Origin of the sequence: Burkholderia orbicola, assembly GCF_900100915.1 — a bacterium.
Lineage (GTDB): Bacteria > Pseudomonadota > Gammaproteobacteria > Burkholderiales > Burkholderiaceae > Burkholderia > Burkholderia orbicola.
This window is the reverse complement of record NZ_FNKW01000001.1, coordinates 568149-623143: the sequence shown is the minus strand read 5'-3', so window position 1 is coordinate 623143 and position 54995 is coordinate 568149. Positions and strand designations below refer to the sequence as shown.

Below are 54995 nucleotides of genomic sequence, written 5' to 3'. Positions count from 1 at the left end.
AGGTCGAGATCGACGTGAAGGGGGCGCTCGAAGCGCTCGCGGGCCTGCCGCCTGCATCAATGCAGGCGGCATGGCGGCGGACGCTGCGCAAGACGGGCGCGTGGATACGCAGCCAGACGGCGAAAGAGGTCAGTGGCGCGACCGGCATTCAACAGAAGCTGCTGCGGCAGCGGATGTACTTCTTCATGCGTTCGCTCGATACGGGCAAGGTGTGGCTCGGGCTGAACCCGATCGAGGCGCATCGGCTCGGTACGGTACGCCGAACGAAGAAGGGGATGCGCGCCGGTAAATCGCTGTTCGAGGGCGCGTGGCGCAAGACCAAGTCGCAGCCGGACGGCGCAATCTACCGACGCACCGGGAAGGCGCGAACGCCGTTCGAGGTGGTGACGGTCGAGTGGGCGCAGACGGGCGATCCGGCGTTTCGACGGGCTGCACGTGCGTGCGAGGCGCGGCTGATGACGGTCCTGCGGCAAGAGGTCAACTATGAACTGCAAAAGGCGATGAACCGTGCTCGCTAACCTGAAACAACTGCACGACGGCATCGAGGCGGGACTGCGCGACCGGCTGCCGGATCTCGAACGCATCCATGCGTACCCGAAGATAGGCAAGTCGATCGACACGCCGTTTATCGCGATCGAGCTTGCGGAGCTGGAGCCGGGGCACGACGACGGAACGGGCCGGGTGCCGCTGATCGCCCGCATGCAGGCCCGCGTGATCGTCGACCCGCTGGTGGAGGATGCCGAAGTCCAGGTGCGCGAGCTGTCCGCGCGCGTGCTGCAAACGGTGCATGGGGCAACGTGGGGATTGCCCATGACGCCCGGCAAACAGATTGGGTCGGCCGGTGAAGATCCGTTTCGACCCGAACTGGATACGTATCTCGTTTGGCTCGTCGAGTGGGTGCACGAATTCGACCTGGGCGATGCGTACGAGCCGCCAACGAAGGGGCGCGCGGTGGTGTGGGGTGTCGATCCTGAGACGGGGCCGGGGCACGAAGGCCGTTACTGGAATCCGGCGGAACAGGGAGCGGGGTGACGTGTGAGCGATTTCGAGCTTGGCGAGATGGATCGCCGTATGGCGTGCCTGACGCAATCCGCGGTCGTCGAGGAGATTACATACGACCCGCCACGCGTGAAAGTCCGTGTCGGCGATTGGGTGAGCGACTGGCTCAAATGGCAGGCCGGTGCTGCCGGCAAGGTTCGGCATTGGCGTCCGCCGTCTGTCGACGAAGAGGTCGCGCTGTGGGCACCGTCCGGCGATCTCGCGGGTGCATTCGTCGCGCCCGGCTACTACACGGAGCAGCACGGCGGGGCCGGTCGATCTAGTCCTGACGAGACCGCGACCGACTTCCCGGACGGCGCATTCGAGCAGTACAACCATGCCAGCCATGAATACGTGCTGTCGGTGCCGGCCGGTGGTCGGATCGTGTTCCGCATCGGTGACACGGAGTTCGAGCTGAAGGCGGACGGAGCAACGCTGCGCAGCGCGAAGCTGTTGGCCGATGTTCCTGACTCGACGTTCACAGGCAACACAACGACCGAGCAACTGCTGACGTTCAACGGCGGCATGCAGGGTAAGCCGGACAACGACGGCGGTGTAGCGATGAAGATCGCGGGCGGTGCTGAATACACCGACGACGTCGTCGCGGCTGGCAAGTCGGTGAGCAAGCACACCCACCGCGAACAGGGAGATGGTGAACTTGTGAGTTCGCCGATATAGCAATTGGTCGCCGCAGACTATTTCGTGAGTGCCTGGAATGCCAGTGATGCGCCCATTGAGAGGGCCATGGAAACACCTTTCTTGACTGCGTCGGCTGCGCCACTCTTTACATTGGAGGCGAGATACTCGCCCAGAGATTTGTCCTGTGTCAGTGATGTTGGCGTTGCCTTAAGCACTTCAAGCCCCTTTGACGATAAAGCGGCGTATCGCCCTGGGCGTCCACGACCGTTGTCGAGCATGTGAATGTAGCCTGCTGAGTAAAGCCATTCGACCGTGTCGTAAAAGAACTGTACCTCTGCTTCGTTCTTATGGACGATTTGGCCAAGGCCGCCCGCTCCGGGAACAACTTCACTATCTTCGATTCCGAATTCTCGCGGGACGAGGCTGGTCTTTACCGGGAACTGTTGATACAGGTACGCAAAGATACGTGCAACGAGATTGTCAAACTTCTCAATGTTTTCCATTTCTTCCAGGTGACGCGTGTCGCTGAAATTGAAGCGCAATGTTACCTGTCATTTTGAAAGTACAGCCCCGCCATCGAGCGGGGCTTTCTTTTTGGGAGATTCGCCGATGTCGAAAGGTGCACAGCAAAGCGGGGCGGCGGCTCCCGTGACATTCATCGATACCGAATTCCGCAGCCGCGTGATCGTGTTTCCGGACGGCTCGCACGTTGCCGTGCTGGCTGGCAGAACGGAAGTGACGGAGCCGGAGCACATCGCATATCTCGATTCGCGCGAGTGCTTCAAGCGCATTCCGACGAAGGCGCAGTGATGGTCGTGCTGGTCGGTATGTGTCGCCGCACGGGCCGACTGATCGGCGGAGTCGATCATCTGGTGCAAAGCGTTGCGGACATTCTGAGCACGCGCAAGGGCACTCGTCGCCAGCGGCCTGATTACGGCTCGGATCTTCCTGCGATGGTCGACCTGCCGATCACGCGCGGTTGGATATCGGCGGCACAGGCCGAAGCCGCGCGTGCAATCGGACGGTGGGAGCCGCGTATCGCGCTGGACAGCGTGAAGGCACTGTCTGTCGTGGACGGCAAAGTAACTTTTCGGATCGCCGGGCAGTACAACGGCGACGATGTTGTATTCGAGGTGACGATATGACAGTGATCGATCTATCGGCGCTTGATCCGCCGGATCTCGTCGAAACGCTCGACTTCGAAGAGCTGTACCAACGCAAGCTGGAGCACTTCAAACGCATTTACCCGGATTGGACGGCAGCACTCGAATCCGACCCGGTCGTCAAGGTACTGGAGCTGGCTGCGTACGACGAAGTCCAGTATCGGGCGCGAGTCAATGATGCAGGCCGTGCCGTCCTTCTGGCTTATGCAACTGGGGCGGATCTCGAACACCTCGCGGCGCTCTGGAACCTGAAGAAAGAGATTGTCGATCCCGGCGATCCGGAAGCGCACCCGCCGATTCCGGTCACGTACGAGCGCGACGAGCGGTTGCGACTTCGCACCCAGATGGGGATCGAGCGCGCGTCGACGGCCGGGCCGTCAGGCTCGTATCGATCGCTCGCGATGGACGCGTCAGCGGATGTCGCGGACGTACGTGTCGACCGTCCCGAGCCGGGTGTCGTGCGCGTGGTCGTGAAGTCGTATTCGAACGACGGCATCGCAAGTGCTGCGCTGCTCGACACAGTGCGCCGCGCGCTCACGCCTGAGGATCGCCGGCCGCTTAACGACACACTGCTCGTCGTGCCGGCGCGGCCGGTCAATTACGCGATCGTCGCCGATGTCTATATTGGGCGCGGTCCTGATCCCGGCGTCGTACTCGCGGCGCGACGGGCGGATCTCGACATCGCGGTTGCTGCGGGAGAGGGCTTGCGTGTTGGCATGCCGAGATCTGCGGTTACCGGGGCACTGCATCCGAAGGAGTCGGGCGTCGTGCGAGTGGACCTGAAATCTCCTGCGGCCGATGTCGTGTGCGCGATCGACGAGTTCGCGCGATGCACATCGATCGTGCTCAATCCGAAGGTGAGCGATGGCGACTGAAGCACTCCTGCCGACGAATCAGACGAGTCTGGAGGCGGCGCTCGCGCAAGTAATGCGGCCGACTGTCGATCCGAACGTGATTCGCACCCTTTGGGACGCCGACCGCTGTCCCGCTGCATTTCTGCCGTGGCTTGCTTGGTCGCTGGCGGTGGACGGGTGGGAACTGGCGGAATCGGAGGATGCAAGACGCGCACTCATCAAGTCGTCGCTCGCGATCTACCAGAAGAAGGGTACGCCGTGGGCGATTCGCGAGATCGTACGACGGCTCGGCTTCGGCGAGATCGACATTCAGGAGGGGCGGCAGGTCAAGCGCCGCGACGGCTCGGTTAAACGCGACGGCCGGTATCTGCATGGTGGTTCGACGGCATGGGCCGAATACATCGTGAAGCTGCGGCGACCTGTGACGCGAGATCAGGGCGAAAACCTGAAGCGAGCGATCGAGCGCTACGCACCGGCTCGAAGCTGGCTCGCGTGGCTCGACTTTTCTGAGGTCGCGATCCGACACAACGGTGTCGCGACGCGCAATGGTCAATTTACGCGAGGAGTGATCGGTACATGGCCAATCTGAAAGAAGAAAGTAAGTGGGAAGAAGGTGTCTATCAGTTCGAGACATCGGACCCCGTGCAAGGCGGTCCTGATGGGATCGACAACGTGCCGACAAAGCAACTTGCGAATCGCACGCGGCACCTTAAAGATCGGGCGGATGGCAACGACAAGCGGGTCGGCGATGTCAGTGCTCAGGTCGACGCGCTTGGCAAGCGAGTCGATTCGCTCGGGACCGACAAGCTGCCGATTGCTGGCGGCACGATGAAGGGCATGTTGCGGGGGAAGGCCGGCGCGATCACGCCCAACAACGTTAATAACGCCGGGTTTGGCTTCGATGGCGATCCGGATACCGGAATGTTCTCGCCGGCAGACGGTCATCTACAGCTCGGCGCGAACGGCGTGCCGTACGTGGTTATGCTCGGCAACAATCTGACGCTGAATCCCGGTGGCTTCCTGTTGTTCAACGCGGGTGGAGCCGAGCGCGGTCGATTTACACCGGCCGGTCGATTGCTGCTCGGGACGACCGATGACAACGGTCGGGACGGGATGCAGGTCGCCTATCGTGCGTCGTTCGCAAGCGGTGTTCGTTCGACCGGGATGGACCTGGACGGAACCATTGGGGGCCAGTATCGAGCCGTGGGGGCGACCTATGGCGTCATGCTGCGCAACGATGACCGGGATTCCTATCTGCTGCAAACGAAGAAGGGTGACCCCCTTGGACCGTGGAACGATTATCGACCAATCTCGTGGAATCTGGAGACCGGAGTGTTGCGGCTCGACGGTACCGGTTTGGGGACGGTTATCGGCGGGACGGTCGATATAGCTGGGGACTTGAAGGTAAAGCCAGCGGGGGGCGAAGGGAAAGCTTTCCTTGGTTCGGGCGACGGCTACTTTTACGGGAATGCAGAGGCGGCCGGGTGGTATTCGCCGACAAAGGGCGCGTTTCAGTATTTCTTCAGTAACCGAACTTTACGTATCGACGGCCAGCCAGTGTGGCACTCGGGCAATCTGACACCACTGGACTTGAACAACGGCGGGACGCTCAAAGGTGCGCTATTCCTTGCTACCGGTGCCCGGATCTATCTGTCGGAGGGCACGCCTCAGAATCCTTCGCTGACATTCGACAAGGACGGTGCGCCAGATACCGGTCTGTACCACATCGCCGACGGTGAGTTTGGCGTGACGTGCAACGGACTGGTCAACGTACGATTCACGGCCAACAAGGGCACGATCTTCGATCGCGCGGTTCAGGTTCCGACGCCAGCTGCTGGCGACCGATCGAACAACGCGGCGTCGACGGCGTACGTCGTCGATGCGATTGCGTCGGCGTCGATCGGTCAGATCATCTTCGAAGTGCGATCGAGTGTCCGAGCTGGATGCCTGAAGCTGGACGGCACCCTGCTGAATCGAGCCGATTACCCGCAGCTTTGGGCGTACGCGCAGGCGAGCGGAGCGCTCGCGACGGAGAAGGATTGGGCCGCTGGTTGGTGGGGGTGCTTCTCTACCGGTGACGGAGCAACGACGTTCCGCATTCCCGAGTTTCGCGGCGAAGGCATCCGGTGTGCCGACGGTGGGCGCGGTGTGGACGCCGGTCGCGGTGTTGGCTCTTGGCAGGATAGCCAAAACCGATCGCACGCACACGGCGCATCGGCCGCCGCCGTGGGTGACCACTCACACAGCGCGTGGACCGATGTGAGGGGCTATCACGGACACGGCGTGAACGATCCGGGGCACGACCACGGAATCCCGATTGCGTCGGGAGGTGGATACATCGGCGAAATCAACCTGAACGGCGGTAGCCGTGCCGAAAAACGGACTGTCGGCAGCGGCACCGGCATCTCGATCAACGGCGACGGCGCGCATGAGCACGGTGTCGGCATCGGCGGTGCCGGTGGACATTCGCACGCGGTCAGCATCGCGGCCGACGGTGGTGCGGAAGCGCGCATGCGCAACGTCGCGGTGCTTGCCATGATCCGCGCATATTAATTCGTGAGGTAAAGCATGCTTTGCAATCAGTACGACAGTTTGACCGGGCAGTACATCGTGAGCTTTCTGGCCGATGTCGACCCGATGAATTCCACTCGCTATCTGGTTCCCGCGTTCTGCACGCTCGAACCGCTGCCCGAGCGTGCGCCGCGCACCTGGCCGTTCTGGCGTGACGGCAAATGGGAGATGCTGCCCGACTATCGCGGTGTACGTCTCTATCGCACGGAATCCGGCCTGCCGGCGGAAATTACCGTGGCGGGGGTCAAGCCTGACGATGCGGGCCTGACCGAGGAGCCCCGCCCGTCGGACACGCATGTATGGCGGGATGGGACGTGGGTCGTCGACGAAAAGATCGTCGCAGACCGGGCGCGCGAGTCGGCGATGAATGACTTTTTTACGCGGCTGGAAAAGGCTCGTCAGCAGAATCGCGGCAAGTCGGATGCACGGATGACGGGGCGGCTGTCGGATCTCGAACAAGCAACGTTCGACGCATGGGCCGACTATCAGGTCGCACTGGTGAATGTCGTGGAATCGCCGACATTCCCGACGCAGATCGCGTGGCCGGCTGAACCCGATCCGGATGCCATTCTCGCGAAGGTGCAGGCCGAGCGGGCGGAGAAAGCGGCTCGCGAAGCCGACGAAGCTGCGAAGAGCGAAGCGGAAGCGAAGCAGGCCGAGGCAGATCGCGCGGCAGCAGAGGCTGCGACGCCGACTCATGTCGATGACGCTGAACCGCTGCCCGAGTCGGGCGAGACCGCCAAAAAGTAACTTTGCCGACGCCACTCGTCCGGGTGGCGTCGTTTCGTTTCAAGCCGCTCCGATGAGCGGCTTTTTTATTTCCGGAGATCCGCATGGCAGCGACTTCCTTTTTCCACGGCATCACGACGACCATCGTCGACAGCGGCCCGCGCACAATCGCGGTGCCGTCGTCGTCGGTCGTTGGTATGGCCGACACCTACACGCCCGGTCCCGATCTGGCGCAGCCGAACGTCCCCGTCCAACTGACCAGCTACGGCGAGGCGGTTCGTGCGTTTGGCGAAAACAGCGCGATCGCGCGGGCCGCCCGCGCGATCTACGCGCAGAGCAGCGCGGTTGTGATTGCGGTTGGCGTGCCGGCAGCGGCGGACGTGGCGCAGCTCACGTCGGCGATCATCGGTGGTGTCTCGGCCGGTGGCGCACGCACGGGCATGCAGGCGCTGCTCGACGCGAAGTCGCGTTTCAACGCACAACCGCGTCTGCTGATCGCACCTGGGCACACGTCCAAGCAGCCGGTCGCGACGGCCGCCGACTCGCTCGCTGGCAAGCTGCGCGCCGTGGCCGTGATCGACGGCCCGGCCGTCGACGACGAGGCGGCGATCACATACGCGAAGAATTTCGGCAGCAAGCGCCTGTACATGGTCGATCCCGGCGCGAAGGCATGGGACAACGCGACGAATGGCGAGATCGCGCTCCCGGCGTCGACGTACGCGGCGGGGCTCTTTTGTCAGACCGACGCGAAGATCGGCTTCTGGGCGTCGCCGTCGAACAAGGAGATCGTCGAAATCACGGGCACGAGCCGGCCGATCGAATACCTCGACGGCGACGAGACGTGTCGCGCGAACCTGCTCAACAACGCGAACATCACGACGATCATTCGCGACGGCGGTTATCGCCTCTGGGGGAACCGCACGCTGTCGGCCGATCCGAAGTGGAAGTTCGTCACGCGCGTACGCACGCTCGACATCGTCATGGATGCCGTGCAGGCCGGACACAAGTGGGCGGTCGATCGCGGCATCACGGCGACGTACGTCAGCGACGTGACCGAAGGGCTGCACGCGTTCATGCGCGATCTGAAGCGTCAGGGTGCAGTGATCAACTTCGAGGTCTATCCGGACCCGCTGCTGAACACGGCGAGCCAGCTCGAAGACGGCAAGGTGTACTGGAACATCCGATTCACGGACGTCCCGCCGGCCGAAAACCCGATTTTCCGCTTCGAGGTCACGAACCAGTGGCTGACCGAAGTGCTGGATAACCAGATCTAAGGGAGGAACGATGATTCCGGAAACTCTGTACAACTGCACCGCGCATGTCGATGGCCGCGGATACGCAGGTCGCGCAACGAGCGTGACGCCGCCGAAGCTGAAGATCAAGACGGACGACTTTCGCGCTGGCGGGATGGACGCGACGGTCAAGGTCGATCAGGGCATGGAAGCGCTCGACGCATCGTTCGCGATGTCGACGATGGAATACGAAGTGCTGCGCTTCTTCGGGCTGGTCGATCAGGGCGCATTCAACGCCGTCTTTCGTGCAGTCTTCATGGACCGTAACGGCAAGACGAAGAACGTCGCAGCGTATATGCGCGGGATGTTGCATGAAATCGATCCGGGCGACTGGAAGCCGGGCGACAAGTACGAGGCGAAATTCTCGGTGTCGTGCGACTACTACAAGCTGGAGATCGCTGGCCAGATCGTGCACGAGATCGACATCTTCGCGTGCAAGCGCGTGATCAACGGCGTCGACCAGCTCGCCGAGGTCCGTAAGGGTCTCGGCATGTAATTGCCACGTCGATGTCACTCGACGTCATTCGTACGTCATGCAGCAAAGCTACTTTATTCAATCAATGGCGAGCCGACGGCTCGCCATTTTTCATTTCAGGAATCGCAATGGAAAAGGTCACGGTCTCGCTCACTTATCCGATCAAACTCAATGGCGTCGAGTGCGACAAATTCACGATGCGCCGGCCGAAGGTGCGCGACATGCGCGGTGCGCAGAAGCTCGCGCCGAACGATGCCGAGCAACAGGAACTGATCCTGTTCGCCAATCTCGCCGACGTTTCGCCCGATGACATCGAAGAGATGGACATGGCCGATTACGAGCGCGTGCAGGACGCGTACTACTCCTTTCGATCCGTACGCGAAGCTGGACCGAAAGACGCTCAAGGCGCTGGCGAATCGGCTGGTGCGTGAATACGGCATGTCGCCGACATCGATCGACGAGATGACGGTTGACGACATGCTCTGGTGGCTGACGGATTGAGGGGGCCGGGATGGCGAAAGACTTAGCGCTTGGCATCGTGATCGGCGGGGCGGTCTCGGCGACGTTCGGGAAGGCGATCACCGACACGTCGTCGAAGATCGACGCGATGAAGAAGCGGGCGAACGACTCGCGGCTCTGGCAGCGCCAGATCGGCGAGACGATGCGCCTGCAGGACGAGTTCCGCCGGTTGCATTTGGCGGGCGACAGCGCGGCGGACGGCATCCGTCGCAAGCTCGACAGCAATCTAAAATCGCTGCGAGACGCCGGCATCGAGGTCGGCCGGCTCGATCGCGCGTATGCGCAGCTCGGGCGAACCGCTCGGGGGCTGGATCTGAAGGTGGCCGGCCGCGAGCGGCTGGCGGCCGGGCAAGAGGCCGGTCGCGGCGTGATCGGCGATGCGATGAAGCTGACGGCGGCCGTCGCGGTGCCGGCGACGATCTCGGCGAACTATCAGGCGATCATTCGCGACATCGCGATCAAGGCCGGCATCGCGCGCACGCAGCACGAAGCCGCGATGGGGACGCGGATCAGGCGTGACGCCGGGGCGAACGGTATCGGCCGCAACGAGCTGGCCGACGCCGTCAACCAGATGGTCGCGGGCGGCATGGATCTGGATCGCGCGCTCAATTTCGCGCCGCTGGTTGCGAAGTTTTCGATCGGCCAAGGGGCGACGACGGTCGAGACCGCGAAGATGATCCAGGCGCTGCAGCAGAACGCGGAGATCGTCGACCCGAAGCAGATGTCGAAGGCGCTCGAAGCGATCGCGTATCTCGGCAAGGAAGGGTCGTTCGAGTCCGTCGACATGGCGCGGTGGTTCCCGGTGCTGCTCGCCGAAATGAAGAAGATCGGCATCACGGGGCAGGACTCGGTGACGCAGCTCGGGGCGATGCTCCAGGTGCAGATGAAGACCGCCGGCAGCTCGGACGAAGCCGCGAACAACCTGAAGAACTGGTTTTCGAAGATCGGATCGGGTGAGACCGAACGCAACTATGCGAAGGCCGGCGTCGACTATCAGGCAAAGATGCGCGAGGCGATCGGCAAGGGCTGGTCGACGTTGGAAGCGTCGTTCGTGCTCGCCCGCGCGTACATCGAGCGGGTCGATCCCGCCAAGGCGAAGCAACTCGCGGCTGCGGCGAAGCAGTTTAATTCCGAGATGGACCCCGCCAAGCGTCAGACGCAGATGGCCGCGTTCGCCGAGACGATGAAGACCGGCGACCTGTTCAACGACATGCAGGTCAAGGCGGCACTGACGGCGTACATGCAGAACGCCGAGCTGTATTCGAACCTGAAGCGCAACGCGCAGCAGGCGAGCGGCGAGATCCAGAAGGATCTGGAAGCGCGTCGGGAGACGTCGAAACAGATCTGGAGCGAGGTCGGGCAGCGATGGGACGACGCGATGCGCAGCATTGGCGACGCGTTGCGGCCGATCACGGATCGCGTCGGCGAAGCGGCGAAAGGGGCCGGCAGCGGTATCCAGTCGGCAGCAGACAGCGCCCCGAAGGCGACGGCCGCTGTCGTCGGCATCGCCGGCACGGTGCTCGCGGTGCGCGGAGCAAAGGCACTTTGGAGTATCGGTCGCGGCATGTTCGACATCGCGCGCGGCACGCTGTTGGCGCGTGGTGGTCGAGGGACTGCGGGGCGTGCACGTGGTGCAGGTGCTGCGGGTGGTGCTGTCGGGCGCGCACTGGATGCGATCGGCGGGGTTGCCGGTGCCGCTAGTGGCGTGCAGCGCGTGTTTGTCGTGAACATGCCCGGTGGGGGCGGCGATGCGGTCGGGCTTGGCGATGTGATGGGCGGTGGGCGTGCCGGTCGAGCCGCGCGTCGTGCGGCAGCTCGGGCGGGACGGCTCGGGAGGATCGGGCGGGTCGTCAACGCGGGACGTGCACTCTTCGGTCGGGTTGCGCCGTGGGCAGGGAAGCTGGCCGTCGCGGGGACCGTGCTGAAGTTTGGCTTGGCGGCTCGCGAAGCGTACGCCGTCGCGTCGAGCACCGATACGAACGAGCGGGAGGCGAGCCGTTTCGCCGGCATCGCCGGCAGTCTCGCGGGTGGCGTGATCGGCGCGAAGGTCGGGGCGGCGATCGGATCGCTCGGCGGACCGATCGGAACGGCCGTCGTCGGCGTGCTTGGCGGGGCTGTCGGGACGTTCGTCGGCGACAAGGCATTGAGCGCCATCGCGAGCAAGTTTCTGAGCCGGAAACCGGACGAGACGCCCGCGAACGCCGAAGCGGTTGCCAAGGCAGCGAAGGCTGCTGAGAGTCCGGCGGCAGACGCCCGCTTCGGGCCGCGCATCGACCAGAAGAACACGTTCGCGCCGGTCTTCCACGTGAAGATCGATGCGAGCGATGCCGACATGGCGAACAAGTTCCTCGCGCAGGTCAGTCCGCTGTTGACGCGGGCGCTGGACGAGCATCAACGCAAGGCGAACAGTCGAACGGCAATGTTCGACGCGCCGCATATGTAAGGGAGGCGTTATGGATGTGATTCGACAAATCACGGGGGCCGCGACGCAGGCAGGCATCGCGACCGAGCGCGTGCGTCAGATGGTTCGCATATTCGATCGGAACCGTGCGGCAAGCATGGCGACGGTCGACGTGCTGCAGCGTCTCGCGACCGGCAATCTCAGCAGCGCGGCTGAACTGCTGACGGGTGCGACGAGCGCGCTGTCGGTGGCGTCGGATCTCTTTCCGCAGGTCGGCGCGGTCATGCGCAGCTTCAATGCGACGCAGGCGTCGATCGGCTCGATTCTGAAGGCCGTCGACGGATCGAATTTCCCCCTTGTGCGGGCTGCCGCTGACAGCGTCAAGTCGGCATTGGGCGGGGCATGGAATCAGTTCAACGCGGCGGTCGGCCTGAAAGACACGGCGGTGATGGATCTGATCAAGTCGACGGGCGTCGGCTCGATGCTGTCCGGTCTGGTCGACGGGGCGTCGTCGAGCACGCCGCACCTGATGACGATGACGACGGATGCCGGCGACGCGTTCCACTTCAACCTGTCGACGGCCGCTCACGACAAGCTGCGACGCGCGACGCGGTATCGCGTCGCGTCTCAGGAGCGCCTGAATCGTCAGGAGGCGCTTCAGCCGGTCAGTGAAGGGGGCGAGACGATCACGCTGTCGGGCGTCGTCTTCCCGTCGCTCGGAGCCGGCACGAAGCAGATCAGCCGGCTGCGTGCGATCGGCGGCCGGATGAAGCCCGTGCAGCTCACGACGGGCGACGGCGAAGTACTCGGCCGCTGGCTGTTGCAGGCGATCGAGGAGGAACAGGACGCGCTGCTCGCGGACGGCATGCCGCGCAAACAAACTTTCTCGGTGGAGTTCGGCCGCTATGGCGAAGACTTTAAGAACGTCTGACGGCGACGTGCTCGATACGCTCTGCTACCGGTACTACGGAACGCTGCAGGGCACCGTTGAGGCCGTCTACGACGCGAATCCGGGGCTGGCGAATCGACCGCAGCCGTTTCCGTCTGGTGTCGAGATAGTGATGCCGGATCTCGATGCGCCGCGCGTCGAGTCGGTCCAGCTCTGGACATAGCGAGGGGCGATGGAAGCGATTTTTCAGATTGTCGCGAACGGCTCGGACGTGACGAAGGTGATTCAGGATCGCGTGCTCGAGATCCGGGCGATCGACAAACCCGGTCTAGACGCCGACGAGTGCACGATCACGCTCGACGATCGTGATGGCCGCATCGAATTCCCGCCGAAGGGCGCGACGTTGAAGGTGTCGATCGGATGGGAAGGTATGGGGCTGTCGATGCTCGGCGAGTACGCCGTCGACGAGGTCGGGCTACGCGGCCCGCCGGCCAGTGTCGTGATCCGGGGGAAGCCCGCGAACATGCGCGCGACGTCGAAGACGCAGCGGTACGGGAGCTGGTCGAACGCGAAGCTGGCCGACATCGTCGGCGACGTCGCGCGTCGTAACAAGTGGTCGGCCGCGTGCGACGTCGACGTCGTCGTGCCGCGCATCGACCAGTTCGGCGAGAGCGATCTGCACTTCATCACGCGAGTGGCTCGGCAGTACGGTGCGACGGCGACGGTCAAGGCCGGCAAGCTGATCGTCCTGCCGCGCGGCGGCGGCAAGAGCGCGAGCGGCAAGCCGCTGCCGATCGTCACGCTCACGCCGGGCGACCTGCTCGATTACGACATCAATTTCCCGGATCGCGCGAGCTTCGCGGCCGTGCGCACGAAGGTGCATGACCGCAAGACGGGGAAGAAGATCGACCTGACGATCCCGAATCCGGACGCCCCGCCAGGTGCGTCCGCGGTGCATACCGAACGCCATGCGTTTGCCAGCCCGGAAGCGGCGAAGGCCGGCGCGACGTCGCGCATGGCGACGCTCAACCGGCACACGTCGACGAGCCGGCTGACGATGCGCGGCCGCGCTGATCTGTCGGCCGAAAAGACGATCACGCTGCAGGGATTCAAGAAGGGCGTGGACGGCGAGTTTCTGATCGAGTCGGTCGAGCACACATTCGCGTCACGCGGGTGGATCACGGTCGTTACATTGAATGGAGGGAACAAGGGGAAAGCGAAGGTCGGGCACGGGAAGAAGAAGGGCAAGAAGATCGATCTGGTGGTGCCGGCGCCGAAGTAACGCCGCGCACTGTTATTTGAAGGCCGCTCACGGGACAACCGGAGCGGCCTTTCTTTTTATCGGGCAAGGGGAACCGATGCAAGACCATGAAAAGACGATTCTGGAGCTGATCATCATGGGCGGTTTGATTGGCATCGCCAAGGTGTTGGTGGGTAACGAACATTTGACGCTCCGGCTCGTTGCTGGCCGTGCCGTATTGGGATCAGCGACGTCGATGGTGGCGGGGCTCGCGCTGCTGCAGATCCCGGATCTGCCGCCGATCGCGCTACTCGGGCTCGGTAGTGCGCTCGGCATTGTCGGGTCGCAGTACCTCGAAGTGCTGCTGCGGCGGCACGCGAAGCGTGTGTTTGGGGAGAAGTAACGATGGCGCGAATCAGTGTTGCCGCCGCAGGCGGAAAGAACCGTGTGGCGTTTCTCGACACAGTTGCGGTCAGCGAGATCGGCGCGGCGTTGCTGGCGAAGTCGGACGACGGCTACAACGTGCTGGTCGGATCGACGGCATCGCGTCCGCTGCTGTTCTCCAGCTACGCGTCGCATCCGAATGTGCTCAACCGGCAGATCCGTGTGCCGTCGACGGCGGCCGGCCGCTATCAGATCCTCACGCGCTGGTGGCGGATTTATCAGGCACAGATGAAGCTGCCCGACTTCGGGCCGGTGTCGCAGGACCGGTACGCGTTGCAGCAACTGCGCGAGCACGGTGCATTGCCGTTGATCGACGCCGGACGGTTTCGTGAAGCGATCGCCAAGGTGTCGAACGTATGGGCCAGTTTGCCGGGGGCCGGCTACGGTCAGCATGAGAACGACATCGAGCATTTGCTGGCCGCGTATCGCGCGGCCGGCGGGGAGGTGGTCGCATGACATGGATCGATCCGCGTATCTGGCTGCTCGTCGTTGCCGGCGTCATTGCCGGCTCGGCCTGCGGTTACTTCAAGGGACACCGTGATGCTGATCAATCCGCGAAGGTCGCGGATCAGGCGAGGCAGATCGATGACCTTCGGAACGAACGAAACGAGATTCGCCGCCGGCTGGCGGCACAAGAGGGGATCGCAACCGATGCTGCAAAGAAACGTGATCAGGCGGTCGCTGATGCCGCTACTGCCGATGCTGCTGCTGACGGCCTGCGCAAGCAGGTCGCAGTGCTCGTTGCCGACGTCCGGCGTGCCAGCGCTTCGGCCGGAAGCCCGGCAGCCGGCGACGCCCTCGATCTGCTTGCCGACGTGTTCGGCCGGTCTGACGAGCGCGCGGGAGAGCTGGCGAAGATCGCTGACGAGCGGGGCATCGCCGGCCAGCAGTGCGAGCGCAGTTATGACGCGTTGATCGGCGACGCGCAATCCAATCTGCCGCAGTAGCGCGGCGATCGAGGCCGGGCGGCCTCGAAAGAAACAGGGCGACCGAGGAGCGTGCAGGAACACGCTTCCCGGTCGCTTTTCCACTGTCTACGCCAGTGAATCGGCCAAGGCCCTGCTACCTACCGGTAGGCGGGCCGGATTCTACACCAAGTTTTAAAACGGCTTTCACAATGGCAAATCCCATCATTCCTTGGATCGGCGGCAAGCGCCGTCTTGCAGACCATCTCATCCCGCGCTTCCCGGCGCACGACTGCTATGTCGAAGTGTTCGCGGGCGGGGCCGCACTGTACTTTCTTCGACCGCCGGCCAAGGTCGAGGTCGTCAACGACGTGAACGGCGAACTGATCAATCTGTATCGCGTAGTGCAGCATCACCTGGAAGAGTTCGTGCGTCAGTTCAAGTGGGCGTTGACGAGCCGGCAGGTGTTCGAGTGGCTGAAGCAGACGATCCCGGAAACCCTCACCGATATCCAGCGTGCGGCCCGGTTCTATTACCTGCAGAAAAGTTGCTTTGGGGCGAAGCTGGAAGGGCAGACGTTCGGGACTGCGACAACGACGCCGCCGGGTCTGAACCTGTTGCGTATTGAGGAGGAGCTGTCTGCAGCGCACCTGCGGCTTGCGAACACGTTCATCGAGCGGCTGGATTGGGCTGCCTGTATTGATCGATACGATCGCCCGCATACGCTGTTCTACCTGGACCCACCGTATTACGAGACGGAGGGGTATGGCGTGGCGTTTCCATTCGGCGAGTACGAGAAGATGGCGCAACGCCTGCGGTCGATCAAAGGGCGCGCGATCGTGAGCCTCAATGACCATCCCGACATTCGGCGCGTGTTCGACGGCTTCCACATCGAGACCGTGCCGATTCAATACACGGTTGGCGGTGGGAGAGGCGTCGAGCGGAACGAGCTGATCATTTTCAGTTGGGACGACGCGGCGCAGCCGGTCGGTCTGTTCTAGCGGACGGCTCGGCCGCAGGTCCGTTCCTATGGCGTACCCCGCAATTCTGAGGGGTTGTTTGGCGGGAGGCGCATTGGCTAAATGTCACATTTGGTCAAGTCGCCTTCCGACTCTCGACAACCGGCTGTTGCTCGGGTAATAGTCGGATCATTAGAAACCGAGAGGGCCTGCGTGTGAAGCGGAACTATCTCCGTGTCGGAGATCATTCGACCAGCGGCGGGGTGGTCGTCGACAGCATTCCGACTATGAGTTGCCAAGGGGTTGGACTTACCTACGTTGGAGCCAAAGTAACTTGTCCGGCGTGCAAGCGTGTCGGCGTCATCGTTGCAGACGGGCCGCGTTGGCCGGGCAATTTGATGGGGCACCAAGCTGCGCTGGAGGGCGATAAGGTCGCATGCGGGTGCAGTCCGCTCCCGACCATGATCGCATCGCAGTCTGAGATGTTTCAGTCCTTCGAGTCGGATGCACTCGTCAAAATGGGCTTCTCTGCGACAGGAGGTCCGGTCGCGCTGGAACTCGCTGCCCCGAAGCCATCCGAGGGATTCTGTCTTTCGTGCATGGTTGCTGCTGCCAAGAACGCGGCGGCGATGATCGTTCGCGGGTGAGCAGTGATGGGCATTCACGATATCTATTCGGCAGTGCAGGAGCGGGCGAGCCTTCCGGTTCGTCTGTTTGCGCTTGTGGATGGTCTGTTGTATTCCGAGCTGGTCGGTTCCGAGCCGCGCAGGGCGCGCGATTCGGCAATGGCGTTGCTTGATGCAACTCCGGACGCCTCGCTCGCGGATGCCGGCCCTTGGCTATTCGACTTCGCGGCTGTCGATGGTGATTGCCGGCGCGGGCTCGGGAAGTTGGCGCAGAGCGAATATGGGGTGAACTGGATCATCAGCGCGTACGGGCCGAACCAGCTCGCGGCCGAGCTTCGGGAGAGATTGGACGGTACGCTTCCGGACGGTCGATCGGTGATGCTTCGCTACTACGATGCGCGCGTGATGCGCCATTTCGCGCCGGCACTCAGCTCGACCGAGCTGACGATATTCTTTTTCCCGACGTTCGATTGGCTGATAGAGATCGACGGACAGCTCTTCAGGGCGCACCCTTATGCCGCTTAATCTCACCCCGGCGCACCTGTCGGCACTCGCTGAAGGTGAAGCGCGCAATTTCGTCGACGGCGTGCGGCGCGATCTGATCAAGGCCGACCCCACCCTCGGGCAGGACATCGACCTTCACCATCGTCTCTGGGATGCGTATCGAGCAGCGCGGACGCTCGGCATCCAACAAAGCGATCACCTCGTCCAGTTCCTCAAAATCGAGGCGTATTCGCCGAGCTTCTACGACAAGCCTGCAACGTGGGCTTGGCTGACGAAGCCCGGTCGCGACGCTGACGAGCGCTTCCAAGTCTACGTCCAAGAGATCACTTGGCGATCCCAACATCCCGACAGCTTGAAAGGAGTCCCGCATGGCGGCACCGTTAATCCCCCTAGTGACAGCCGCAGCGGCGGAAGCGGGGCCGGCATTGTCGGCTATTGGAAGCGTATTACTGGGGGGCGCGGCAGTAGCGGGGATAGGTAGCCTTCGTGGTGACGTTAGCAAGATGGACGAGCAGGCGAAGGCAAAAACGGAATCGCGGACAATGTCCGACTCCACTGCGCCCTGCAAGAAATGCCCGCCCGAACAGACCGGCAAACTTGTGCGTAGCCGACACGGCGCCAACTGGCCTGCTTATCGATATCAGGCGCGAGTAACCGGCTTCGCGTTCGATGCGGAGAGCTGCCTGTGGAGCGACGAGTGGGAGTGGCTTGGGATCGATTTTGACGGATTCAAGCCACAAGAGTGTTTGCTGCAGGAAGCGAAGGGGAACTACGACCAGTTTCTTGATGGATCTATTCCGAAGTCCGAACAGTTCTTCAAGGGCTTTCGCCACATGCGCGATCAGGCGATCAAGCGTGCGTTGAGGGTCAAGGCGAACCCACCAACGCGGCTACGGTACTATTTCCAAGGACCGCTGACCTATAAGCGAATGGCGGTATGGTTCAAGACCATGTCGATTGAGTCGGAGTATTTTCCGTAACTTCCTACCATCATGAAAATTGATTCTTTCATCAAGGCCGGCGGGATCGAGGTGTTCGCATTCGCGCAAACACTTGCGAAGGTCGGCGCAATTGTTGATGTAATGGCGGCCGCGGCTCCGGATCTGACGCGTCCGAAGTGGCGTATGCAGGGCGATACGCTCGAAGAGGCGCAGGCTGGCGAGGTGTATGCGGCCGATGGCCAGCCTAGTAGCGCGGCGGTAACGGCGCTGGAGAATGAATACCGAGGCGAGGAAACGTCGTCGCTCGGGATATGGGACGGTAGCACGGACGATTCCATTGGCGCATCGATCGAGGTCTTCGCGTGCGGTGGGCACTTCCCTGACACGGTCTCGCTCGGCGCTCGCGGGGCGTTCATCGAGCACAAAGATACTGTGGCGAGTATTGTGGTCAAGACCGCACAGGAGTTTTTGCCGGCCGTGATCTCGGCCGCGCCGGACGGTTATTCGGAGAAGCAGGCGTTTCAGGATCGTCCCGGTGTCGGATGGATGATCTATCTGCCGGTGGATCTGACCGTGCAACAGATCCCTGAAGCGCAGGAGATCATTTCCGTGTTGTCTGCAGATGGGAAGAGGCGGCTCGGGACGATCCTTGTCAGCATCAAGGATGAGGTGTTCTCGGCCGACAATGAGGAGCACCTGGCCGTGGCACACAATATCGAGGCGCGACTGATTTCGATGGATCTCCTCCCGCTTCTTGCCGAGATTTGAACGCTGCCGATGCCGGACGTAATGCCGGCTTCAGTCGAAGCGAGCGCTGTCGATCATCCGGCGGAGCTGGTCGAGCGCGAACGAATCCGGATAGCCGTTCTTCTTCAACTCCAGCTCGGCCGCGCAGACCATTTTTTCCATGAGCCGCAGTGTTCGGCGGACATGCACAACTTCCAGCACGAAACGCTGTTCGAGAGTCGGCAGCTTGTTTTTCTTGAACGGGGTTGCGCTCCACGCGTCGCGTAGCTCGGCCCATGTCAGCCGCTGAAACTCCGGCAACTTGGTGGCCTTATCGGAACCGGGGTCTGGCTCGCCGGGCGTGTCGTACAGTCTGCGCTTCATCTCTTCGCGTGCCCGCCACTCGTCAGAGAACGGCGCGACCGGCGCACGTGGGTTGCCTATTCGGCCAGCCCGCGTAATCTCTTTGTCGATCTTGTTCGACAAGCGTCGCAGCGGGGCCGCGTATTTCAACGTGTCCGCTTGCTCCAGGTACGCGATCATGCGTTTGGCATCGTCCGTGAGCGAATCCATTTCCCTCAGCGTAATCCGCAGGTGCAGCACCTCCAGAATAAGGCGATGAACCTCGGCGTAGGTGCACGTGTTCCACCATTTCGACAGCTCGTCGAAGCGCGGCGGACTAAATGGGGGCAATATCATGATGCGGGGATAACACTGTATGGATATACAGTTTATCTTGTGCCAAGATGGTGCCGTCAAGTCCCAAAAATAGGGATCGAGGAGCGGCGCAGTAAGATCTGAAGAGGGAAGCCACCGGACGGAGGGTGATATGTTGCGACCCATGACAGCCGTGCAATCGGCATTCGTCGACATGTGTATTGCAGATGCCAAATACCATATCCTAAGCCTCATGGAAGTCACGGTCATAGGGTACGAAGCGCGGAGCTGCAACGATCTCGGAGGGAATATCGTCGTGGGGAAATATGGCTTCTGCGAGCATCAGGTGACGCTCGGCCGAGAATTGTTCCCCGACGCGCCGGGCCAGCCCGAAGGCTCCGGGTTCGATGACGTCTATTACGACATCATTTGCACCGCGCTGGACGATTGGCTCAGCGGCCCCGTTATACCGCTGGACCAGATTCAATCGCCTCCACCGCTGGGCTATGACTAGCCGGACACTGACATCTCGAATGAAGAGGGGACGTGACGCGTGTGCACTAACTACAAAGCGCCAGACGAAGATCCGGGCATCAACGAGCTGAAGATCGGCATCGGCGACTTGTTTCGCCGCGAACCGTGGGATGTCGATGTCTGGCCCGACTATCGGGCGCCGGTCATCCTTCCGGACGGTGACGGTTCACTCGTCGAGATTGGGGTGTTTGGCTTCTGGCCAAAGTTCATACAGCCAGACAGAGTCGACGACAAGGGCAAGAAGTTGAAGAAGTTCGATACCGTCAACGCGCGAGGTGAAGACGTCGCAGAGAAGCGCCTGTATAAGCGCGCGTGGCACGACGGCCAGCGCTGCCTCATCCCTGCCCGATATGTCGTGGAGCCGTCATACCCGCATGCGACGTCGACAGCCGGTGGCGGATGGGATCGCGGGTCGTGCGTTTGGCAGCGGATCGGCGTTGCCGACTGGCAGGCATACTGCGTGGCGGGAATTTGGCGACGCTATCAGGGCGACGATGGCCGCGTGCTAATCGGTATGACCATGCTTACGCTCAATGCGGATGAACACCCGCTATTCCGCCGTATGCACCGGCCTGACGATGAGAAGCGGGGTGTTGTGATCCTGCGCCCGGCCGACTATGACGAGTGGCTACATACGAAGAATGTCGAAGCCGCGCGCACGCTGCTGCAGCTCTATCCGGCTGACGAAATGGTTGCCGGACCAAAGTAGCTTTGCTGCGCTCAGGCACACATAAGCCTGCTATGAGCGGACTTATGTGTGTGCGGCAGATTCTGGATAGAGGCCCTGCTAGAGTCGCCTTGCGGTGATGTGGCGACGCCTCTGTGCGACTGGATCGAGTTCAGTCTTCTTTTCGGGCCTGTCGCGTTAAGGGGGCAGCAATAGCAGCGAGATAAAGCATATGAGTATCGTCGCCATCTAGCGGGTCGCCGTAGTAGACCTTTTCAGCGATGTCTAGGATGTCTGATACAGCGCCGTACTGTTGACCCGCTTCAGACAAATATTGGACTTGTTTTGCCTCATCGTCGGCGATTCGCTGTGCCGCTCGTGGCACCGGCGTATCCGCCAGCGATTCCCTTATGCCAAGTTGCAGGTGGGGGAGCATCTTTGCCGACTCTTGCGAATGCCCGGTATTCGGGACCGCAATTTCCATTAGAACATTGAGCGCTTGACGGAACCACTCGGTTTCGGTTCCCGTCGGCAACGCGTGGACGTGTTCCAAGTACGTCACGGCGTCTGCAATGACGTCGTCGGACTCACGCTGTCGTCGAACAAAATCTTCGTGCTCGCGTGCTAATTCCTCGAAGCGCTCGGCAAGGGTTTCGACAACGTCGTTCGACTCAGCGCCATTTCTCCAAAGAACTGTACGGGCGAGCGAAAGGCATGCGTGTTTTAGCTTGGTTGTCATGGTGTTGGCGTGGCTCCGGGCGCAGCTTTTGAATTTTGGTCTTGTCAGCTAATGTGCAGGTACTGCTACATCATTGGAGTGACGGGTGCAGGTGCTGCGGTGGGTTGCATGCTCATGTGACCGGGAAAAGTTGCTTTGGCCGCCTGAGTTTACCAGCGGGCCGGACGCGTCTGCGCGAAGTTCGCCGTTTGGCCAGGTGCAGGGGGAATCGGCAGCGACCAGGGGCCTGTCCTGCCTCGCGGGTGTAGCGCTGCGGGCACAACCCGCCACATAGTGCTAACCCCGACACGCCAGTTGCCGTCGACAGTCTAGATTGTGACTGTACGGGTTCGTTGATCGAACATCGGACGTTCTGTCCATTTCCTCGATATGTCGACCGGAGACCGCTACGTGAACGAATCGACCTACCGTCTCATTTTCGGCGTCGTCGTGAGCGCTTACGGCACGGCGATATTCGCAATCATGGCATTTCGTCCAGAGCGAATATTGGCCTTCTATTGCAGATCAAGGGCCTGGCGATGGTGGTACAAATTCTGGCTCAACATGTCTGCAGAAGACATTATGTCAGCCAAAATGGTTCGACGAACCAGACTCCAGGGGGGGATTGGGCTGGCGTTCTTTGCAGTCGTTATCTTGGGCGCCTTGTTCCAGTTGTAGAGCAGGCGCTCGCCTACTAGCGAATTCATGAGCGCTCTTTTGGGATTGGGCGAACATCTCTAAGGGGTAACCGCCGATCCGGAAAGGCGTGAGCGTAGGTCAGGGCGTAGGTTTGCGCGTGGAGCCTTGTCAAATAAGACGCAGGTACTGCTGCATCATCGGGCACTGCAAGTAGCTTTGCAACCCAGTGGCTCGATCTGAATCCAGAAGCACAAAAGCCCGCTGCAAGCGGGCTTTTTTGTGTGCTACAAATTTGCTACAGCACGAGGCTGCAGCCTTGCTGGATAAGCCTTGCGCTTATCATTCCATCCCCTGAACTACGGGGCGGCATACCAGGGCGGAGATCTCCATGCTGTCCCTTTTCGGCCAGGAGCGGCCGCTCGACCTCAGCGCCTGAATCGTCGACGTCGGCGTCAGGCTGATAAAGGCGTGACTGGGGTTGCATTGCCACTTCACTGGGGGCGCATCTCGTAAGCTTGTGGGTCGCATTATGTCTCGTGCATACGGCGGCTCGCGGTTCGCGACAATCGTTGCGTCAGAAGTGGCAAGAGGTAGGCAAGACACAACGATTTCTGCTTTCAATGCGGAGGCGGCCCCTGGTGGGAGCGCGGCTACGTTCCGCTCAAATGCTTGGCACCGGCGACTGGTGAAACTAATGGAGCAACCGACGTGATAGTGCAAGGTAAACGGGTGGCCGTCGTGGCGCCGGCGGGCATTCCTGACGGGGATAATCTGGCGCAGGCCGTGTCGCTGGTGGAAAGTTGGGGTTTTTCCGTCTGTGTGGGCGCGCACGTAACTGACCGGTTCCGGTATCTCGCGGGATCTCATCAGGATCGTATTGGCGATCTGCTTGCCGCGTTGTCAGACCCGGCAGTCGATATCGTCTGGATCGCACGCGGCGGCTATGGCTCTGCGCATGTGCTGTCCGCGCTGCCCACTACCGTGCCACGAAAGAAAACCGTGATCGGCTTCTCCGATGCGACCGCGCTTTTCTGTGCGCTGAAGCAGATTCCCGGCGTCACCGTAATTCACGGGCCGACGCTCAACGGCCTCGCGACGAAAGTTGACGAGGAGTCGCGCCTCAGCGTTCTGGGTGCGCTCACCGGGGTCTCGCCGACGCCACTGCCACTCGAACGTCTGCATGGGGCGGCTGATTCGATCGGAGGGCCGCTTGTCGGCGGCAATCTCACGGTACTCGCGAGCATGGCCGGCAGCCGTTGGCAGCCTAGATTTCGCGACTCGATTGTCGTTCTGGAGGACGTTACTGAACTTGCATACCGCATTGACCGCAGCATCATGACGATGCGTCACGCCGGTATCCTCGATGGCGCACGCGCGATTGTGCTCGGCGACTTCATCCGCTGCCCGTTGCCGGCCGGGGCCAACTACTTACTCACGGACGTTCTGCTGGACGTGTTGGCGCCGCTCGGCGCCCCAATCTATGGGGGCCTTCCCGTGGGGCATGGTCAGCGCAATCTGTCGTGGGTGATTGGACGGCCTGCCGAGATCCGCGGAGGCATGTTGCTGCGATAGCTTTGCCCTTCGCACACCCTGTTCGATCGTCGATTGTCGGGCAGCGGACGGGATTCGGCCAGATGCGGTCGATCGACATCAACGTCTAGATTGTCGACATCCATTAGCGGGCATGTTCGTCGACGGACAGTAGAATGAAAAGAGACTATGGGGTGAAAATGACCGATACGGAGCTGAAGCTACGCAAGCGCTCAGCGACGCCGATAACCCCCGTCGCTTCCCGCCCCTTCTGCACGGAACCGCACAGAAATCCAGATCGTAAGTCTCAATTGCTGTCGAATGGAGGCAACCAGATGAAACTTCGGGCCGGATATGATCAGACGTTTCGGTATGTGCGACAAAATGCACACGGCTTGATGTATGACGTTGGGTTTCACGTATATCAGCGCAACGATGGAACATTCATACTCGGCTACGAAGTAGTGCAGGAGGAAACTAATTGTCAATTCGGAAGTGGCGCTATTAGCTTGAACTTCGAGGGCACACGCGAAGAAGTGGAAACACATGTTCGGTCATTGCTGGAAAATATGATCGACAATCTGGCGGACGAGAGCGGGGAGAGAGTAACAATAACGCGAACAGGCGAACGTGCCGACTATCGGGTTGTCGAATGGAACGACGGGACTGACGGGGCTATCGATGACTTGGTTCTACGCTGTCCGGAATTAGTGCTAGGGCGATATGTTGCAATTGCAAGTTGTGACAGCGGCCCATATACGCCGACCAATGAGGAATTCACGGCTGGATGGTCAAAGATCGGTGCACTCGCGATTAGTCCGTTAGTCAAGGTGGTATCTCAGCTTCCGATGCCAGGCTTTGACGAGTGGTATGTGTACGATAGGTTTATAAAATTTGAGCCCCATGCAAATTTCGTGAATCGCTTAGGGTTTAGTCCGCTCAACGTCGATGACATGTACACAGAAGAATTCTGGAGACAAGTCGCCAAGTTGGAGCCTCTGCACGTGCTCGGTTCAGGCAGCCCGGGCGTGTTTTTAGTCACCCGCGACAAAACGCTTTTCGAGGCAGTAAATCGTGATGCAACACCGTGAGAGGTTTTTCGTATGCGCGTATGACACTTTCTCACCGAGGTGATCACCAAACCCGCGTCCGAATGGTTGCTTCATAGAGTGTCGACCGGCCGCTTCGGGTCGAAATCGGCCGTTGCAATCAGTGCGGCTTGGCCGACCGCATGACGTCGTCACTGGGCTTAAGAGTTGAGGCGCTCGGCAGAGCGGTCAATGTGGTTGGTCAATTGCCACAACATATTGATTTTATGAATAAGGTGACGGCCTGCAAAGCCGTTTAGGCCGGTTCGACTCCGGCTCGCGCCTCCAGAAAAAGCCCCGCTTCGGCGGGGCTTTTCTTTTTCTGCATCGCCTGGAAACCGTCGCGCACGGTGCATGCGACGGACGGCCGCCAGCCGATCACCCATCCACCGGCTGCGCCGGCGTCTCGAGCTTCAACTGATAGAACGCCGCATCGAGCCAGCGGCCGAACTTGAATCCCGCCTCCGCGATCGTGCCCGAGTGCACGAATCCCAGCTTCGTATGCAGTGCGATGCTCCCGGCATTGGTCGCGTCGATGCAGCCGACCAGCACGTGCACCTGCGCTTCGCGCGCACGGCGGACTACTTCGCGCAGCAGCAGTTCGCCGAGCCCGCGACCGCGTTGGTCGTTGCGCACGTAGACGCTGTGTTCGACGGTGTACTTGAACGCCGGGAACGCGCGGAACGTACCCCAGCTCGCGAAGCCGAGCAGCGTGCCCGCTGCGTCGACGGCGCCGAAAACCGGAAAACCGCCCGCGCGCTTCGTCGCGAACCACGTGACCATCGCCTCCGGTGGACGCGGCCGATAGTCGTACAGCGCGGTCGAGTTCGCGATCGCGTCGTTCAGGATCTCGAGAATGGCCGCGGCGTGCTCGGCCTCGCTGCAATCGATCAGGCGCACGTCGTCGCGCTGGGTCGGGGAATTCATGTGGGTTCCTTCCTGTTGGTTCTAAACCGGTTGCGCCCGCGACGCGCGCATCACGCGCTGCGCCCACCGGCGGCGGACGCATCGCAGATCGCGACGACATAGCGCGCGGCATGCGATGACGGATTGCTGAAGATCAGCGGCTGGTCGAGCCGCATGGCCAGGCAGTCGCCTTCGCGAAGTTCGTGAAGCGTATCGCCCAACGTAACGTCGACGCGGCCGCTGATGATCCACACCTGCTGGTGCGGCGCGCTTTCGCGCCCGCCGCTGTCGTACGCGACGCGCGCGCCGGGCGGGAAATCGACTTCGACGAGCTGGATCGGCGACGGCCAGCCGACCGGCGACAGGTTGCGCCGCACATAGCCGGACGCCGGATCGCGCCATTCGGCCTGCTGCGTGCGCCGTGCGAGCGGCTGTGCGGGCGCGTCGTCCTGGTCGCCGCCAAACAGCCCGGCCAGCGACACGCCGAGGCCGGCCGCGAGCTTGTCGAGCACGACGGCTGTGGGGCTGGCCGACGCGCGTTCGATGAGCGAGATCATCGAACGGCTGACGCCGGAACGCGCGGCCAGCGCGTCGAGCGTGTAGCCTCGAACGGTGCGCAGGTCACGCACGCGCCGGGCAATGCGCTCGTTGATGCCGGTGTCGTCGGTCGCGGTGATCGCTGATTCTTTCATGATGGATTAATTTTCCAGCAAACTGGAATTCGGTGTCAACGACATTTCCCGTGGCGATTCGACGGGACGGGGGACGCGAACGGCTTGCCCGGTCGTCGTACGCGGCGTAATATACGAAACAGCTACGTTTCGTTTAATTGGGGATATATGGGCATCATCAAGATTTCCGAGCACATGCATGAACGGCTGCGCTCGACGAGTACGGCGCTGAGCCGTTCGATCAACGCGCAGGCCGAACACTGGCTGCGCGTCGGGATGCTGGCGGAACTCAACCCGGCGCTGTCCTACGGCGACATCTGCAAGATGCTGATCGAGGCCGAGGCGCGGGGCGGCGACGTGGGGCCGGCCGAGACGGCCGCGCATAGCATCGAGCAGGTGGCGTGATGGCGAAACGCGAAATCCCGATCCGCGGTGCCGCGGAAATCGCCAAGTCACGCGAAGCCGCGAAGCTCGCGTCGCAGGTGCTGACGATGATCACCGAGCACGTCAAGCCGGGCGTCACTACCGACGAGCTGGACGCGCGCTGCCGCGAATACATCGTCGACGAGTTGGGCGCGATCCCCGCAAACATCGGCTACCACGGCTATCCGAAGACGCTGTGCACGTCGGTCAATCACGTGGTCTGTCACGGCATTCCGACGTCGCGGCCGCTGCGCGAGGGCGACATCGTGAACCTCGACATCGCGGTGATCAAGGACGGCTGGTTCGGCGATACGAGCCGCATGTATTTCGTCGGCGAACCGAGCGAACTCGCGCGGCGGCTCGTCGCGGCGACCTACGAGGCGATGCGCGCCGGCATCCGCGCGGTGCGTCCCGGCGCGACGCTCGGCGACGTCGGCTATGCGATCCAGCAGGTCGCGCATCGCGAAGGGTTCAGCGTGGTGCGCGAGTATTGCGGGCACGGCATCGGCGACGTGTATCACGACGAACCGCAGGTGCTGCATTACGGTCGCCCGGGCACCGGCCTGCCGCTGCGGCCGGGGATGATCTTCACGATCGAGCCGATGTTGAACGCGGGCAAGCGCGACACGCGCGTGCTGGCCGACGGCTGGACGGTCGTGACGGCGGACCATTCGCTGTCCGCGCAATGGGAGCACATGGTCGTGGTGACGGAAACCGGCTTCGAGGTGCTGACCGAGGACGCGAAGCCGCAGGCGTTCGCGGCGCTGTCGGGCACGCACGCGGCCTGACGCGGGCCGTGCGCCGCACACGGCGGCGCGGCGTTGCAATGAAACGGGCCCCTTCGCGGGGCCCGTGTCGTTTGCGGCGGCCGGCGCCGCGAACGACACGGCGCAGCGGTGCTTAACCGCGCGCCTTCTGCCACGCGTGTTCGACGAACACGCGGCACAGCGCCTCCATCCCTTTGCGATCTTCGTCGTCGAAGCGCGCGGCGACCGGGCTGTCGACGTCCCACACGCCGATCAGCGTGCCGTCGCCGGCCACCAGCGGCACGACGATTTCCGATTCCGACGCCGCATCGCACGCGATATGGCCGGGGAAGTCGTGCACGTCTCGCACGACCTGCGTCTCGCGGGTCTGCGCGGCCGTGCCGCACACGCCCTTGCCGAGCGCGATCCGCACGCACGCGGGCTTGCCCTGGAACGGCCCGACCACGAGCTCGGTGCCGTCGAAGAAGTAAAAGCCGGCCCAGTTCAGGCGATCGAGCGAGTGATAGACGAGCGCGGAGAAATTCGCGGCGTTCGCGGTCAGGTCGCGTTCGGATTCGACGAGCGCGCGTGCCTGCTCGACGAGCGTCGCGTATTGATCGGCCTTGGCGGCGGTAGGGTCGTTGGACAGCGTGAACATGGCGGGAAAGCGATAGGGGTTGTCAAAAAGGCGCACTGAAGGCGCACTGCGCGTACCGCAGTCTACGGCACCCGTGCGTGGTCTGCAGCGCGTGGTCGTGCGTGATGCGGCCCCGCTCAGTCGGGTTCGAGTTCGGCGAACCGCTCGGCCAGAAAGTCGAGTAGCGCCCGCACCGCCGGCAGCAGCCCGCGGCGCGACGCGAACACCGCGTGCACGATTTCGCGGCGCGGCGCCCAGTCGGGCAGCACCGTGACCAGTTCGCCGCGCGAAACCTCGTCGCGCACCATCATCGTCGGCAACTGCACGATGCCGACGCCTGCAACGGCCGCCGCGCGCAGTGCGAGCATGCCGCCCGTCACGTAGCGCGGCTGGTGATGGATTTCCGCATGCGCGCCGTCGGGCCCGCGCAGCCGCCATACGTGCGTGGACTGCGGCACGCCGTGATCGAGGCTCGGCAGGCGTGTCAGGTCCGCGGGAACGGCCGGTACACCTTGCTCGCGCAGCAGCGCGGGGCTCGCGACGAGGCACTGGCCGCGTTCGGCGAGCACCCGCAGCGCGAGATCGCTGTCCTCGAGCGGCGGCGGGCGCACGCGGATCGCGACGTCGATCCCTTCGCCCACCACGTCGACGCGCCGGTTGGTCGCTTCCAGGTGGATCTCGACGCGCGGGCACGCGGCCATGAACGCGGCGATCATCGTGCCGACCAGCGAATCGAGCAGCACGATCGGGCAACTGACGCGCACGATGCCGCGCGGCTCCTCATGCAGCAGCGCGATCGCCTCGTCGGCGGCATCGGCCTCGACGAGCATCGCGCGGCAATGCGCGTAATAGGTCTGGCCGACGTCGGTGACCGTGAAGCGGCGCGTCGAACGCTGGATCAGCCGCATCCCGAGCCGCGCCTCGAGCAGCGCGATGCGGCGGCTCAGCTTCGATTTCGGCATGTCCAGCGCGCGCCCGGCCGGCGCGAAGCCGCCGTGTTCGACGACCTGCACGAAGTAGTAGAGATCGTTCAGATCTCGCGCTTTATCGTTCATGAAATGGAACGCTGAGTGCGATTTCGGCAGTCTACCGGATCGATCGTTCCATCACTATATTGTCGGTCATGGATGCGAAACACGTGTTTCGCCGCAATTCGGAGAAGGCAAATGAAGAAGATCCAGGGTGTGTACAGTGCGCCGCGCGGCCATTGGGTCGGCGACGGTTTTCCGGTGCGTTCGATGTTCAGCTACCAGTCTCATGGCACGCACCTGAGCCCGTTCCTGCTGCTCGATTACGCCGGCCCCGCGACGTTCGAACCGGCGACCGCGCCGCGCGGAGTCGGCCAGCATCCGCACCGCGGGTTCGAAACGGTGACGATCGTCTATGACGGCGAAGTCGCGCACCGCGACTCGACCGGCGCGGGCGGCACCATCGGCCCGGGCGACGTGCAGTGGATGACGGCCGCGAGCGGAATCCTGCACGAGGAATTCCACTCGGAGGCGTTCACGAAGCAGGGCGGCCCGCTCGAGATGGTGCAGCTGTGGGTGAACCTGCCCGCCGCGGACAAGATGGGCGCACCCGGCTACCAGACGCTGCTGAACGCCGATATCCCGGTGGTCGAGCTGCCGGACGGTGCAGGGCGGGCGCGGATCATCGCCGGTGAGCTCGACGGGCGGCGCGGCCCGGCCCGCACGCACACGCCGATCGACGTGTGGGACGTGCGGCTCGCGGCGGGCGGCCATGCGCGGTTCCCGGTCGCCGAAGGGCGCACGCTCGCGGTGGTCGTGCTGAGCGGCACCGTGCTGGTGAACGGCGAGACGGTGGCGCGCGAAGCGCAGTTCGTGCAACTCGGCCGTGATGGCAGCGACGTCGAGATCGAAGCGAACGGCGACGCGAAGCTGCTGATCCTGAGCGGCGAGCCGATCGACGAGCCGGTGGTCGGCTACGGCCCGTTCGTGATGAACTCGCAAGAGGAAATCCGGACCGCGATCGAGGACTTCAACAGCGGCCGCTTCGGCCAGATGCCGGCATGACGGTGTGACGAGCAGGCCCCGCGCGATGCGGGGCTTTTTTTTCGGGCGTGGCGGGCGGTCGCGCGGGTCGGGCGCTTCGAGGCATAATCGGCGGTTGCCGCGCGCCGGCCGGCGCGCCCGAATCAGGACCGCACATGAACGCTTCCGCACCCACCGCATTCCCCAGCACCGTCGATCTCGACTGGCGCTGGAAACCCTTCGACGCGCTGACGGCGCGCGAAATCTATTCGATCCTCGAAGCGCGCAGCGCCGTGTTCGTCGTCGAGCAGAACTGCGTGTATCGCGACATCGACGATGCGGACCAGGCCGCGTGGCACCTGGCGGCCTTCGATCCGGCCGGCCGCCTGGCCGGTTATCTGCGTGTGCTGCTGCCCGACGCGCAGCATACCGACGTGCGCATCGGCCGCGTGCTGACGACCGCCGCGTTTCGCGGCGCGGGCCTCGGCAACGGGCTGCTGTCGCGCGCGCTCGAGCATATCCGCGCGCAATGGCCGGATACGCCGGTGAGCCTGCATGCGCAGGCTCACTTGCAGCGTTTTTATGGGGCATTCGGCTTCACGCCGAGTTCGGACGTGCACGACGAGGATGGCATCCCGCACGTATGGATGAGCAGCGCGCGCGCGTGATGCGTGCCGCGCCGCGTGGCAATCAGTGCGCGGTGCGCGCGACGGGCGGCTCGTCCGCGTGCTGCGCGACCCGCTCGCCGATCAGGCGCCCGCGGGCGGACAACCGCAGCCAGTGCCGCAGCGCGATCAGCGCGCCGATCACGCTCATCATCGAGCCGGGAATCCACAGCAGCAGGCCGCCGATCTGCTGGTCGCGCAGCGGGCTCAGCCACGTGAACGCGCGGCCGCAGATCGAGTAGATCGGATACAGTTCGTGCGGCGTGAAGAAGATCAGCGCGCCGAGCGCGATCTGCGGCGGGATCGCCGCGACGACGATCAGAATCCGGCGGCCCGGCGACAGCCGCGCGGGCGGTGCGGGACGCGGATCGACGACGAGCCACCAGAACAGCAGCCCGTCGATCACCATGCTCCAGTTCATCACGCGATAGAGACGCCAGTCGAGCATCGCGATGAAGTGGATCGGCGACAGCAGCCAGAAATAGATCAGCCCGACGAACAGCACGACCGCGACGACCGGATGAAATACCACGTCGAGGGTCGCGCGCACCGGCGCCCACGCGAGCGCGGGGTGCACGAAGCGCCGCCGCCAGCTGAACGGAATGCCCGCGCGGATCGCCGCGCCCGGATAGGACAGTGCGATGAAGAACGGCCCGAGGTGATGCAGCACGAGGTGCTGCGCGCGGTGCATGAAGAATTCATGCTCGAAGAAGTAGTCGAGCCGCGTATGCAGCGCGATGTAGAGCGCCGTCAGCCCGAACCAGAACGAGAACTGCCGCAGTGGCGACACCTTCGCCTTCTTCACGCCGCGTGCGAACAGCACGGCGGCCGTCAGCACCGCGACGACCACGGTCGGCGACGGTTCCCACGGATCGAGCCAGTACAGGAGATTCATCGCGCGCGCATCACTTCGCCTGGGCCGGCGATTTCACGGCGAACGGCGCATCGACCGTCTCGCCGTCGGAGAATTTCAGGCGCAGGTGCACGGTGTCGCCCGGCTTGATCGCGTGCTTCGGTTCCTCGAGCATGAAGTGATAGCCACCCGGCGCGATGTCGACCTTGCCGCGCGCGGGGATCGTCAGCTTGTCGACCATCTCCATCTTCTGCGTCGAGCCATTCGAGACCGTCTGGTGCAGCATGGCCATCCCGTAATCGGGGCTGTCGACGTCGACGAGATCGATCGGCTTGTCGCCGGTGTTCACGAGCGTCACGTAGCCGCCCGCGGGCAACTTGTTCGGCAGCCAGCGCACCCACGCGTTCTGCGCGCTGATCGCGCCGGCGGCATACGCGTGGGCGCCGGCGCACAGCGCGGCGACGAGGGCGAACGTCTTGAGGGTCGTTTTCGTGTTCATGGCGGAATTCAGGTCGTGGAGGCAGTGTCGATGATCCGGCGCACATCGGCGGCGATGGCGTCGGGCGAATCGCGATCGGTCGCGAGCAGCCGCGCGCGGCCGGTCGCGTCGAAGATGTAGACGGCCGAGCTGTGCGTCACTTCGTAGCCGCCGGACGGATCGCGTTTTTCCATCTGGTATGCGACGCGATAGCGCTTGGCCAGCGATTCGATCTGGCCGTCGGTCCCGGTCAGGCCGCGCGCATGCGCGGCGTCGAACGCGGCGACATAGGATTGCATCGCCTGCGGCGTATCGCGCGCGGGATCGACCGAGACGAACAGGATGCGCACGTCGTCCGCCCGTGGGCCGAGCTTCGCCAGCACTTCCATCAGCCGCGCCAGCGTCTCGGGGCAGACGTCGGGGCAGTGCGTGTAGCCGAAGTAGACGAGCGCGACGCGGCCGCGGAACGCATCGGCGTCGACGGGATGGCCGTCGCCGCCCGTCAGCTTGAACGACAGATCGGGCAGGTGGCCGGTGACGTTGGTCAGGTTCCAGCGCGGCTCGTCGTGCGTGCACGCGGTGAGCGCCACGGCGGCGGCGAGGGCCGCAGCCGTGCGGATGAGGCGGGAGAGGCGCCGGTGCGGCGCGGGGCGGGCAGACGACATCCTGGGGCTCGATCGGACGAAAGGGGGCCGGCCGGCGCGATGCCATGCGCCGCGCGGCAGGCGGTTGCGACTGTAGCGCAATTCGCGCGCCCGCGTCCTTTCGAAACCGATACGGCGCGGGCGAGCGGGGCAATATGTCGCAGTTGACGGGGTGGCCGATGCGATGTCCGCGCAGCCGCGGTTTCGCCCATCTGGGGGCGCAGGCGCGGTAAGATGCGCACAACTCCATTCGCGCAGTGGCGGCCTGCGTTTGCCGGCCGGCCCTCAGACTATCGAATCGATGCAATCCGTTCCGGCTTCCCTGTCCCTGACCGATACCGCGTTCTTCTTCGACTTCGACGGCACGCTCGTCGAACTGGCGCCGACCCCCGACGCCATTCACGTTCCGCCGTCGCTGCTGACGCTGCTCGACGAATTGTCGCGCCGCTCGCACGGCGCGGTCGCGATCGTGTCCGGGCGCGGGATCGACAACCTCGACACGTTCCTGAAGATGCCCGGCCTGCCGATCGCCGGCCTGCACGGCGCGGAGCGCCGCGATGCGAACGGCGACACGCAGCGTATCGGCTTCAACGACGAACGCCTGCTGCGCATCGAGCGCGAGCTTGCCGGCGTGGTCGACCGCCATCCGGGCATGCTGCTCGAAATCAAGGGCGCGGCCGTCGCGCTGCACTTCCGCAATGCGCCCGAGCGCGAGGCGGTGGCGCGCGAAGCGGCCGAGCGCCTCGTCGCCGACTATGCGGATGCGTATGTGCTGCAACCCGGCAAGATGGTGTTCGAGATCAAGCCGAAGGGCGTCGACAAGGGCCGCGCGCTCGCCGCGTTCCTCGACGAGCCGCCGTTTGCGGGCCGCGTGCCGCTGTTCGCGGGCGACGACCTGACCGACGAAAAGGGCTTCGCGGTGGTCAACGCGCGCGGCGGCCTGTCGATCAAGGTCGGCGCGGGCGAGACGTCCGCGCGCATGCGGCTCGATTCGGTCGACGCGCTGCATGAGCAGATCGCAGGCTGGCTCGGTGCGGGGCAACCGCACGCATGAGCCGGCTCATCATCGTTTCAAACCGCGTCGCGCCGATTTCGGAAGGCGAACCGGCGGCGGGCGGCCTCGCGATCGGCGTCTATGACGCGCTGAAGGAAACCGGCGGCATGTGGTTCGGCTGGAGCGGCGAAGTGGTCGCGTCCGGCGCGCCGCAGCCGCAGATCCGCATCGAGGAGCGCGGGCCGGTGACGTTCGCGACCGTCGGGCTGACGCGCCGCGATTACGACCAGTATTACCGCGGGTTCTCGAACGCGACGCTGTGGCCCGCGTTCCATTACCGCGCGGACCTGATCCAGTACGATCGCCACGAATTCGACGGCTACCGCCGCGTCAACGTCTGGCTCGCGCAGCAGCTCGTGCCGCTGCTGCAGGACGACGACGTGATCTGGGTGCACGACTATCACCTGATTCCGTTCGCGCGTGCGCTGCGTGACGCCGGCGTGAAGAACCGCATCGGCTTCTTCCTGCACATCCCGTTTCCGGCCGCGCAGGTGCTCGTCAACGTGCCGCCGCACCGCGAGCTCGTCGAGTCGCTGTGCGCGTTCGATCTGCTCGGCTTCCAGACCGAGCCCGACCTGCGCGCGTTTTGCGACTACGTCGAGTTCGAAGCGGACGGCGAGGTCGAGCACGACGGGCACACGGTGCGCGTACGGGCATTCGGCCAGACGTTGCGCGCGGCCGCCTATCCGATCGGCGTGTATCCGGACGAGATCGCGTCGCTCGCGCAGGCGGGCGAGCACGGCAAGGCGGTGCGCACGCTCGCGACGTCGCTGCGCGGGCGGCAACTGATCATGAGCGTCGACCGACTCGATTATTCGAAGGGGCTCGTCGAGCGCTTCCGGGCCTTCGAGAAGCTGCTCGAGCACCAGGCGTCGATCCGCAACCGCGTGTCGTTCCTGCAGATCGCACCGTCGACGCGCGCGGACCTGCGCGCGTACCAGGACATCCGCCTGCAGCTCGAAGCGGAGTCGGGGCGCATCAACGGGCGCTACGCGGAGCTCGACTGGGCGCCGATCCTCTACATTCACCGTCAGTACGACCGTCAGGTGCTGGCCGCGCTGTACCGGCTCGCGCGCGTGGGGTTCGTCACGCCGCTGCGCGACGGGATGAACCTCGTCGCGAAGGAGTACGTGTCCGCGCAGAATCCGGACGATCCGGGCGTGCTGGTGCTGTCGCGCTTCGCGGGCGCCGCGCGTGAGCTCACGGGCGCGCTGATCGTCAATCCGATCGATATCGACGGGATGGCCGATGCGCTGTCGCAGGCGCTGACGATGTCGCTCACCGAGCGGCGTGCGCGTTACGCGGACATGATCGCGCAGCTTCGCGAGAACAACGTGTCGGTGTGGCGGGACAATTTCCTGCGTGATCTGCAGCAGGTCTGATCCGATTTATTGCTTGCGCTGCAATTGAAAAAGCCGCCGTGCGCAAGCACGGCGGCTTTTTTGTCGGCGGATACCGGTGCGTCAGGCCACGCGTTCGCCGGTCGGCGTGTTGCCGTCGGGCGCCGCATGATGGCGGCCGTGCTGTTTCGCGAGCAGGTCGCGGTACAGGCCGGGGCGGTTGCGCAGCACGTCGGGCGGGCCGTCGTCGATCACCTTGCCGTTGTTCATCACGATGATGCGGTCGAAGTTGCGCAGCGTCGACAGGCGGTGCGCGATCGCGATCACCGTGCGGCCGACCATCAGGCGGTCGAGCGCGCTCTGGATCGCTTCCTCGGACGCGCTGTCGAGCGCCGATGTCGCTTCGTCGAGCAGCAGGATCGGCGCATCCTTCAGGATCGCGCGCGCGATCGCGATGCGCTGGCGCTGGCCGCCCGACAGCTTGACGCCGCGGTCGCCGACGATCGTGTCATAGCCTTCCGGCATCGCCTCGATGAACTCCGCGCAGCGCGCGTCGCGCGCGGCGGCGAGCACTTCGTCGCGGGTCGCGTCGGGGCGGCCGTACGCGATGTTGTCGTAGATCGTCCGGTGCAGCAGCGAGATGTCCTGCGGCACCAGCGCGATCGCGTGGCGCAGGCTGTCCTGCGTGAGGCCCTTCACGTCCTGGCCGTCGACCTTCACGACGCCGTCCTGCGTATCGTAGAAGCGCTGCAGCAGCGCGAGCACGGTCGACTTGCCGGCGCCCGACTTGCCGATCAGGCCGACGCGCTGGCCCGGCTCGATATGAAGGTCGAAGTGGTCGAGGATCGCGCGGCGGTGCGGGTACGCGAACGTCACGCGCTCGAAGTCGACGCGGCCGCCCTTGGCCGACAGCGGCTGCGCGTCCGAGCGGTCGGGCATCCCGTGCGGTTCGAGCAGCGTCTTCACCGCCTCGGACAGGCGCGCGACGTGCTGCGTGACGTCGACGAGCGCGACCGCGAGATCGCGCGTGCCGTGCAGGATCGTGAAGCCGAGCGAGCTGACGAGCACGATGTCGCCCGACGTCGCGCGGCCCTGGTCCCACAGCCACAGCGCCCAGCCGAGCAGGCCGGCGGACAGCATCGCGGTGATCACCGCATGCAGCAGCCGCAGCTTCTCGAGATAGAGCAGGCTCTGCTGGCGCGCGTCCATCTCGGCCTTCACCGTCGCGCTGAAGCGCTTCTGTTCGCGCAGCGTCATCCCGAACGCGCGCACGAGGCCCATGTTGCCGATCACGTCGACGAGCTCGCCGTCGACCGCCGCGGCCTTCGCCGCGAATGCGTGGTGGCGCGCCGAGCCGCGACCGGCGAGCTTGAACAGGATGACGGACAGCACGGCCGAACAGCCGAGCAGGCCGGCCGCCATCAGCGGATTGACGACGATGATCATCAGGATCGCGCCCATCACCGCGATGCACGGCGGCAGCACGTTCCACGCCATCGTGTTCTCCGACGTGTAGACCGCGTTCGACGTGGCCGTGATGCGGCTGGCGAGCGTGCCCGGCTGCTTCTCCGAGTAATACGTCGGCGAATGGCCGATCAGATACTGGAACAGGTCGCGCCGCAGGTCGCCGGTGACCGCGACGAAGGTGTGCGCGGCGACCCAGCCGCCGACGCGCCACAGCAGGTTGTCGGCCGCGATCAGCCCGACGAGCAGCGCGAACGCGCTCCACAGCGGGCCGGGGTGATGGCGCCCGGTCGCCAGCACGTCGATCAGGTGCTTGATCGCGTATTGCGAGCCGAGCGCGCAGCCGACGGCGGCCAGCACGCTGCAGAGCACGACCAGGTGCGCGACCGGGTGGAGGCGGATGTAGCGGAACAGGAACGCGATCGGCCGGTGCGCGTAGCTCGACAGCTTCGCGTTGTGGGCGTTGCGCTGGGCAGGGGTGAGAGATTCCAAAATATGCGTGCGGTGATTCGGTGATTGAGCGTGGCGGCTGGATCGCAGGCCGACGTTCGCTCGGACTGAATAATCCGGCATTGTAAACAAGGCCGCGCGTCGCGCTGCGCGAATCTTGCCTTGGCCAGAGGCTCGCGATCGATTTTGAGATAAAATCCGGCATCCCGTCGTGCCTCGTGTGCCGGAATCACGCTGCCGGCAGCTACGGGTTAACAAGGATCGCCAAAACGGCCTTCCACTCTAGAACGGACACCCGAGTCCGCGGGTTGCAAAGTGTTGCTCCTTTGTAACAAAGTAAAGTGTTTGAAATGTCGTGCGCCGTATCGGGATTAACCCTAGATAATCGGCTCCGGGTTCGATTCCAGGTTTTTTACGAACCCCTGTCAACGGGTCTTCGTTTCAAACGTTCTATGCCTGTCGCGTCGCCGACGCTCCTTGTGCAGCGCGGGTTCGACGCCCCCGGCAGGCTGATTCGTCCGAGGTTCGGACGACATGTATCCAGCCCGGACCACCGGCAGGTTGCCGACCCATACCTGGTTTTTTGCCGATTTTTTAGGAGTTACGCATGCGAATCGCCCAAATCGCTCCGTTGCATGAAGCGGTGCCCCCGAAACTGTACGGTGGTACCGAGCGGGTGGTGTCCTACCTCACCGAAGCACTCGTCGAGATGGGGCATGACGTCACGCTCTTCGCGAGCGGCGATTCGCAGACCTCCGCGAAGCTCGAAGCGTGCTGGCCGCAGGCGCTGCGCCTCGACCCGACGATCCGCGACGTGATGGCCCCGCACATGCTGCTGCTCGAGCAGGTGCGCCGCCGCGCGGAAGAGTTCGACGTCCTGCACTGCCACATCGACTACTACCCGTTCTCGCTGTTCTCGCGTCAGCCGGTCCCGCATCTGACGACGATGCACGGCCGTCTCGACCTGCCGGAACTGCAGCCGATCTTCAACGCGTTCAGCGACGTGCCGGTCGTGTCGATCTCCGACAACCAGCGCATCCCGCTGCCGCAGGCGAACTGGCTGTCGACCGTCTACCACGGCCTGCCGGAAAACCTGCTGACGCCGATCCCGAACGTGAAGCCGAGCTACCTCGCGTTCCTCGGCCGCATCTCGCCGGAGAAGCGCGTCGACACGGCGATCCGCATCGCCGAGCAGGCCGGCCTGCCGATCAAGATCGCCGCGAAGCTCGACAAGGCCGACCGCGCGTACTACGAAGAGAAGATCAAGCCGCTGTTCGCGCTGCCGCACGTCGAGTACATCGGCGAAATCAGCGAGTCGGAGAAGACCGAATTCCTCGGCAACGCGCATGCGCTGCTGTTCCCGATCGACTGGCCGGAGCCCTTCGGCCTGGTGATGATCGAGGCGATGGCCTGCGGCACGCCGGTGATCGCGTTCAAGCGCGGCTCGGTGCCGGAAGTGATCGACAACGGCGTGTCGGGCTTCGTCGTCGAAGACGAACTGTCGGCTGTCGCCGCGCTCAAGCGCCTCGATACGCTGCCGCGCGAGAAGGTTCGCGCCGCATTCGAAGCCCGTTTCTCGTCGAAGGTGATGGCGCAGAACTACGTGAAGGGCTACGAGGAACTGCTGCGCCAGAAGCGCCGCACGGTGCTCCGCGAAGTCAACGCAAGCTGATTGCGGGCCGCCGCCGCATGGCGGTGCGCGGCCGTCACGACGCCCCGTCCGGGTTTTCCGGCGGGGCGTTGTCACATCTGCGGCGCGGATGTGTTGTATTCTCGCCGCGCCCGGCGCCGCGAACGGCCCTCGAAGCGGCCCGGCACGCCATCCGGCCATCTGTCCAGACGGTAATGTCCCTATAATGGCCGTGCCGTGAAATCCGGCCCAGTATGAATATCCAGAGGAGAGCAGTCTTGGCGAGAACGAAAACCACGCGCGCAGCGCCGGCCCCCGGCGCCGGTGTGATCTTCGCGTTGCGCGCGATCGGTCTCGTGCTGCTCGCGCGCTGGCTGTTCTCGATGTCCCAGATGGGCTATCGCTCGTCGCTGTCGGCGATGGTGTCGTCGCCGTGGGCATTCCTCTACCTCATCCTGATCTTCCTGCTGCTCGCGCTGCCGGGCGCCGCCGCCCGGGCCGAGCGGCCGTTCCATCCGCTGCCGCAGTGGCTGCGCCAGGCGCTGCGCGCGTTCGCGCTGATCGGCTTCCTGTTCGCCGTGTGGTCGATCGGCGCGTTCACGTGGGCGGCCGGCTGGCGCCGCGCCCTGCACGCGGTGACGGCGACCAACGGCTGGCTCGTCGCCGCGCCGGCGCTCTATGCGGCGATCGTATGGATCTGCCGGCCGCGGCCGCTGTGGCGGACCAACGTGGCCGCGCGCCGCTTCGCGGTGGGCCGGTATGCGATTTCGCTCGACGTGCTGACGCGCACCGCGATCGTCTGGATGGAAAGCCGCAAGGTCGGTCAGTACGATGCACGCGAACTGTCGGTGCGCTGGCCCGGCCACGCGACACCCGCCGCGGGCGAGCAGGGCGCGCAGCCGGCGGTCGTGCCGCCGCGCCGCGGCAGCCTGTTCAATCGACCGAAGGTGGAGCTGCTGTGGGATTCACCGGCGGCGGTCGGCCACAACCGGCAGATCGTGATGCGCGCGCCGCTCGCGACCGAAGGCGACCGCGTCGCGGTGCTCGCGCTCGACGCGGCGCTCAAGCAGATCGTCTGACACGGCTCGCGCACCGGGCGCGGGCGACAAGGAGGCGCGATGATCGTCCGCTGGTTGCTGGCTGCCATTCACCTGAGTGCGTTCGGCGTCGCATTCGCCGCGATCGCGGCGCGTAACCGTGCGTTGCGCCGGCTCATCGCGTCGGCGCAGCCAGCCGATTTGCCCGGCGTGTTCAAGGCGGATGCGGTCTGGGGGCTGTCGGCGCTCGTGCTGATCGCGACGGGCCTTGCGCGGGCGTTCGGCGGTTTCGAGAAAGGGGCCGCGTACTACCTGCACGAACCGCTCTTTCACCTGAAGATGACCGCGCTCGTGCTGCTCCTGCTGCTCGAAGTCGTGCCGATGCTGGGGCTGATCCGCTGACGTATCGTCGCGCGGCGGCAGCAACTGCCCGATCTCGGCCGGGCGCGCACCTATGTGCGGATCGGCCACTGGCAGGCGGTGCTGGTGATCGTCATCGTGTTCGCCGCGTCGGGGATGGCGCGGGGGATCGGGCTGGCTGGGTAGGTGCGGTCGGTTAGGCAGGCCCGGTTAGGGAGGCTCGGTTAGGGGCGCCCGGTCAGGATCGTCGCGGGGCGACCGGCCGGCCGCGCATTCGCGAATCCCGCTTTTGCTTCGCCGGTCTTTCCCGGCCGGCGATCGCCGATACACGGGCGAATCGCCTCATTCCATCCGACCGGGCGACCTTGCCGCCCGGTCCCTCCCACGCTCAGCGTACGAGGCACGGGCGCTTGTTGTTGAACGTCCAGCCCGGGATCAGGTACTGCATCGCCGCCGCGTCGTCACGGGCGCCGAGGCCGTGCTGCTTGTACAGCTCGTGCGCGAGCGCGACCGCATCCATGTCGATGTCGATGCCGAGCCCCGGCCGCTTCGGCACTTCCACCAGCCCGTTCTCGATCTTCAGCGGCTCCCGCGTCAGCCGTTCGCCGTCCTGCCAGATCCAGTGCGTATCGATTGCGGTGACCTGGCCCGGCGCCGCGGCCGCGACGTGCGTGAACATCGCGAGCGACACGTCGAAGTGGTTGTTCGAATGCGAACCCCACGTGAGGCCCCAGTCGCGGCACATCTGCGCGACCCGCACCGACCCCTGCATGGTCCAGAAGTGCGGATCGGCGAGCGGGATGTCGACGGCGTGCAACTGCACCGCATGGCCCATCTGCCGCCAGTCGGTCGCGATCATGTTGGTCGCCGTCGGCAGCCCCGTCGCGCGGCGGAATTCGGCCATCACCTCGCGTCCCGAGTAACCGTTCTCCGCACCGCACGGATCTTCCGCATACGCGAGCACGTGATGCTGATCGCGGCACAGCCGCACGGCTTCGTCGAGCGACCATGCGCCGTTCGGATCGAGCGTCACGCGCGCGTCGGGGAAGCGCTCGGCGAGCGCCGTCACGGCTTCGATCTCGCTGGCCCCTTCGAATACGCCGCCCTTCAGCTTGAAGTCGTTGAAGCCGTAGCGCGCATGCGCGGCTTCGGCGAGCCGCACGACGGCTTCGGGCGTCAGTGCGGCTTCGTCGCGTACGCGCGTCCAGTCGTCGGTCGCGCCGCGGCCGTCGCGATAGGGGAGCGCGGTCTTCGTGCGGTCGCCGATGTAGAACAGGTAGCCGAGCATCTCGACCCGCTCGCGCTGCTGGCCTTCGCCGAGCAGCGCGGCGACCGGCACGCCGAGATGCTGGCCGAGCAGGTCGAGCAGCGCGGCTTCGAGCGCGGTGACGGCGTGAATCGTCGTGCGCAGGTCGAAGGTCTGCAGCCCGCGGCCGCTTGCGTCGCGGTCGGCGAAGGTGCGCCGCACGTCGTTGAGCACCGCATGGTAGTTGCCGACTGGCTGGCCGACGACGAGCGCGCGCGCGTCGTCGAGCGTGCGGCGGATGCTTTCGCCGCCCGGTACTTCGCCGACGCCCGTGCGGCCCGCGCTGTCCTTCAGGATCACGAGGTTGCGGGTGAAGAACGGGCCGTGCGCGCCGCTCAGGTTGAGCAGCATGCTGTCGTGGCCGGCGACCGGAATCGCTTGCAGGTCGACGATGCGCGGCGTGTCGTGGGAGGGCGAGGCAGTGACGGCGTTCATGGGCGGCGATGGCGAAAGAGTGGGCGATGCCGTGCGGCAAAAGCTTTGCCGCGCGCGGCGGGAGGTGCGATCATTCGACAACCGACGTGCGCGGCGCGCAAGCCCCGCATGTCGACGCAACCCGAATGGGGTGGAAGCGACAACCGGGCCGGCGGAGCGCAGAACGCGAACGCGGGTCGATCGTCACGCACGGGACCGGGCGGTGCTGAACAGCCGACCTGAGTCGACAGGAGATCCGTGCACCGATCATCAGTCGTCGGATGACTTGTGACGCAGTATAATGAAACATCGGCTTTCGCTCAAACCCCGCGTAAACCCTCGGCTCACATTACGATCATTCAAAAAGGAACCGGCCACATGTCCGTGCCTACGCTTCCCGCAGCGCCGCGCCGTCGCGCACGCAGCCTCGCACAAGATGTCGTCGACGCGCTGACCGCGCAGATCGAAAACGGCACGCTGCGGCCCGGCGACAAGCTGCCGACCGAAACCGAAGTCATGGCGGCGCAGGGCGTGAGCCGCACGGTCGTGCGCGAGGCGATCTCGCGGATGCAGGCGAGCGGCCTCGTCGAGACGCGCCACGGCATCGGCAGCTTCGTGCTGGAGCCGTCGCGCCGTCAGACGCTCGGCATCGATCCCGCGACGATCACGACGCTGCGCGACGTGCTCGCGGTGCTGGAGCTGCGTATCAGCCTCGAAAGCGAGTGCGCGAGCCTGGCCGCGCAGCGCGCGAACGATGCCGACCTCGCCGCGCTGCGGCGCGCGCTCGACGCGATCGCGACGGGCGCGGGCGGCGGGCGTGACACCGCGCAGCTCGACTTCCAGTTCCATCTGCAGATCGCGCAGTCCACCGGCAACCGCTATTTCGTCGACATCATGACGCAGCTGGGCACGTCGATCATTCCGCGTACGCGGGTGAATTCGGCGCGCTTTGCCGGCGACGACCTCGAGCGTTACGTCGGCCGGCTGAACCATGAGCACGAGGACATCTACGAGGCGATCGCGCGCCACGATCCGGAAGCGGCGCGCGCCGCGATGCGCACGCACCTCACCAACAGCCGCGAGCGCCTGCGCCGCGCGCACGAGGCAGCCGAGGCCGAGGCGGGCTGACCGTTGCGTCACGGGGCTCGCGAGGTCGCGGGTCCGCTGGCATTGCTTTAACATCAGTCGTCATACAAGAGCGACGCAATCGTCTCGATCTCCGCGGCCAGGCGGCGTTCCCGCCGCCGGCCGCCCGTCTCGCCGATCAGCCTCCCTTCGTCACGATCGTTTTCCACGCGCCGTTTTTCACCTGGTACAGCGTCGACATCCCGCTCTTCAGCGAGCCGTCGTTCGCGAACGAGATGCGGCCGGTCACGCCGGGGAAGTCGATTTTCTTCAGCGCCGGACGATAGGCCTTCGGGTCGGTCGAACCGGCCGCCTGCATCGCCTTGATCGCCGCCCACGCCGCGTCATAGCCGAACTGCGCATACGACAGCACGTCGACGCCAAAGCGCTTCTTGAAGCGCGCCTCGAAATCCTTCCCCTGCGGCAGCTCGTCGAGCGGCTGACCGTATTCCCACGCCATCGCGCCTTCGGCGGCCGGCCCCGCGATCTTGATGAACTCGTTGTCCTTCACGCCGCCGCCGCCGACGAATTGCGCGTTCAGCCCGAGCTGACGCATTTGCTTGATGAAGTTGGCGGCGAGCGAATCGAGGCCGCCGAAGAAGATCAGGTCGGGATTCTTGGCCTTCAGGCTCGTGATCTGCGCACGGAAATCGACCGCCTGGTTGCTGGTGAACTCGCGGCCGATGAGGTTGCCGCCGGCGGCCTTCACGGCCTTCTCGAATTCGTCGGCCTCGCCCTGGCCGAACGCGGTGCGGTCGTCGATGATCGCGATGCGCTTCGCCTTCGTCACCTCGACCGCGTACTTGCCCGCGTTGCCGGCATTCTGGCCGTCGGTCGCGATCACCATGAACATGTTCGCGAGCCCGCGCGACGTGAGCGTCGGGTTGGTCGCGGCCGGGTCGATCACCGGAATGCCGGCCTTGTCGTAGACCACCGACGCCGGAATCGTCGTCCCCGAATTGAAGTGACCGACCACGACCGACACGTTCTGGTCGACCAGCGCCTGCGCGGCCTGCACGCCGATGCGCGGGTCGGCCTGGTCGTCCTGCACGACGAGATTGAAGCGGGCGGGCTTGCCGGCGATCTGCACCTTCTGCGCGGCCGCATCGTCGAGCGCGAGCTGCACGCCGTTTTGCAGATCCTTGCCGTAGCCGGCGTTCACGCCCGTGAGCGGCGCGGCGAAGCCGACCTTCACGTCGGTTGTGTCGGCAGCCTGGGCAGCCTGTTGCGAGAGAAGGGCAAGCGCGGATGCAATCGACACCGACAGCAGGGAATGACGGAATTTCATGTTGTTCCTCTTGTTCGACACCGGCGAGTGGGTACCGCGCGCGCCTGGGCGGGCCGGGCGCGTGCGACGGGCGGGCGGTTCGACCGCTTCTCGGAATCGGGCGGGGAGGTCGGCATCGTGATCCTCGGAAACATCTCCCGTCAGGCTCCGCGAAGAGCCCCGATTGCTTCGATATATAGGTCGCCGATATGCGCGGGTCTTGGAAATTTGTCGCGCATTCGATGCGGATTTGCGCATAGCTTCCGCGCGTGCACGGGCGGCCGGTATCGGGAGTTTCCCGTCGCGAACGCAACGGGCGCAGAGAAGAGGGGCGGTGCGGGCAAAAACGCGGCGCGGCCCGTCAGAAGGGCCGCGCCGCGCGTGGGTCGACGTCAGTCGGACAGGGCGTCCGACGCGGCTTCGGCGTCGTCGTGCGACGCGGTCGTGCGGATCAGCGGGTCGCTGGTGCTCGGGCGGCCCGTTTCGACGTGGCCGGCGAAGCGGCGCAGGAAGCCGAGCAGGCGGCCGTCGCTGACGGTGAGGTCGTACCAGCCGTGGCTGCCGCGCAGGTCCCAGTAATCGTCGACGTGCGCGCCCGGCGCGAGGTCGAACGTACGCGCGTGGCCGTGGCCGTACGCGTTCGTGACCTTGAGCCGCACGGCCTTGTGGCCGCGGTTCATCAGGCGCAGCGTGATGTTGCCGTTCGCGACGTCGTAGCCGTAGATCACCTCGGGGTTCACGTCCGCGCTGCCGACCCCGGTCGCGAACGGGCCGCGGAAATGGCAGTAGAAGCCGTTCGGGCCGTATACGTCGAGGTCGTACAGGCCGAGCGATGCGGCGGCGCTCCACGTATCGGCGATACGTTTGCCGGCTTCGACCGTGTACGCCCACGGGCCGTCGACGCGGTTGCGCGACTGGACCTGGAACGCGGCGCCCGCCCGGCCCGTGTTCGCGAAGGTCAGCCGGAACTGGCCGTTGGCGGCTTCGACGCGGCCGTGCACGAACAGCTCGTACGGCAGCGCGCGCGCCGGACGCAGCCCGGCTTCCTGTTTCGGCAGCTTCTGCAGCACCGGCGGCACCGGGATGTAGTCGGGATGGCGCACGTGGTCGGGCGGCGCGTAGCCGCTGGTGTCGGGCAGCGTCGGCCATGCGGCGTCCGCGGTCGCGAACTCGAACGCCGACGTCAGGTCGCCGCACACCGCGCGGCGCCACGGCGACACGTTGGCGGCCGTGACCGGATACTGCGCGCCGAAGCGCGCCTCGATGAATTGCAGCAGCGACGTGTGATCGAAGGTCTGCGAGCAGACCCAGCCGCCCTTGGTCCACGGCGACACGACCAGCATCGGCACGCGCGGCCCGAGCCCGTAAGGGCCGGCCATGTGCGACGCGTCGCCGGCGAACACCTCGTTGGTCGTCGCGACCGTCGACAGCCCGTTCTCGCGCGACTGCGGCGCGAACGGCGGCGGCACGTGATCGAAGAAGCCGTCGTTTTCGTCGTACGTGATGAACAGCGCGGTCTTGCTCCACACGTCGGGATTCGACACCAGCACCTTCAGCACCTGCTCGATGTACCACGCGCCGTAGTTCGCCGGCCAGTTCGGGTGCTCGGAATATGCTTCGGGCGCGCAGATCCACGACACCTGCGGCAGCGTGCCGTTCTTCACGTCCTGCTGCAGCACGTCGAACAGCGTGCCGCCGGCGCTGATGTTGGTGCCGGTGCGCGCCTTGTCGTACAGCGGCGTGCCGGGCAGCGCGGTGCGGTACTGGTTGAAGTAGAGCAGCGAGTTGTCGCCGTAGTTGCCGATGTACGGGTTTTGCGTCCAGCCCCACGAGCCGTTCGCGTCGAGCCCCGTGCCGACGTCCTGGTAGATCTTCCACGACACGCCGGCCTGCTCGAGCACTTCCGGATAGGTCGTCCAGCCGTAGCCCTTTTCCTCGTTGCCGAGCACCGGGCCGCCGCCCGTGCCGTCGTTGCCGACGTAGCCCGTCCACATGTAGTAGCGGTTCGGGTCGGTCGAGCTCGGGATCGCGCAGTGGTACGCGTCGCAGATCGTGAACGCGTCGGCGAGCTGGTAGTGGAACGGGATGTCGTCGCGCTTCAGGTACGCCATCGTCGTGGTGCCCTTGTTCGGCACCCACTGGTCGTAGCGGCCCTTGTTCCAGGCGGCGTGCATGTCCTGCCAACCGTGCGGCAGGTCCTGCAGGAACTGCAGGCCGAGCTTGTCGGCGCCCGGGTGGAACGGCAGCAGTTCGGCCGGGCCGACCGGCTGGTGAAACACCGACTTGCCGTTCGCGAGGCGCAACGGGCGCGGGTCACCGAAGCCGCGGACACCGCGCATCGTGCCGAAGTAGTGGTCGAACGAGCGGTTTTCCTGCATCAGGATCACGATGTGTTCGATGTCGCGGATCGTGCCGGTGCGGCGGTTCGCGGGAATCGCGAGCGCATCCCGGATCACGGGCGGAAACAGGTTCAGCGCGGCAGCGCCGGCGGTGCCGGCGGCGACGCGCAGGAAGTCACGACGGTTCGATCGGGTCATGGTCGTTATCGTGGGGTAAAGAGGGAGCCGATTGGCGGGACCTGCGGGAAGGGCGCGCACCGGGTCGCAGGATGCGGCTGCGCCGGTGCGTGCCGCCGCGAGCATAGCGAGGAATCGGTGTCATTCATGTGAAGTCCGGAAACGTTTGCACGGGCAGCGGACCGGCATCGGGATGCGGCGTCAGCAGGTCGGCTGCAACGGGAAAGCGGGAAAGCGGGAAAGCGGGACAGCTGGACGGCGGGACAACGGGACAGCGGGACAGCGGGACAGCGGCGCGCTGGAGCAGCGCAGGGCAGTGCCGACGCGTCAGGCGTCGGTCACCCACGCGCCGAACCATTCGCTCGGGCGGGCGATCTCGTCCTGCGCGGCGACGAGTTCGAGCTCGTAGCGTCGCGCGTCGTAGGTGGCCTTCACGACCGCGTGCACGGCCGCTAGCGTGTGCTCGAACGCGGCGCGCACCGAGTCGCCGCGCAGCCGGCACGCGACGAAGATCGCGCTGGTCAGATCGCCGACGCCGACCGGGTGGCGCGGAAACGCATACAGCGGCCGCTGGCCGATCCACGCTTCGGTCTCGGTGACGGCGAGCATGTTGAAACGGTCGGCCGGACTGTTGCGGTCGTGCAGGTGCTTGACGAGGATGATCTGCGGGCCGCGGCGGATCAGCGCGCGGCATGCGTCGACGGCTTCGGCGACGGTCTCGATGCGCCGCCCGGCGAGCTTCTGCAGTTCGGTGTGGTTCGGCGACATGCCGTCCGCGAGCGCGGGCACCTCCTGGACGATGAATTCCTCGACGCCGGGCTCGGGCCGGATGCCGCCCGTCTGGCCCATCGCCGGATCGCAGAAGTACCACGCGTTCGGATTCATCGCCTTTACCGTGCGCACGATCTCGACCGCCGCGCGTGCCTGCGGCGGCGAGCCGAGGAAGCCGGACAGCACCGCGTCGCACCGCTTGAGCACGCCGATGGCGGCGATGCCGTCGACGAGCTGTTCCATCTTCGCGGCGTCGATCGCGCTGCCGGCCCAGTGGCCGTACTGCATGTGATTCGACAACTGGACGGTGTTGAGCGGCCAGACGTTGATGCCGAGACGCTGCATCGGGAACACGGCCGCGCTGTTGCCGGCATGGCCGTAGATGACGTGCGACTGAATGCTGAGGACGTTTTTCATGGGAATTCGCCTGCACGCGTTTCAGGGTCACGTCACACGATACCCGAGTTCGTCAACCGCGCGGAAGTCGCGTGGCCCCGGAGTGTTGCGCGCCGTCGTCACGCGACCGCGTAGAATCGCGGGGCGCGAGACAGCCCCGCTGGGGCCCGGCTGCCCGCGCGCGTCCCCAATCACCGTGATCGCCATGCTTTCGATTTGCAAGATGTTGTCCGTCGCACGTGCCGCCGTGCTCGGCGCGAGTGCCGCCGCCGCGTGCGCGATGCCGGTTGCGGCCGTTGCGGCCACGCCCGCCGCCAACGACGGGCCCGCTTACGGCCCGCGCCTGGAAGGATTCGCGTATCCGGCGCCCGTGCATGAGTACGCGTTCGTGTCGCAACGCGAAACCCTCGAGATGGCGTACCTCGACGTGCAGCCCGCGCATCCGAACGGTCGCACCGTCGTGCTGCTGCACGGCAAGAACTTCTGCGCGGCGACCTGGGAGGACACGATCGGTGTGCTGAGCCGCGCCGGTTATCGCGTGATCGCGCCGGACCAGATCGGTTTCTGCAAGTCGTCGAAGCCCGAGCGCTACCAGTACAGCTTCCAGCAACTCGCGCGCAACACGCACGCGCTGCTCGAATCGGTCGGCGTGAAGTCGGCGACGATCATCGGCCACTCGACGGGCGGGATGCTCGCGATCCGCTACGCGCTGATGTATCCGAAGGCGACCGACCAGCTCGTGCTCGTGAACCCGATCGGCCTCGAGGACTGGAAAGCGCTCGGCGTGCCGCCGCTGTCGGTCGACTACTGGTATGCGCGCGAACTGAAGACCAACGCCGACGGCATCCGCCGCTACGAGCAGTCGACCTACTACGCGGGCAAGTGGGCGCCGTCGTACGAGCGCTGGGTGCAGATGCTCGCCGGGATGTATCGCGGCGCCGGCCGCGACGCGGTCGCGTGGAATTCCGCGCTGATCTACGACATGATCCTCACGCAGCCGGTGGTCTACGAATTCGGCGCGATTCGCGTGCCGACGCTGCTGATGATCGGCGACAAGGATACGACCGCGATCGGCAAGGACGTCGCCCCGCCCGACGTGCACGCGAAGCTCGGCCGCTATCCTGAGCTCGCGAAGCGCACGCAGGCCGCGATTCCCGGCGCGCAGCTCGTCGAATTTCCGGCGCTCGGACACGCGCCGCAGATCCAGGACCCGGACGCGTTCCACAAGGCGCTGCTCGACGGGCTGGAGGCCGTGCACCCGCAGTGACGCGGGGCAGGCGGCAGGCCGCGCGCGGTCGTGCGGTCAGCGTGCCTCGTTCGCGAGCTCGTCGCGGATCTGCGCGGTCAGTTCGAACGAGCGTAGCCGCGCGGCGTGATCGTAGATCTGCGCGGTGATGATCAACTCGTCCGCGCCCGTCTGCGCGATGCGGTCGCGCAGCTTGTCGCGCACCGTATCGCGCGAGCCGACCGCCGCGAACGACAGCGAATGGGCGACAGTCGCGAGCTCGAGTTCGTTCGCCTCGAGCACGTCGACGGGCGGCGGCAGCTTGCCCGGCGTGCCGCGCCGCAGGTTGATGAACTGTTGCTGCAGCGACGTGAACAGGCGCCGCGCCTCGTCGTCGGTCTCGGCCGCGAACACGTTGACGCCCACCATCGCATGCGGTTTCGGCCACGCGGCCGACGGCCGGTATTGCGCGCGATAGATCTCGAGCGCCCGCATCAAATAGTCCGGCGCGAAATGCGACGCGAACGCGAACGGCAGCCCGAGCATCGCCGCGAGCTGCGCGCTGAACAGGCTCGAACCGAGCAGCCACACCGGGACGTCGAGCCCCGCGCCGGGCACCGCCCGCACGCGCTGGCCCGGTACCGGCTCCGCGAAGTAGCGCTGCAGCTCCGCGACGTCGTCCGGAAACGAATCGGCACTGCCGATCAGGTCGCGGCGTAGCGCGCGCGACGTGGTCTGGTCGGTGCCGGGCGCGCGGCCGAGGCCGAGGTCGATGCGCCCCGGATACAGCGACGCGAGCGTGCCGAACTGTTCGGCGATCACGAGCGGCGCATGGTTCGGCAGCATGATGCCGCCCGAGCCGACCCGGATCGTCCGGGTGGCGCCCGCGACGTGGCCGATCACGACGGCGGTGGCCGCACTCGCGATCCCCGGCATGTTGTGATGCTCGGCCAGCCAGTAGCGTTGGTAGCCCCAGCGTTCCGCATGCTGCGCGAGATCGACGGTGTTACGGAACGCCTGCGAGGCGTCGGCGCCGGCCGGAATGGGGGCGAGATCGAGTACGGAAAACGGTGTCATCGGAAGACCTTCGAAACGGGGTGGCGTGGTGATGCGCTGACGCAACAAATGCCAAGGATTTTGCCAAAGGGTTCCGGAACGTGCTGGCGGCGCGCGGATACCCATGCGCCTTACAGGGGTGCAGGGTTGCTTGCGACGATCGTTGCAAAAATCAAGCTAATCGCTGATTAATTACCAAACTTTACGGCGATTGGAAGTGAAACCGCATCGACATACAAATTTGCACGAAACGTTTGATTTTAAAGACTGCAATACGCCTGCAAAGTACTTACGCTAACGTGAACGTGACCGGGCCGATCAGGTCCGTCGACCGCTCAGCTTTGCCGGAATTGCACTAGTCCGTTTCTCGAAGCGCCGCACGCGGGGGGCTGCGGACTGCTAAAATCCGGCGCCTGCCCATGTTGTGCCGATGGAGCCATTCGAGTCTTCCCGCATGTCGTCCGGGCGCTGCGCGGGGATACGCCACGCGAAGCCGGGCATGGCCGCACCCGAACGACGGGTCGTGCCTCCCCCATTACAGACGCTGCTGGAACAAGGAGTCGGGTCGTGCCCGCGTTCGTCGTCGTCGGAATACCGCATCACGCTCAATCACGCTCAAGCGTTTGCCAAGGCGCCCCGTTCGCCGGGAGGCCTCGCGCATGACGCCCGCCGCAACGCTGCTCGACTGGCTGCTGATCGTCTTCACGCTGGCCGCGGCCGGCTACGCGCTCGTCGCGGCCTTCGCGCCGCGGCCGCGCACGCCGCGCACCGCGATGCGCGACGGCTTCGAGCCGGTCAGTGTGCTGAAGCCGCTGTGCGGCGCGGAGCCGCACCTGTATGAAAACCTCGCGACCTTCTGCGCGCAGCGCCATCCTCGCTACGAGGTGCTACTCGGCGTCGCATCGTCGGCCGATCCGGCCATCGCCGTCGTCGAGCGGCTGCGCGCCGATCATCCGGAGTGCGACATCACGCTCGTGATCGACGCGCGCGTGCATGGCAAGAACCTGAAGGTCAGCAACCTGATCAATCTCGCCGAGCGCGCGAAATATGGCCGCATCGTGATCGCGGACAGCGACATCGCGGTGCAGCCCGACTATCTGGAGCGTGTCACGGCGCCGCTGGCGGACCCGTCGGTGGGGGTCGTCACGTGCCTGTATCATGCGCGCAGCGTCGGCGGCTTCTGGACGCGGATCGGCGCGCAGTTCGTCGACGCGTGGTTCGCGCCGTCGGTGCGCATCACGCACCTCGGCCGCTCGAGCCGCTTCGGCTTCGGCGCGACGCTCGCGCTCACGCGCGACACGCTCGACCGGATCGGCGGGCTCGTCGCGCTGAAGGACGAACTGGCCGACGATTTCTGGCTGGCCGAACTGCCGCGTCGCCTCGGGCGGCGCACCGTGCTGTCGGAGGTCGAGGTCGCGACCGACGTGATCGAACCGTCGTTCGGGCCGCTGTGGCACCGCGAGACGCGCTGGCTGCGCACGATCCGTTCGCTGAACCCGGCCGGCTTCGCGTTCCTGTTCATTACGTTTACCGTGCCGTGGCTCGCGATCGGCGCGGCGCTCGCGTTGCGTCTCGACGGCACCTTCGCCGGCACGCTGGCGGGCGGGGCGGCCGCGCTCGGCGCATTCGGCCGGCTCGTGCTGCATGCGCGCGGCGAGGACGGCTGGCGCGCGTTCTGGCGCGACCTGCCGCTCGTCGCGGTGCGCGACACGCTGCTCGCACTCGAGTGGCTCGCGGCCGTGTTCGGCACGCACGTCGTGTGGCGCGGCGCCAGGATGACGGTCGTCGGCGGCGAACGCGCGACGGCGGCGGCCGTGGAAGCAGTGGACGGCCGCTAGGGCCGTCGATCGAACCCGGCCCGCGGGCCGAGACGCGTCGCACGGCGAAGCCGCGCGGCGCGACATGACAGAGAGGCGGGCGCCGGCATGGCGGCCCGCGGTTTTTTGACTGAATCGTTGTAACGAAACGAACTATGCAGGCTACCGGAGCATTCATGAAAACGCTGTTCTTGCAGGCCCCTTCGTATGACGGCTTCGACGGCGGAGCCGGCTCGCGCTATCAGGCGAAGCGCGAAATCCGTTCCTTCTGGTATCCGACCTGGCTCGCGCAGCCGGCCGCGCTCGTGCCGGGCAGCCGCGTCGTCGATGCGCCGGCCGACGGCCTGTCGGTCGAGGAAACGCTGAAGATCGCCAATGACTACGATCTCGTGATCATCCACACGAGCACGCCGTCGTTCCCGACCGACGCGATGTTCGCGCAGGATCTGAAGAAGATGAAGCCGTCGATGCTGGTCGGCATGGTCGGCGCGAAGGTGATGGTCGATCCGCACAACTCGCTCACGGCGAGCGAGGCGATCGACTTCGTGTGCCGCGAGGAATTCGACTACACCTGCAAGGAACTCGCCGAAGGCAAGCCGTTCCCCGAGATCAAGGGCTTGAGCTGGCGCGCGAAGGACGGCTCGATCGAGCACAACGAAGCGCGTCCGATCCTCGAGAACATGGACGAACTGCCGTTCGTCGCGCCCGTCTACAAGCGCGACCTGAAGATCGACAACTACTTCATCGGCTACCTGAACTACCCGTACGTGTCGATCTACACGGGCCGCGGCTGCAAGTCGCGCTGCACGTTCTGCCTGTGGCCGCAGACGGTCAGCGGCCATCGCTACCGCACGCGCTCGGTCGAGAACGTGCTCGCGGAAGCGAAGTGGATTCGCGACAACATGCCGGAAGTGAAGGAACTGATGTTCGACGACGACACCTTCACCGACGACCTGCCGCGCGCCGAAGCCATCGCCATCGGCCTGGGCAAGCTCGGCATCACGTGGTCGTGCAACGCGAAGGCGAACGTGCCGTACAAGTCGCTGAAGATCATGAAGGAAAACGGCCTGCGCCTGTTGCTGGTCGGCTTCGAATCGGGCGACGACCAGATCCTCGTGAACATCAAGAAGGGCGTGCGCACCGATTTCGCGCGCCGCTTCAGCGCGGACTGCAAGAAGCTCGGCATCAAGATCCATGGCACCTTCATTCTCGGCCTGCCGGGCGAGACGCAGGAAACCATCAAGAAGACGATCGAGTACGCGAAGGAAATCAATCCGCACACGATCCAGGTGTCGCTCGCCGCGCCGTATCCGGGCACGACGCTCTACAAGCAGGCCGTGGAAAACGGCTGGATGGAAGAGAACAAGACCATCAACCTGGTCAGCAAGGAAGGCGTGCAGCTCGCGGCGATCGGCTATGCGCACCTGTCGCGCGACGAGATCTACCACCATCTCGAGCAGTTCTATCGCCAGTTCTATTTCCGTCCGTCGAAGATCTGGGAAATCGTGCGCGAGATGCTGACGAGCTGGGACATGATGAAGCGTCGTCTGCGCGAAGGCGTCGAATTCTTCCGCTTCCTGCGCGCGCACGAGGCCTGATCCGTGGCGACGCAGCGGGCGGCGCGGGCGCTGATCTTCACCGCGGACGACTTCGGGCTGCACCCGCGCGTCAACGCGGCGGTCGAGCGCGCGCACCGCGACGGCGTGCTGAACGCCGCCAGCCTGATGGTCGGCGCCCCCGCCGCGCAGGATGCGATCGAACGCGCGCGGCGGTTGCCGTCGCTCGCGGTCGGCCTGCACCTGGTGCTCGCGGACGGGCCGGCCACGCTGCCCGCGCATGAGATTCCCGCGCTCGTCGGGCCCGACGGGCGCTTCGGCGACGCGATGGCGAAGGACGGCTGTCGCTTCTTCTTCCTGCCGCACGTGCGCGCGCAGCTGCGCCGCGAAATCCGTGCGCAGTTCGACGCGTTCGCGGCGAGCGGCCTGCCGCTCGACCACGTGAACGCGCACAAGCATTTCCACCTGCATCCGACCGTGCTGTCGATGATCATCGAGATCGGCCGCGACTACGGGCTGCGCGCGGTGCGGCTGCCGTACGAAACGAGCGCGCCGGCGCTGCTCAAGCCGTGGATCGCGCTGGTGCGCGCGCGGCTCGACCGCGCGGGGCTCGCACACAACGACTACGTGGTGGGCATCGAGCAGACGGGCGCGATGGACGAGGCCGTGCTGCTCGACGCGCTCGCGAAGCTGCCGCCGGGCGTCGGCGAGATCTACTGCCATCCGGCCGAGGCCGGCGACGGCCCGATCACGCCGACGATGGCCGGCTACCGTCCGCTCGACGAACTGGATGCGCTGCTGTCGCCGCGCGTCGCGGCCGCGCTGAAGGCGGCGGGCGTCGCGACCGGCGGCTTTGCCGACATATTCGGCGAGCCGGCGGCCCGACGCGGCGCGCACGCGTCGCGCGCACCGGGAGCGCAGCCGTCATGAGCAAGTGGATCAAGTGGCTCGGCTGGCCGATCGGCATCGGCATCCTGCTCGCGCTGGGGCTGCACGAAGGCGTCGGCGACGTGTCGCAGATGCTCGCGCGCGCCGGCTATGCGCTGCTGTGGCTCGTGCCGTTTCACGCGCTGCCGCTGCTGCTCGATGCGTATGCATGGCACCAGCTGCTCGACCGGCGCAGTTCGCTGCCGTTCCTGTGGTGGATCGCGACCGTGCGCGAGGCCGTGAACCGGCTGCTGCCCGTGGTGGGGATCGGCGGCGAGATCGTCGGCATCCGGCTCGCGCGCTGGCAGGTGCCCGACGCGAGCCGCGTGACCGCGTCGGTGATCGTCGAGGTGCTCGTGACGATCGTCGTCCAGTATGCGTTCGCGGCGCTCGGCCTCGTGCTGCTGCTCGCGACGACCGACAACATGGGCGGTGGCACGATCGCCCTCGCGCTGCTGCTGACGCTGCCGTTGCCGGTGCTCGGCGTGGTGCTGATGCGGCGCGGTGGCATCTTCCATGCGA

The 54995-nt window shown here is 65.0% G+C and carries 61 protein-coding genes, 1 tRNA gene and 1 pseudogene (2 of these 63 cut by a window edge); 45 read left to right on the top strand and 18 right to left on the bottom strand.

Annotation, left to right across the window (positions count from 1 at the left end; genetic code table 11):
* The 3 genes in view from BLS50_RS02855 to BLS50_RS02845 are tightly spaced (at most 3 nt apart) and all read left to right on the top strand, a layout consistent with a single transcriptional unit that may run on beyond the window.
* Positions 1-518: the 3' portion of a phage tail protein gene (locus BLS50_RS02855; protein WP_074800637.1), read on the top strand. The gene continues 13 nt to the left of window position 1, outside the view; the window shows 518 of its 531 coding nt (coding positions 14-531); the start codon falls outside the window, past its left edge; it ends in the stop codon at positions 516-518.
* Positions 508-1032, top strand: coding sequence for a hypothetical protein (locus tag BLS50_RS02850; RefSeq protein ID WP_074800634.1), 525 nt, complete (start codon positions 508-510; stop codon positions 1030-1032). The genes BLS50_RS02855 and BLS50_RS02850 overlap by 11 nt, the downstream gene beginning before the upstream one ends.
* Positions 1033-1035: 3 nt before the next feature.
* A complete protein-coding gene (locus tag BLS50_RS02845) occupies positions 1036-1716 on the top strand; it encodes a phage baseplate assembly protein V (protein ID WP_074800631.1) in 681 nt (226 codons plus the stop codon).
* Positions 1717-1733: 17 nt separating this feature from the next.
* On the opposite strand, the gene BLS50_RS02840 is transcribed toward BLS50_RS02845, so the two are convergent.
* Positions 1734-2180: a hypothetical protein gene (locus BLS50_RS02840; protein WP_074800629.1), complete on the bottom strand. Its 447-nt coding sequence runs from the start codon at positions 2178-2180 to the stop codon at positions 1734-1736.
* A 16-nt stretch (positions 2181-2196) separates the two neighbouring features.
* Here BLS50_RS02840 and BLS50_RS02835 point away from each other — a divergent pair, with 16 nt between their 5' ends.
* The 9 genes from BLS50_RS02835 to BLS50_RS02795 all read left to right on the top strand — a co-directional run bounded on the left by BLS50_RS02835 (position 2197) and on the right by BLS50_RS02795 (position 9192).
* Positions 2197-2487, top strand: a complete 291-nt coding sequence (locus tag BLS50_RS02835) for a hypothetical protein (protein ID WP_256333922.1) — start codon at positions 2197-2199, stop codon at positions 2485-2487.
* Positions 2487-2822, top strand: coding sequence for a GPW/gp25 family protein (locus BLS50_RS02830; protein WP_074800623.1), 336 nt, complete (start codon positions 2487-2489; stop codon positions 2820-2822). Before BLS50_RS02835 ends, BLS50_RS02830 begins: the two co-directional genes overlap by 1 nt.
* Positions 2819-3715, top strand: coding sequence for a baseplate assembly protein (locus BLS50_RS02825; RefSeq protein ID WP_074800620.1), 897 nt, complete (start codon positions 2819-2821; stop codon positions 3713-3715). Before BLS50_RS02830 ends, BLS50_RS02825 begins: the two co-directional genes overlap by 4 nt.
* The gene (locus BLS50_RS02820; protein ID WP_074800617.1) at positions 3705-4283 is read left to right on the top strand and encodes a phage tail protein I; all 579 of its coding nucleotides are present in this window, start codon (positions 3705-3707) and stop codon (positions 4281-4283) included. The genes BLS50_RS02825 and BLS50_RS02820 overlap by 11 nt, the downstream gene beginning before the upstream one ends.
* The gene (locus BLS50_RS02815; RefSeq protein WP_074800614.1) at positions 4271-6247 is read left to right on the top strand and encodes a phage tail protein; all 1977 of its coding nucleotides are present in this window, start codon (positions 4271-4273) and stop codon (positions 6245-6247) included. The genes BLS50_RS02820 and BLS50_RS02815 overlap by 13 nt, the downstream gene beginning before the upstream one ends.
* 15 nt (positions 6248-6262) lie before the next feature.
* Positions 6263-7015 carry a tail fiber assembly protein gene (locus BLS50_RS02810; protein ID WP_074800611.1) on the top strand — a complete coding sequence of 251 codons (753 nt, stop codon included), beginning with the start codon at positions 6263-6265 and terminating at the stop codon, positions 7013-7015.
* Between the two features lie 83 nt (positions 7016-7098).
* Entirely contained in the window at positions 7099-8268 is a 1170-nt protein-coding gene (locus BLS50_RS02805) for a phage tail sheath subtilisin-like domain-containing protein (protein ID WP_074800609.1), read from the top strand.
* A gap of 10 nt (positions 8269-8278) precedes the next feature.
* Positions 8279-8782, top strand: a complete 504-nt coding sequence (locus tag BLS50_RS02800; protein ID WP_074800606.1) for a phage major tail tube protein — start codon at positions 8279-8281, stop codon at positions 8780-8782.
* Between the two features lie 107 nt (positions 8783-8889).
* Positions 8890-9192 (top strand): phage tail assembly protein, encoded by a 303-nt coding sequence (locus BLS50_RS02795; protein ID WP_074800603.1) that lies wholly within the window; start codon positions 8890-8892, stop codon positions 9190-9192.
* A gap of 314 nt (positions 9193-9506) precedes the next feature.
* On the opposite strand, the gene BLS50_RS36250 is transcribed toward BLS50_RS02795, so the two are convergent.
* Positions 9507-9926 carry a hypothetical protein gene (locus tag BLS50_RS36250; protein ID WP_256333921.1) on the bottom strand — a complete coding sequence of 140 codons (420 nt, stop codon included), beginning with the start codon at positions 9924-9926 and terminating at the stop codon, positions 9507-9509.
* Between BLS50_RS36250 and BLS50_RS02790 the strand changes: the two genes are divergently transcribed.
* The 10 genes from BLS50_RS02790 (at position 9867) to BLS50_RS02745 (ending at position 17269) form a co-directional block, all read left to right on the top strand.
* Positions 9867-11723 (top strand): phage tail tape measure protein, encoded by a 1857-nt coding sequence (locus BLS50_RS02790; protein WP_256333920.1) that lies wholly within the window; start codon positions 9867-9869, stop codon positions 11721-11723. The two genes, BLS50_RS36250 and BLS50_RS02790, sit on opposite strands and share 60 nt — an antisense overlap.
* Positions 11724-11733: 10 nt before the next feature.
* Positions 11734-12612 carry a phage tail protein gene (locus BLS50_RS02785; protein ID WP_053525768.1) on the top strand — a complete coding sequence of 293 codons (879 nt, stop codon included), beginning with the start codon at positions 11734-11736 and terminating at the stop codon, positions 12610-12612.
* Positions 12587-12793, top strand: coding sequence for a tail protein X (locus tag BLS50_RS02780; RefSeq protein WP_059463521.1), 207 nt, complete (start codon positions 12587-12589; stop codon positions 12791-12793). The genes BLS50_RS02785 and BLS50_RS02780 overlap by 26 nt, the downstream gene beginning before the upstream one ends.
* A 9-nt stretch (positions 12794-12802) precedes the next feature.
* The gene (locus tag BLS50_RS02775; protein ID WP_074800597.1) at positions 12803-13852 is read left to right on the top strand and encodes a phage late control D family protein; all 1050 of its coding nucleotides are present in this window, start codon (positions 12803-12805) and stop codon (positions 13850-13852) included.
* 76 nt (positions 13853-13928) lie between these two features.
* Positions 13929-14213: a phage holin family protein gene (locus tag BLS50_RS02770; RefSeq protein WP_023475464.1), complete on the top strand. Its 285-nt coding sequence runs from the start codon at positions 13929-13931 to the stop codon at positions 14211-14213.
* A 2-nt stretch (positions 14214-14215) separates the two neighbouring features.
* Entirely contained in the window at positions 14216-14710 is a 495-nt protein-coding gene (locus BLS50_RS02765; RefSeq protein WP_074800594.1) for a glycoside hydrolase family 24 protein, read from the top strand.
* Complete coding sequence (locus BLS50_RS02760) at positions 14707-15201, top strand: DUF2514 family protein (protein WP_074800591.1); 495 nt, start codon at positions 14707-14709, stop codon at positions 15199-15201. The genes BLS50_RS02765 and BLS50_RS02760 overlap by 4 nt, the downstream gene beginning before the upstream one ends.
* Before the next feature lie 170 nt (positions 15202-15371).
* Positions 15372-16160 (top strand): DNA adenine methylase, encoded by a 789-nt coding sequence (locus BLS50_RS02755; protein ID WP_059463517.1) that lies wholly within the window; start codon positions 15372-15374, stop codon positions 16158-16160.
* Between the two features lie 173 nt (positions 16161-16333).
* On the top strand, positions 16334-16765 hold the full coding sequence (locus tag BLS50_RS36510) for a PAAR domain-containing protein (RefSeq protein WP_074800589.1): 432 nt from the start codon (positions 16334-16336) through the stop codon (positions 16763-16765).
* A gap of 6 nt (positions 16766-16771) precedes the next feature.
* Positions 16772-17269, top strand: coding sequence for a DUF4123 domain-containing protein (locus tag BLS50_RS02745; protein WP_074800586.1), 498 nt, complete (start codon positions 16772-16774; stop codon positions 17267-17269).
* On the opposite strand, the gene BLS50_RS35835 is transcribed toward BLS50_RS02745, so the two are convergent.
* Positions 17244-17555 carry a hypothetical protein gene (locus BLS50_RS35835; protein WP_176934165.1) on the bottom strand — a complete coding sequence of 104 codons (312 nt, stop codon included), beginning with the start codon at positions 17553-17555 and terminating at the stop codon, positions 17244-17246. The two genes, BLS50_RS02745 and BLS50_RS35835, sit on opposite strands and share 26 nt — an antisense overlap.
* A 61-nt stretch (positions 17556-17616) precedes the next feature.
* Between BLS50_RS35835 and BLS50_RS02735 the strand changes: the two genes are divergently transcribed.
* Positions 17617-18228 (top strand): restriction endonuclease fold toxin 5 domain-containing protein, encoded by a 612-nt coding sequence (locus BLS50_RS02735; protein WP_074800580.1) that lies wholly within the window; start codon positions 17617-17619, stop codon positions 18226-18228.
* Positions 18229-18240: 12 nt separating this feature from the next.
* The gene (locus BLS50_RS36245) at positions 18241-18957 is read left to right on the top strand and encodes an Imm52 family immunity protein (RefSeq protein WP_074800577.1); all 717 of its coding nucleotides are present in this window, start codon (positions 18241-18243) and stop codon (positions 18955-18957) included.
* A 30-nt stretch (positions 18958-18987) separates the two neighbouring features.
* Here the strand turns inward: BLS50_RS36245 and BLS50_RS02725 are convergent, their stop codons facing one another.
* On the bottom strand, positions 18988-19614 hold the full coding sequence (locus BLS50_RS02725) for a hypothetical protein (RefSeq protein ID WP_074800574.1): 627 nt from the start codon (positions 19612-19614) through the stop codon (positions 18988-18990).
* A gap of 142 nt (positions 19615-19756) precedes the next feature.
* Between BLS50_RS02725 and BLS50_RS02720 the strand changes: the two genes are divergently transcribed.
* Both BLS50_RS02720 and BLS50_RS02715 read left to right on the top strand, forming a co-directional pair.
* Positions 19757-20086 carry a hypothetical protein gene (locus BLS50_RS02720; protein WP_143028318.1) on the top strand — a complete coding sequence of 110 codons (330 nt, stop codon included), beginning with the start codon at positions 19757-19759 and terminating at the stop codon, positions 20084-20086.
* A gap of 39 nt (positions 20087-20125) precedes the next feature.
* Positions 20126-20815, top strand: a complete 690-nt coding sequence (locus BLS50_RS02715; protein WP_074800568.1) for an SOS response-associated peptidase family protein — start codon at positions 20126-20128, stop codon at positions 20813-20815.
* A 130-nt stretch (positions 20816-20945) separates the two neighbouring features.
* On the opposite strand, the gene BLS50_RS35110 is transcribed toward BLS50_RS02715, so the two are convergent.
* On the bottom strand, positions 20946-21512 hold the full coding sequence (locus BLS50_RS35110; RefSeq protein WP_143028317.1) for a hypothetical protein: 567 nt from the start codon (positions 21510-21512) through the stop codon (positions 20946-20948).
* A gap of 390 nt (positions 21513-21902) precedes the next feature.
* Between BLS50_RS35110 and BLS50_RS02710 the strand changes: the two genes are divergently transcribed.
* The 4 genes from BLS50_RS02710 to BLS50_RS35830 all read left to right on the top strand — a co-directional run bounded on the left by BLS50_RS02710 (position 21903) and on the right by BLS50_RS35830 (position 25036).
* On the top strand, positions 21903-22169 hold the full coding sequence (locus tag BLS50_RS02710) for a hypothetical protein (RefSeq protein WP_143028316.1): 267 nt from the start codon (positions 21903-21905) through the stop codon (positions 22167-22169).
* A 669-nt stretch (positions 22170-22838) separates the two neighbouring features.
* Positions 22839-23702, top strand: coding sequence for an LD-carboxypeptidase (locus BLS50_RS02705; protein ID WP_074800562.1), 864 nt, complete (start codon positions 22839-22841; stop codon positions 23700-23702).
* Between the two features lie 134 nt (positions 23703-23836).
* Positions 23837-24751: a hypothetical protein gene (locus BLS50_RS36240; protein ID WP_256333919.1), complete on the top strand. Its 915-nt coding sequence runs from the start codon at positions 23837-23839 to the stop codon at positions 24749-24751.
* A gap of 169 nt (positions 24752-24920) precedes the next feature.
* Positions 24921-25036: transfer RNA gene (locus tag BLS50_RS35830), tRNA-Cys, on the top strand.
* 90 nt (positions 25037-25126) lie between these two features.
* Here the strand turns inward: BLS50_RS35830 and BLS50_RS02695 are convergent.
* Both BLS50_RS02695 and BLS50_RS02690 read right to left on the bottom strand, forming a co-directional pair.
* Positions 25127-25675 (bottom strand): GNAT family N-acetyltransferase, encoded by a 549-nt coding sequence (locus tag BLS50_RS02695; RefSeq protein WP_074800556.1) that lies wholly within the window; start codon positions 25673-25675, stop codon positions 25127-25129.
* A gap of 50 nt (positions 25676-25725) precedes the next feature.
* Complete coding sequence (locus tag BLS50_RS02690; RefSeq protein WP_074800553.1) at positions 25726-26346, bottom strand: helix-turn-helix domain-containing protein; 621 nt, start codon at positions 26344-26346, stop codon at positions 25726-25728.
* Positions 26347-26493: 147 nt separating this feature from the next.
* Here BLS50_RS02690 and BLS50_RS02685 point away from each other — a divergent pair, with 147 nt between their 5' ends.
* Both BLS50_RS02685 and map read left to right on the top strand, forming a co-directional pair.
* On the top strand, positions 26494-26730 hold the full coding sequence (locus tag BLS50_RS02685) for a ParD-like family protein (RefSeq protein ID WP_011694229.1): 237 nt from the start codon (positions 26494-26496) through the stop codon (positions 26728-26730).
* Positions 26730-27536 carry a type I methionyl aminopeptidase gene (map, locus tag BLS50_RS02680; protein ID WP_074800550.1) on the top strand — a complete coding sequence of 269 codons (807 nt, stop codon included), beginning with the start codon at positions 26730-26732 and terminating at the stop codon, positions 27534-27536. Before BLS50_RS02685 ends, map begins: the two co-directional genes overlap by 1 nt.
* 112 nt (positions 27537-27648) lie before the next feature.
* Here the strand turns inward: map and BLS50_RS02675 are convergent, their stop codons facing one another.
* Complete coding sequence (locus BLS50_RS02675; protein ID WP_074800547.1) at positions 27649-28152, bottom strand: GAF domain-containing protein; 504 nt, start codon at positions 28150-28152, stop codon at positions 27649-27651.
* A gap of 116 nt (positions 28153-28268) precedes the next feature.
* A complete protein-coding gene (locus BLS50_RS02670) occupies positions 28269-29186 on the bottom strand; it encodes a LysR family transcriptional regulator (RefSeq protein WP_074800543.1) in 918 nt (305 codons plus the stop codon).
* A gap of 111 nt (positions 29187-29297) precedes the next feature.
* Between BLS50_RS02670 and BLS50_RS02665 the strand changes: the two genes are divergently transcribed.
* Together BLS50_RS02665 and BLS50_RS02660 are read left to right on the top strand one after the other, a co-directional pair.
* A complete protein-coding gene (locus BLS50_RS02665) occupies positions 29298-30164 on the top strand; it encodes a pirin family protein (protein WP_074800540.1) in 867 nt (288 codons plus the stop codon).
* A 134-nt stretch (positions 30165-30298) separates the two neighbouring features.
* On the top strand, positions 30299-30790 hold the full coding sequence (locus tag BLS50_RS02660; protein WP_074800537.1) for a GNAT family N-acetyltransferase: 492 nt from the start codon (positions 30299-30301) through the stop codon (positions 30788-30790).
* 22 nt (positions 30791-30812) lie between these two features.
* Here BLS50_RS02660 and BLS50_RS02655 read toward each other — a convergent pair whose 3' ends face one another.
* The 3 genes from BLS50_RS02655 to BLS50_RS02645 are packed head-to-tail and all read right to left on the bottom strand — an operon-like array spanning position 30813 to position 32783.
* Positions 30813-31682 carry a cytochrome c oxidase assembly protein gene (locus BLS50_RS02655; protein ID WP_074800534.1) on the bottom strand — a complete coding sequence of 290 codons (870 nt, stop codon included), beginning with the start codon at positions 31680-31682 and terminating at the stop codon, positions 30813-30815.
* A gap of 10 nt (positions 31683-31692) precedes the next feature.
* Positions 31693-32139 carry a copper chaperone PCu(A)C gene (locus BLS50_RS02650; protein WP_027805431.1) on the bottom strand — a complete coding sequence of 149 codons (447 nt, stop codon included), beginning with the start codon at positions 32137-32139 and terminating at the stop codon, positions 31693-31695.
* A gap of 8 nt (positions 32140-32147) precedes the next feature.
* Entirely contained in the window at positions 32148-32783 is a 636-nt protein-coding gene (locus tag BLS50_RS02645; RefSeq protein ID WP_011544964.1) for an SCO family protein, read from the bottom strand.
* Positions 32784-33063: 280 nt separating this feature from the next.
* Between BLS50_RS02645 and otsB the strand changes: the two genes are divergently transcribed.
* Positions 33064-33816, top strand: a complete 753-nt coding sequence (gene otsB, locus BLS50_RS02640) for a trehalose-phosphatase (protein ID WP_006476462.1) — start codon at positions 33064-33066, stop codon at positions 33814-33816.
* The gene (gene otsA, locus BLS50_RS02635) at positions 33813-35198 is read left to right on the top strand and encodes an alpha,alpha-trehalose-phosphate synthase (UDP-forming) (protein WP_006476461.1); all 1386 of its coding nucleotides are present in this window, start codon (positions 33813-33815) and stop codon (positions 35196-35198) included. The genes otsB and otsA overlap by 4 nt, the downstream gene beginning before the upstream one ends.
* Before the next feature lie 81 nt (positions 35199-35279).
* Here otsA and BLS50_RS02630 read toward each other — a convergent pair whose 3' ends face one another.
* Positions 35280-37112, bottom strand: coding sequence for an ABC transporter ATP-binding protein (locus tag BLS50_RS02630; RefSeq protein ID WP_023475440.1), 1833 nt, complete (start codon positions 37110-37112; stop codon positions 35280-35282).
* 565 nt (positions 37113-37677) lie between these two features.
* Here BLS50_RS02630 and BLS50_RS02625 point away from each other — a divergent pair.
* The 3 genes and pseudogenes from BLS50_RS02625 (at position 37678) to BLS50_RS02615 (ending at position 40283) form a co-directional block, all read left to right on the top strand.
* Positions 37678-38742, top strand: a complete 1065-nt coding sequence (locus tag BLS50_RS02625; RefSeq protein WP_006476459.1) for a glycosyltransferase family 4 protein — start codon at positions 37678-37680, stop codon at positions 38740-38742.
* A gap of 236 nt (positions 38743-38978) precedes the next feature.
* A complete protein-coding gene (locus BLS50_RS02620) occupies positions 38979-39779 on the top strand; it encodes a hypothetical protein (RefSeq protein ID WP_074800531.1) in 801 nt (266 codons plus the stop codon).
* A 39-nt stretch (positions 39780-39818) separates the two neighbouring features.
* Positions 39819-40283: pseudogene (locus BLS50_RS02615) on the top strand (DUF2214 family protein).
* Between the two features lie 202 nt (positions 40284-40485).
* Here the strand turns inward: BLS50_RS02615 and gudD are convergent.
* Complete coding sequence (gudD, locus tag BLS50_RS02610; RefSeq protein ID WP_011544970.1) at positions 40486-41838, bottom strand: glucarate dehydratase; 1353 nt, start codon at positions 41836-41838, stop codon at positions 40486-40488.
* A gap of 357 nt (positions 41839-42195) precedes the next feature.
* Here gudD and BLS50_RS02600 point away from each other — a divergent pair, with 357 nt between their 5' ends.
* Positions 42196-42945, top strand: a complete 750-nt coding sequence (locus BLS50_RS02600) for a FadR/GntR family transcriptional regulator (RefSeq protein ID WP_011544971.1) — start codon at positions 42196-42198, stop codon at positions 42943-42945.
* A gap of 136 nt (positions 42946-43081) precedes the next feature.
* On the opposite strand, the gene BLS50_RS02595 is transcribed toward BLS50_RS02600, so the two are convergent.
* From BLS50_RS02595 to pdxY, 3 genes are all read right to left on the bottom strand, one after another.
* Positions 43082-44230 (bottom strand): branched-chain amino acid ABC transporter substrate-binding protein, encoded by a 1149-nt coding sequence (locus BLS50_RS02595; RefSeq protein ID WP_012328174.1) that lies wholly within the window; start codon positions 44228-44230, stop codon positions 43082-43084.
* Positions 44231-44601: 371 nt separating this feature from the next.
* Positions 44602-46746: a phosphocholine-specific phospholipase C gene (locus BLS50_RS02590; RefSeq protein ID WP_074800528.1), complete on the bottom strand. Its 2145-nt coding sequence runs from the start codon at positions 46744-46746 to the stop codon at positions 44602-44604.
* 306 nt (positions 46747-47052) lie between these two features.
* Positions 47053-47913: a pyridoxal kinase PdxY gene (gene pdxY / locus BLS50_RS02585; RefSeq protein WP_027813498.1), complete on the bottom strand. Its 861-nt coding sequence runs from the start codon at positions 47911-47913 to the stop codon at positions 47053-47055.
* 184 nt (positions 47914-48097) lie between these two features.
* On the opposite strand from pdxY, the gene BLS50_RS02580 reads away from it, so the two are divergent.
* Positions 48098-49159: an alpha/beta fold hydrolase gene (locus BLS50_RS02580; protein ID WP_027813499.1), complete on the top strand. Its 1062-nt coding sequence runs from the start codon at positions 48098-48100 to the stop codon at positions 49157-49159.
* Positions 49160-49195: 36 nt separating this feature from the next.
* Here the strand turns inward: BLS50_RS02580 and BLS50_RS02575 are convergent, their stop codons facing one another.
* The gene (locus BLS50_RS02575; RefSeq protein WP_012328176.1) at positions 49196-50194 is read right to left on the bottom strand and encodes an LLM class flavin-dependent oxidoreductase; all 999 of its coding nucleotides are present in this window, start codon (positions 50192-50194) and stop codon (positions 49196-49198) included.
* Positions 50195-50832: 638 nt separating this feature from the next.
* Here BLS50_RS02575 and hpnI point away from each other — a divergent pair.
* From hpnI to BLS50_RS02555, 4 genes are all read left to right on the top strand, one after another.
* Positions 50833-52011, top strand: coding sequence for a bacteriohopanetetrol glucosamine biosynthesis glycosyltransferase HpnI (gene hpnI / locus BLS50_RS02570; RefSeq protein WP_074800525.1), 1179 nt, complete (start codon positions 50833-50835; stop codon positions 52009-52011).
* A 134-nt stretch (positions 52012-52145) separates the two neighbouring features.
* Positions 52146-53588 carry a hopanoid biosynthesis associated radical SAM protein HpnJ gene (hpnJ, locus tag BLS50_RS02565; protein WP_374105011.1) on the top strand — a complete coding sequence of 481 codons (1443 nt, stop codon included), beginning with the start codon at positions 52146-52148 and terminating at the stop codon, positions 53586-53588.
* A gap of 3 nt (positions 53589-53591) precedes the next feature.
* Complete coding sequence (gene hpnK, locus BLS50_RS02560) at positions 53592-54476, top strand: hopanoid biosynthesis-associated protein HpnK (RefSeq protein ID WP_074800521.1); 885 nt, start codon at positions 53592-53594, stop codon at positions 54474-54476.
* Positions 54473-54995: the 5' portion of a lysylphosphatidylglycerol synthase domain-containing protein gene (locus BLS50_RS02555; RefSeq protein ID WP_027813503.1), read on the top strand. Its footprint extends 527 nt past the window's final position; only the first 523 of its 1050 coding nucleotides appear in the window; the start codon lies at positions 54473-54475; its stop codon lies off the right edge, out of view. The genes hpnK and BLS50_RS02555 overlap by 4 nt, the downstream gene beginning before the upstream one ends.

Coding starts and splice junctions, on each gene's coding strand:
- BLS50_RS02805 (WP_074800609.1), top strand. CDS start 7,099: ATGGCAGCGACTTCCTTTTTCCACGGCATCACGACGACCATCGTCGAC.
- BLS50_RS02670 (WP_074800543.1), bottom strand. CDS start 29,186: ATGAACGATAAAGCGCGAGATCTGAACGATCTCTACTACTTCGTGCAG.
- BLS50_RS02760 (WP_074800591.1), top strand. CDS start 14,707: ATGACATGGATCGATCCGCGTATCTGGCTGCTCGTCGTTGCCGGCGTC.
- BLS50_RS02695 (WP_074800556.1), bottom strand. CDS start 25,675: ATGAATTCCCCGACCCAGCGCGACGACGTGCGCCTGATCGATTGCAGC.
- BLS50_RS02660 (WP_074800537.1), top strand. CDS start 30,299: ATGAACGCTTCCGCACCCACCGCATTCCCCAGCACCGTCGATCTCGAC.
- BLS50_RS02575 (WP_012328176.1), bottom strand. CDS start 50,194: ATGACACCGTTTTCCGTACTCGATCTCGCCCCCATTCCGGCCGGCGCC.
- BLS50_RS02675 (WP_074800547.1), bottom strand. CDS start 28,152: ATGTTCACGCTGTCCAACGACCCTACCGCCGCCAAGGCCGATCAATAC.
- BLS50_RS02685 (WP_011694229.1), top strand. CDS start 26,494: ATGGGCATCATCAAGATTTCCGAGCACATGCATGAACGGCTGCGCTCG.
- BLS50_RS35110 (WP_143028317.1), bottom strand. CDS start 21,512: ATGACAACCAAGCTAAAACACGCATGCCTTTCGCTCGCCCGTACAGTT.
- otsA (WP_006476461.1), top strand. CDS start 33,813: ATGAGCCGGCTCATCATCGTTTCAAACCGCGTCGCGCCGATTTCGGAA.
- BLS50_RS02810 (WP_074800611.1), top strand. CDS start 6,263: ATGCTTTGCAATCAGTACGACAGTTTGACCGGGCAGTACATCGTGAGC.
- BLS50_RS02820 (WP_074800617.1), top strand. CDS start 3,705: ATGGCGACTGAAGCACTCCTGCCGACGAATCAGACGAGTCTGGAGGCG.
- pdxY (WP_027813498.1), bottom strand. CDS start 47,913: ATGAAAAACGTCCTCAGCATTCAGTCGCACGTCATCTACGGCCATGCC.
- BLS50_RS02690 (WP_074800553.1), bottom strand. CDS start 26,346: ATGAAAGAATCAGCGATCACCGCGACCGACGACACCGGCATCAACGAG.
- BLS50_RS02780 (WP_059463521.1), top strand. CDS start 12,587: ATGGCGAAGACTTTAAGAACGTCTGACGGCGACGTGCTCGATACGCTC.
- BLS50_RS02815 (WP_074800614.1), top strand. CDS start 4,271: ATGGCCAATCTGAAAGAAGAAAGTAAGTGGGAAGAAGGTGTCTATCAG.
- BLS50_RS02745 (WP_074800586.1), top strand. CDS start 16,772: ATGGGCATTCACGATATCTATTCGGCAGTGCAGGAGCGGGCGAGCCTT.
- BLS50_RS02830 (WP_074800623.1), top strand. CDS start 2,487: ATGGTCGTGCTGGTCGGTATGTGTCGCCGCACGGGCCGACTGATCGGC.
- otsB (WP_006476462.1), top strand. CDS start 33,064: ATGCAATCCGTTCCGGCTTCCCTGTCCCTGACCGATACCGCGTTCTTC.
- map (WP_074800550.1), top strand. CDS start 26,730: ATGGCGAAACGCGAAATCCCGATCCGCGGTGCCGCGGAAATCGCCAAG.
- BLS50_RS02785 (WP_053525768.1), top strand. CDS start 11,734: ATGGATGTGATTCGACAAATCACGGGGGCCGCGACGCAGGCAGGCATC.
- BLS50_RS02790 (WP_256333920.1), top strand. CDS start 9,867: ATGGATCTGGATCGCGCGCTCAATTTCGCGCCGCTGGTTGCGAAGTTT.
- gudD (WP_011544970.1), bottom strand. CDS start 41,838: ATGAACGCCGTCACTGCCTCGCCCTCCCACGACACGCCGCGCATCGTC.
- BLS50_RS02825 (WP_074800620.1), top strand. CDS start 2,819: ATGACAGTGATCGATCTATCGGCGCTTGATCCGCCGGATCTCGTCGAA.
- BLS50_RS02600 (WP_011544971.1), top strand. CDS start 42,196: ATGTCCGTGCCTACGCTTCCCGCAGCGCCGCGCCGTCGCGCACGCAGC.
- BLS50_RS02650 (WP_027805431.1), bottom strand. CDS start 32,139: ATGAACACGAAAACGACCCTCAAGACGTTCGCCCTCGTCGCCGCGCTG.
- BLS50_RS02645 (WP_011544964.1), bottom strand. CDS start 32,783: ATGTCGTCTGCCCGCCCCGCGCCGCACCGGCGCCTCTCCCGCCTCATC.
- BLS50_RS02580 (WP_027813499.1), top strand. CDS start 48,098: ATGCTTTCGATTTGCAAGATGTTGTCCGTCGCACGTGCCGCCGTGCTC.
- BLS50_RS02795 (WP_074800603.1), top strand. CDS start 8,890: ATGGAAAAGGTCACGGTCTCGCTCACTTATCCGATCAAACTCAATGGC.
- BLS50_RS02725 (WP_074800574.1), bottom strand. CDS start 19,614: ATGATATTGCCCCCATTTAGTCCGCCGCGCTTCGACGAGCTGTCGAAA.
- BLS50_RS02755 (WP_059463517.1), top strand. CDS start 15,372: ATGGCAAATCCCATCATTCCTTGGATCGGCGGCAAGCGCCGTCTTGCA.
- BLS50_RS02775 (WP_074800597.1), top strand. CDS start 12,803: ATGGAAGCGATTTTTCAGATTGTCGCGAACGGCTCGGACGTGACGAAG.
- BLS50_RS02720 (WP_143028318.1), top strand. CDS start 19,757: ATGACAGCCGTGCAATCGGCATTCGTCGACATGTGTATTGCAGATGCC.
- BLS50_RS02735 (WP_074800580.1), top strand. CDS start 17,617: ATGGCGGCACCGTTAATCCCCCTAGTGACAGCCGCAGCGGCGGAAGCG.
- hpnI (WP_074800525.1), top strand. CDS start 50,833: ATGACGCCCGCCGCAACGCTGCTCGACTGGCTGCTGATCGTCTTCACG.
- BLS50_RS02590 (WP_074800528.1), bottom strand. CDS start 46,746: ATGACCCGATCGAACCGTCGTGACTTCCTGCGCGTCGCCGCCGGCACC.
- BLS50_RS02625 (WP_006476459.1), top strand. CDS start 37,678: ATGCGAATCGCCCAAATCGCTCCGTTGCATGAAGCGGTGCCCCCGAAA.
- BLS50_RS02840 (WP_074800629.1), bottom strand. CDS start 2,180: ATGGAAAACATTGAGAAGTTTGACAATCTCGTTGCACGTATCTTTGCG.
- BLS50_RS02770 (WP_023475464.1), top strand. CDS start 13,929: ATGCAAGACCATGAAAAGACGATTCTGGAGCTGATCATCATGGGCGGT.
- BLS50_RS36245 (WP_074800577.1), top strand. CDS start 18,241: ATGAAAATTGATTCTTTCATCAAGGCCGGCGGGATCGAGGTGTTCGCA.
- BLS50_RS36240 (WP_256333919.1), top strand. CDS start 23,837: ATGAAAAGAGACTATGGGGTGAAAATGACCGATACGGAGCTGAAGCTA.
- BLS50_RS02665 (WP_074800540.1), top strand. CDS start 29,298: ATGAAGAAGATCCAGGGTGTGTACAGTGCGCCGCGCGGCCATTGGGTC.
- hpnJ (WP_374105011.1), top strand. CDS start 52,146: ATGCAGGCTACCGGAGCATTCATGAAAACGCTGTTCTTGCAGGCCCCT.
- BLS50_RS02655 (WP_074800534.1), bottom strand. CDS start 31,682: ATGAATCTCCTGTACTGGCTCGATCCGTGGGAACCGTCGCCGACCGTG.
- BLS50_RS02765 (WP_074800594.1), top strand. CDS start 14,216: ATGGCGCGAATCAGTGTTGCCGCCGCAGGCGGAAAGAACCGTGTGGCG.
- BLS50_RS02800 (WP_074800606.1), top strand. CDS start 8,279: ATGATTCCGGAAACTCTGTACAACTGCACCGCGCATGTCGATGGCCGC.
- BLS50_RS02595 (WP_012328174.1), bottom strand. CDS start 44,230: ATGAAATTCCGTCATTCCCTGCTGTCGGTGTCGATTGCATCCGCGCTT.